The following is a 41440-nucleotide window of genomic DNA, read 5'->3' on the forward strand; positions in this document are numbered from 1 at the left end:
GAACATATCAACGCCCCAGGCTGAAAAGCCTGGGGCGTTGTGCTTTGTAGGCCGCTCGCGCGGCATCGCGCCCGCCGGCCGCTGACCCCATCCTTGGCTGCAAAGCCCATGACCCGCGCCTAAATAGCGCGCGGCATTCCGTACGTTCCACGCCAATGCGAAATCGGGCGGGAAACCACGCGATTCAAACCCGGGGCGGGGCATCGAGACATCGAAGGATGCCGGGCGCCCGAAACTTTTTCTTTTCCCCGGATCGCAGGCGCGCAGCAGGCCGCCCCGCCCACCCGCCCTTCGGTCTTTTGGCGCACCCACCCCGCGCGCGGCGGCATGCTAGAGTCGTGCTCCCCGCCGCAACCGTCACGCCCGCAGCCCATGAACATCCGTCGCCCCGCCCTGGCGCTTTGCGCCGCCCTCCTGCCGCTTACCGCCGCCCACGCCGAGGAAGTCGGCAGCGTCAACACCAATTTCCGCCTGACCGGCTCCGATCGCGTCGTGGTCGAGGCCTACGACGATCCGCTCGTCAACGGCGTGACCTGCTACGTGTCGCGCGCCCGCACGGGCGGCATCAAGGGCAGCCTCGGGATCGCCGAGGATCCGAGCGAGGCGTCGATCGCCTGCCGTCAGGTCGGCCCGATCCGCTTCACCGAGCCGCTCAAGCAGCAGACCGACGTGTTCAGCGAGCGCATGTCGTTCATCTTCAAGACCCTGCACGTGGTGCGGGTGGTCGACCGCAAGCGCAACACGCTCATCTACCTGACCTACAGCGACCGCATCGCGAGCGGCAGCCCGAAGAACAGCGTGACCGCGGTGCCCGTGCCCGAAGGCACGCCGATTCCGCTCAAGTAGGCGCGCCACCGCACCGGCCATGGTCCCGCCCCGCTCCCGCGACTCCGCGCGCTACTGGCGCACGCCGCTGTTGCCCGACGCGGATCTCGTCACGGCGCGCTACCGCGACCAGGCGTTCGCGCTGCACTGGCACGACGCCTACACGATCCCGGTCATCGAGGCGGGCGCCGAGCGCTACACCTGCCGCGGCGCCACGCACGTCGCCGTGCCCGGCACCGTGCCCGTGATCAATCCGGGTGAAGTCCACACCGGCTCGCGCGCGCACGACGACGGCTGGCGCTACCGCGTCGGCTACGTGCCGGTCGACTTCATCCACGATCTCGCGCGAACCCTCGCGGGCACGCCGCAGGATGCGCCGTGGTTCCGCCCCGACGTGATCCGCGACCTCGATCTCGCGCAACGCCTCCTGCATGCCTACCAGGCGCTCGAAGCCGGCGACGATCCGCTCGCGGCCGAGACGGCGATGCTCGACGCGTTCTCGACCTTGATCGTCCGCCATTCCGGCACCCATGCCCGCCCCCAGGCGCTCGCGCACGCCGAGCCGCGCGTCGACGCGATGCGCGAACGGCTCGCCGCCGACCTCGCCGATCCGGTCACGCTCGCGGAAGTCGCCCGCGCGGCCGGCCTGTCGCCGTTTCACGCGGCCCGGCTGTTCGTGCGCGAGACCGGCATGCCGCCCCACGCCTGGCGCAACCAGTTGCGCCTGCAGCGCGCGCTCGCGCCGCTGCGCGCGGGCGTGGCGGTCGCCGACGTCGCCGCCGCGAACGGCTTCACCGACCAGAGCCACTTCACGCGTCATTTCAGGCGCATGTTCGGCGTGCCGCCCGGCCGCTGGCGCCAGACCTGAGCCGCGGCAAGAACGTACAAGCCCGCGCGCCGCCGCGCCGCTAAGCTGACGGGATCCTGGAGGCACCAGCCGTTGAACCCGTCCCTTTCCGTTTCCCCGCCGCGCCGCCCGCGCGCCGAATTCGCCGCCGGCGTGCGCGCCACCGTGCCGATGCTCGTCGGCGCCGCTCCGTTCGGGGTGATCTTCGGCACGCTCGTGTCGACCGGGCCGCTCACGTGGTGGCACGGCGAACTGATGTCGCTCGTCGTGTACGCCGGCTCCGCGCAGTTCATCGCGCTCGGCCTCGTCGCCGGCGGCGCGGGCTTCGCGGTGGTGCTCGCAACCACCTTCATCGTCAACCTGCGCCACCTGCTCTACAGCGCGACGCTCGCGCCCCATGTCGCCCACCTGCCGCTGCGCTGGCGCGCGACGCTCGGCGCGCTCCTGACCGACGAGGCGTTCGCGGTCGCCCAGGCGCACTACCGCCAGGCCGCCCCCGGCACGCTCGGTCCGCATTACTTCTTCGGCTCCAGCCTCGCGATGTATCTGAACTGGCAGGTCTGGACCGCCGCCGGCCTGCTGTTCGGCGCGACCTTTCCCGGCCTGCGCACGCTCGGACTCGATTTCGCGATGGCGGCAACCTTCATCGCGATCGTCGTGCCGCAGCTCGCCGCCCCGCGCCAGCTCGCCGCCGCGCTCACGGCGGGCGTCCTCGCCTGCTGCTGGCTGGGCTGGCCGTACAAGCTCGGCCTGCTCGCCGCCGTGGCGGCCGGCGTCGCGGTCGGCGTCGCGCTGTCGCGCCGGGGCTCGGGCGCGCCCGAGCCGACCGAGGCCGCGTCATGAGCCTGCTGCTGCTGATCGTCGGCATGGCGCTCGTCACTTATGCGATCCGCGCGACGCTGTTCCTGTGCGGTGAGCGGCTGCGCTTTCCGCCGCCCCTGCGCACCGCGCTTGGCTTCGTGCCGGTCACCGTGCTCACCGCGATCGTCGCGCCGATGATGATCGCGCCGCACGGCGGCGCGCCCGAATTCACCTGGCGCAACCCGCAGCTCGTCGGCGGGCTCGTCGCCATCGCCGTGTCGGCCGCGACCCGCCGCCCGCTGCTGACGATCACGGTCAGCCTCGCGGCGTTCTTCCTCTGGCAAGGCATCGTGCTGCCGAACGCCTGGCCGCCGGCCTGATTCCGGTGCTCGGACCTCAAGGGCCCGGCCGGGGCCTCAAGTTTCCGGCTGCGCCGCCGTTAAGCGGGTGAGGCCCCGCCATCGGTCGCGCGGGGTCGACCTGTCGACGTCGGCGGGCGGGCGGCGAGACCTTCCGGCAAGCGCCGGCTGTCCGGCCCGAACAGCCAGCGCGGCTTCGCCCCACTGACGTCAGCGCGCCACCCAGCCGGCCGGCATCGAGCATCGAGAACCATGGGCCAGATCACCCTATCCATCAAGGACGACACCGTCGACTCCCTGCGCAAGGACTTCGAAGCGTTCCTGCGCGTGTCGCTCAAGCTCGACCCGCAATTCGCCACCCCGTCGTTCGAGGACTTCCTGCGCGCGAAGCTGCTCGACAACATGGTGCCGCTGACCGAGCACGCGGTGCAGCGCATGCTGCAAGGCGGCCAGTACGCGTGGGCGAAACGCACGCTCGACAAGGAATTCCCCGATGTCGTCGCGATCCTGATGCGGCAGGCCGGCGAATTCGGCTTCGGGTTCGCGTCGCGCTCCGAGTGGACCCCCGACGAGCTGGCGAAGGCGTGCCGCGACTGGGCCGCCGCGATCGTCTCCGAGGCGCAGGGCGAAGACACGCTCGTCGATCCGCTCGCCGCGCAGATCAAGGCGGCCGCGATCGACATCCAGACCCTCGAGGAGCGCATGCAGACGCCCGCGTGGCGGCTGGCGGAATCGCTGCGGCAGCGCGTCTACGAGGCGAAGCTCGCCTGCGAGATGAACGTCGGCAGCGCCGCGCGCGAAAAGCTCGGCGAACTGCGCGGCCTGCTGCGGCTCGGGCTCGCGCACGGCTCGTTCCAGAAGCAGGAAGCGCAGCAGATCATGGAATACCTGCGGCTCCTGAAACCCGAGATCTTCATCGACGAGCCTTACGACATCTTCTCGCGCGCCGCCGCATGGCTGCGCAGCGTCTTCATGGTCGCGACCCCGGTGCGGCCGAACGCGGGCCAGGCGCAGCAACAACAGCAGCAACAGCGGCGCCCGTAAACGCGCGGCCCCGGGATCCGGCCCTCCGCCGCGCGCGCGCTTTATCCCCGGCGCGGCGCGCGCTGGCTTATCATGCGGAGCCATTCTCCCGGCGCGCCGCGCCCGTTCCGCCATGCCCAACCTGGATTTCACCCTGACCGGCGACTTCGTCGAACTGCACAACCTGCTCAAGATCACCGGGCTCGCCGACAGCGGCGGCTCGGCGAAAGTGCTCGTCGCGTCGGGCGCGGTGAAGGTCGACGGCGCGGTCGAGCTGCGCAAGACCTGCAAGATCCGCGACGGCCAGGTGGTGCTGCTCGGCGACACGCGGATCGCGGTGCACGCGGGCTAGCGAGCCCCTGTCGGCGACATGGCCTTCGGCGCACCTGATCGACAGCGTCGGGCGAAACCCGTAAGCTGACTGTCTCTCAAAAATAAACAAGCGTGCGGGCAAGTATCCGCGCGCGCGCTCATTCCATGTCGCCTCCTGCTTTCTCGCGGACGGCCGCCGCGCCGCCGTCGCTCACTCGTCACGCCTCCGACACCGCGCGCCTCGCCGCGCCGCTCGCCATCGCCCAACTGTCGCAGATGGCGATGAGCGTCACCGACACCGTGCTGCTCGGCTCGCTCGGCCCCGATTCGCTTGCCGCGGGCGGCCTCGGCGCCAATCTGTTCTTCGTGGTGGTCACGCTGATGCAGGGCGTGCTGACCTCGATCAGCGTGAGCGTCGCGCACGCGCGCGGCGCGAAGGCCGACCACGAGGTGCCGCACATCTACTGGACCGGCTTCGCGCTCGCCATGCTGCTCACGGTGCCGGCCTTCCTGCTGCTGTCGTTCGCGGAACCGATCCTGCTGATGTTCCACGAGCCGCCGCTGCTCGCGCGCAACGTCGGCGAATACGCGGGCGTGCTGCGCTTCGCCGCGCCCGGCAGCCTGATCGGCGTCGGGCTGATGCGCTCGTTCCTGCCCGCGATCGGTGCCGCGCGGCGCCTGCTGTGGGTGTCCGTCGTGTGCGTCGGCATCAATGCAGTGCTCAACTACGGGCTGATCCACGGCGCGTTCGGCCTGCCCCGTCTCGGCTTCCTCGGCTCCGCGACCGCCACCGCGATCACCATCTGGATCAGCGCCACCACGCTGCTCGTGCTGCTGCACGGCCGCCCCGCATTCCGCCACTTCGTCGCCCGCTCGCGGCCGAAGCTGCCGCTGATGGGCGAGCTGGTCGGCATCGGCTGGCCGGTCGCCATCACCTACGGCGTGGAATCCACGCTGTTTCTCGCGACGGGCCTCACGGTCGGCGTGCTCGGCGAATCGTCGCTGGCCGCCCATCAGATCGCGCTCAACGTCGCGTCGGTCGCGTTCATGGTGCCGCTCTCCATCGGCCAGGCCGCCAACGTGCGGGTCGGCTACTGGGTCGGCGCGGGGCAACCCCTCGCGGCCCGCCACGCGGGCTTCGTCGCGCTCGCGCTCGGGGTGGCGTTCATGTCGCTGTCGGGCCTCGTGCTGATCTTCGCGCCCCACGCGATCGTCGGCCTCTACCTGAGGCTCGACGATCCCGCCAACGCGCACACGGTCACGCTCGCGATGTCGCTGCTCGGCATCGCCGCGGTGTTCCAGATCGTCGACGGCATGCAGACGGTCGGCTCCGGCTGCCTGCGCGGGCTCAAGGACACCCGCGTGCCGATGCTCGCCGCGACCCTCGGCTACTGGGGCATCGGCTTTCCGACCGCCTACTGGTTCGCGTTCCATGCCGGCCTCGGCGTGCGCGGCCTGTGGTGGGGCCTGGCCGCCGGGCTCGCCAGCGTCGCGGTGCTGATGACCTGGCGCTTCCACCGCAAGAGCGCATCGCTGATGCCGCGCTGATGCCGCGCTGATGCCGCGCTGATGCCGCACTGATGCCGCACTGATGCCGCGCCGCGACGCGACGCGACGCGAAATCGCGCGCGGCGCTATGCTAGCTGTCTCAGGACGCCACCGCAGAAGCGGCGCCCGTTCCCCTTACATTTCCCGCCGCGCGCCGCGCGGCCTTCCTTCTTTCATTCTGATGGAGTGAATCATGAGCGAAGCAGTACGGATGGAACGCGACACCTTCGGCGAGATCGCCGTGCCCGACGCCCGGCTATGGGGCGCGCAGACGCAGCGGTCCTTGCAGAACTTCAAGATCTCGACCGAGAAGCAATCGCCCGAGCTGATCCACGCGCTCGCGCTGATCAAGCGCGCGGCGGCCACGGTCAATCTCGAACTGGGCGTTCTCGCCGAGGACAAGGCACACGCGATCGTGGCCGCGGCCGACGAGATCATCGCCGGCCGCCATCCCGACGAATTCCCGCTCGCGGTCTGGCAAACGGGCTCCGGCACGCAGACCAACATGAACCTGAACGAAGTGATCGCGAACCGCGCGAGCGAACTGCTCGGCGGCGTGCGCGGCGAGGCGCGCAAGGTGCATCCGAACGATGACGTGAATCGCGGGCAGTCGTCGAACGACGTGTTCCCGACCGCGATGCACATCGCGGCGGCGCGCGCGATCACGCAGCACCTGCTGCCCGCGCTGGCCGCGCTGCGCACGACGCTCGACGCGAAAGCGCGCGCCTTCGCCGGCATCGTGAAGATCGGGCGCACGCATCTGCAGGACGCGACGCCGCTCACGCTCGGCCAGGAGTTCTCGGGCTATGTCGCGCAGCTCGAACAGGGCATCCGTCACGTCGAAGCGACGCTGCCGCATCTGTACCAGCTCGCGCAAGGCGGCACGGCGGTCGGCACCGGCCTCAATGCGCATCCGAAGTTCGCGGCGGCCTTCGCGGCCGAGATCGCGACGCTCACCCACCTGCCCTTCGTGACCGCGCCGAACAAGTTCGAGGTGATGGCCGCGGCCGATGCGCTGGTGTTCGCGCACGGCGCGCTGAAGACGATCGCCGCGAGCCTGATGAAGATCGCCAACGACGTGCGCTGGCTCGCGAGCGGGCCGCGCTGCGGGCTCGGCGAGCTGTCGATTCCGGAGAACGAGCCGGGCAGCTCGATCATGCCGGGCAAGGTCAATCCGACCCAGTCCGAGGCCGTGACGATGCTGTGCTGCCAGGTGTTCGGCAACGACGTCGCGGTGAACTTCGGCGGCGCGAGCGGCAATTTCGAGCTGAACGTGTTCCGGCCGATGATCGCGCACAACGTATTGCAGTCGGTGCGCCTGCTCGCGGACGGCGCGCACAGCTTCAACGACCACTGCGCGCTCGGCATCGAGCCGAACCGCGCGCGGATCGACACGCTGCTCAATGAGTCGCTGATGCTCGTGACCGCGCTCAATCCGCACATCGGCTACGACAAGGCCGCGCAGATCGCGAAGAAGGCGCACAAGGAAGGCTCGACGCTGAAGGCCGCGGCGCTCGCGCTCGGCTATGTGACCGAGGCGCAGTTCGACGAGTGGGTGCGGCCCGGCGACATGGTCGGCGACGCCTGAGGCAGACGCGTCGCCCTGACGAACCGGGCGACGCATTCGATTTCGCCCGGGCGCAGCAACCGCCGCGCCCGGGCGTATTGATCAGACCATCAAACGTCGCCCTTCGCGACCTCTTCCGGCTTCAGCTCGATGATCTTGTCGAGCGCCGCGCGCACATCCATCGCGTACTTCGCCAGGCGCTTCTGCTCGTCGTTGGCGGGCACGAACGGCGGCACCGGCAGCGGGTTGCCGTTCTCGTCGACCGCGACGAACACGACGAGGCAGTCCGTGGTCTGGCGCAGCACGCCGCCCTTCGGATCGCCGGCATGCACCGAGACGTGAATGTGCATGCTGGTGCGGCCGGTCGCGACGACCCGCGCCTTCAGCTCGACCAGGTTGCCGACCAGGATCGGCCGCTGGAAACGGATATTGCCGACGCTCACGGTCACGCAATAACGGCTCGACCAGATGGCCGCGCAGGCATAGGCGGTCTCGTCGATCCACTTCATCAACGCGCCGCCGTGCACCTTGCCGCCGAAATTCACGGAAGTCGGCTCGGCCAGGAAACGAAAGACGGTCTCGGTACGATCGAGGGCGGCGGTGGGCATGCTGGGCATCTTGGCTCCGTTCTGCGGTTCAGCGGTGTTGCGGGGATGGCGCGATTATACGGCGCACTGCGACACGTTGCCGCGCGGCAAGCGCGGCCTGATTCGTCGAACCGAAGGGCGCAGCCGCCCCTCAGCCCGGCCCGGCATGCCGCCGCCCCGGCCATAACGGCACGCACAGCAGGTAAAACAACGCCCCCGCCAGCCAGCTCCATCCGTCCCATCCCCCGCTCGCCGCGTACAACGCGCTGAACGCGAGCGGCCCGCCCATCGCGGTGACGCCGTTCAGGCTCGCGAGCCGCCCGTGCAGCGCGCCCTGGCGCGCGGGCCCGGCGAGACGGCTCAGCAGCCCCTGCAGCGCAGGCGTGCCGACGCCGCCCAGCGCGAGGCACAGCATGCCGGGAATCAGTTGCGCGCCGCTCGACGCGAACGCCACCAGCAGATAGCCGAGCGCATCGACCACGATGCCGATCGCAAGCGTGCGCCGCTCGCCCCAGCGCGCCGCCAGCGGCCCGGCGACGCACGCCTGGACCAAGGCATGCAGCGCGCCGAATCCCGCGAGCGACAGCCCGACCATGCCCGGCGACCAGCCGAAGCGCTGCGCACAAAAGATCGCCCACAGCGTCGTCGGTATCTGCCCGACCCACTGCATCACGACATACACGCCGAGCCAGCGCCCGAACCCGTTGCCACGCAACGCGCCCTCGCCTTCCGCCGACGCGTCCTCGGCCGGCACGGCCTCGGCCGCCGCGGATCGCGCGGCGCGTGCGTGCTCGGGCAGCCAGCGCCACGCGGCCGCGCAGGCGAGGCCGTTCAGCAAGGCGGCCGCCGCGAACGGCGCCCGCAAGCCCTGGCTGCCCAGCAATCCACCCAACGCCGGCCCCGCGATCAACCCCGCGCCGTAGCACCCGCCCAATAGCCCGAAGTAACGCGCCCGCTCGCCGGGCGGCGCGGCGTCCGCGACGCACGCCCCCGCGACCGCGCCGGTCGCCCCCGTGACGCCCGCCACCGCGCGCGCGGCGTAAACCATCGCGAGTCCGCTCGCGCGCGCCGCGACCGCATAGTCGAGCGCGGCGCACGCCAGCGAGGCCAGCAGCACCGGCCGCCGGCCATGACGATCCGCGAGCCGCCCGAGCACAGGCGCGCAGACGGCCTGCAACGCAGCGTACAGCGCGATCAGCACGCCGTAGTGCCACGCGAGCGACGCCCCGCCCGCGCCCAGTTCGCGCAGCAGCCCGGGCAGCACCGGCATCACGCAGCCGATCCCGAGCGCATCGAGCCCCACCACCATTCCCGCCACCGCCACCGCGCGCTTCATGCCATGTCCTCTCCGCTGATCGTCGGGTAATTTATCGATGATAAATTTTCCGGGCACTATAATTTATCACCGATAAATTCACAACGACGAGGACCCCGATCGTGGCGAAATTGCAGCGGGAACAGGTGATCGACGCCGCGCTGGCGCTTTTGGACGAAGTCGGCATGGACGGCTTGACGACCCGCCTGCTGGCCGAACGGCTGGGCGTGCAGCAACCGGCGCTCTACTGGCATTTCAACAGCAAGCGCGCGCTGCTCGACGCACTCGCGGACGCGCTCCTGAGCCGCCATCACACCTGCGCGATGCCGCGCGACGGCGACGACTGGCGCAGCTTCGTGGCCGACAACGCGCGCAGCTTCCGCGGCGCGCTGCTTGCCTGCCGCGACGGCGCGCGGGTCCATGCGGGCAGCACGCCGGACGCGCCGCACTTCGCGGCGGTGGAGGCGCAATTGCGCCTGCTCGGCGACGCCGGCTTCACGCCGGTCGCCGCCGCGCATGCGTTGTTGATGGTGAGCCAGTACGTCGTCGGGGCGGTGCTGGAACAGCAGAGCGCGGCGAGCGGCAAGGCCGGGCGCGCGCCGAACCGGGCCGAGCCGTCCGCGTTCCTGCGGCAGGCATTCGAAGCGGTCGTGCAGGCGGGACCGGACGCGCACTTCGAGCAGGGACTCGCGATCATCCTCGACGGACTCGCGCACCGGCTCGAACGCGCCTGACACGCGACGTCGCGCGTCAGTTGCGGATCGTGATGCCCTGGTCGAGGGTGCCGTACATCTCGATGCTGCCCGTGCCGGCGGAACCCGGCGCGCCGCCCTGCGCGCACCCGGCGCAGATCGCGGCGGCCAGCACGGCGGCAACGGCCCAAAGCGTCTTCATGGCGTGAGAAAAGGAAGGAAACCGGCGTCATTCTACGCGCCCCGCCTCATCCTCGACATTTCACGCCGGCCTGAAACATCGCATGCGCGATGCGCCTACACTGCACGCATCCCGTGCCAGGAACACCCCGATGCCGACCGATCCACCCCCCCCCTTCCCCGGCCTGAGCCGCCTCGGCGCGCTGCTCGCCGACCCCGGCCGCGCCGCGATGCTGTGGTCGCTGATGGACGGCAGCGCGCGCCCCGCGGGCGAGCTGACGCTGATCGCCGGACTGTCGCCGTCGGCGGCGAGCGCGCATCTCGCGCGGCTCGCCGACGGCGGCCTGCTCGCGCTCGACGTGCGGGGCCGGCATCGCTACTACCGGATCGCGTCGCCCGACATCGCGGCCGCGCTCGAAGCGCTCGCCACCGTCGCGCATGCGGCCGCCATCGCGCCTGCCGCGCCGCGCGCCGCACGCACCGTTCCGCTCGAGATGCGCTATGCGCGCACCTGCTACGACCACATGGCAGGCGAACTCGCGGTCCAGGTGTACGAGCGCATGCTCGCGCGCGGCTGGCTCGCGCACGGCGCCGACGGGCTCGACGCCACCGCCGACGGCATCGCGGCACTGGCGCGCTGGGGCGTCGACGTCGCGGACCAGCGCAAGCGCCGGCGGCGTTTCGCCTGCCAGTGCCTCGATTGGAGCGAACGGCGCCCGCACCTGGGCGGCGCGCTCGGCGCCGCGCTGCTCGACAGCTTCCATGCGCAGGGCTGGATCGAGCGCGCGGGCAAGCCGCGCGTGCTGCGTGTCACGCCCCCGGGACAGCGCCATTTCGCACAGCTGCTTACGGACGTTTGACGATCATTTTTCGGGCGGATGACGAAATCGTCGGATAGACAAGTTTTGTTACAGCAGCGACGGATCGCTTAACAAAACAGGGGGCTCGGAAATACCGCCAGCGGATAGAGTGCAGGCATGCGGCGCGCGACCAGCGCCGTTGAACAAGAGACCACAATGAAAACGTCCGCCAGCCATCCTCCCGTTCTGCTCAAACGCATTGCCCGCTTCACGCTCGTCGCCGCGGCGCTCGCCGCACTGCCTCCCGCCTTCGCCCAGGTGCCCGACGCCGGCGCGCCGTATCCCGAGGCCCAGCAGCCGGGCGGCGATCCGCCCACCCGCGTCGCGCGGCTCGACTACCTCACCGGCGCGGTCACGACCGAGCCGGCCGGCGCGACCGACTGGTCGTACGCCGCCGTCAATCGACCGCTCACGACCGGCGACCAGGTGTGGAACGACACGGGCGCGCGCTCGGAGCTGCATATCGGCTCGACCGCCGTCCGGCTCGGCGATTCGACGAGCCTCGCGCTCCTCAATCTCGACGACGCCAACGCGCAGTTGAAGGTCGCGCTCGGCACGTTGTCGACGCACGTGCGCGAACTGCCGCCCGGCGCCTCGTACGAGATCGACACGCCGAATCTCGCGCTCGCCGTCGGCGGCCCCGGCGACTACCGGGTCGACGTCGCGCCGAACGGCGCGAGCACGACGGTCACGGTGCGGCGCGGCAGCGCGACCGTGTACGGCGACGGCGGGCAGATGCCGGTGTCGGCGGGCCAGCAGATCGTCTTCAGCGGCACCAACCTGCAGGTCGCGGGCGAATACGCCGCCCCTGCGCCGGATCCGCTCGACCAGTGGGCCGCGAGCCGCGACGCGGCCGAGGACCGCTCGCTGTCCGCGCGCTACGTGTCGCGCGACATCCCCGGCTACCAGGATCTCGATGCGAACGGGAGCTGGCGCGACGACTCGCAGTACGGCGCGGTCTGGATCCCGAACGCGGTGCCCGCGGGCTGGGCGCCGTACCACACCGGCCACTGGATCTGGCAGGCGCCGTGGGGCTGGACCTGGGTCGACGACCAGCCGTGGGGCTTCGCGCCGTATCACTACGGCCGCTGGGCCTATCTCGGCAACGCCTGGGCGTGGGTGCCCGGCCCGATCGTCGCGGCCGCGCCGCCCTGCTACGCGCCGGCGCTCGTGGCCTTCGTCGGCGGCGGGGGCGGCGGCTTCAGCTGGAGCGTGGGTCTCGCGCTCGGCGGCGCGGTCGCCGCGGGCGTCGCGTGGTTCCCGCTCGGCCCGCACGAAGCCTGGCACCCGGGCTGGGGCGGCTGGAGTCCGCATTACTACCAGCGCGTCAACCAGACGGTCGTCAACAACATCACGATCAACAAGACCGTGAACGTCACCAACGTGACGAACATCACCAACATCAACAAGACCTTCATCAACTATCGCGCGCCGAACGCGGTGACGGCCGTGCCCGCGACCGCGTTCGTCCACGGGCAGCCGGTCGCGCGCTTCGCGCAGAAGGTCGACCCGCAGCAGTGGCGCAACGCGCAGGTGGGCGCGGGCGCGCCCGCGATCGCGCCGGTGCGCCAGAGCTTCAGCGGCAACCTGCGCAACGCCGCGTATCAGCCGCCCGCCGCCGCGCTGCAGCGCTCGATCGTCGCGACCCGCAACCCGGTCGTGCCGGCCGCCTACCACGACCAGCTCGCGCAGCATTTCGCGCAGAGCGGCGGCCAGGTGCCGGGCGCGGGCGCGCCCGTGATCCGCAGCGCGGCGCCGCCGAACTACGCCGCGCGCACGCGGCCCGAGGCAGGCGCGAGCGCACAGCCGACGCCGCGCAATGTCCAGCTCGTCAACACCCGCACGCCGGTGTTGCAGCCGGGCCGCGGGCCGCAAGCCGCGCACGGCGAGTCCGAGCGCATGCCGCCGGCCGAGCCGCGCGCGAGCCAAGCGCCGCCGCGCGCCGGCCAGCCCGAAGCCGGCGTGCCGCGCCCGCCCGCCGCCGCGAACGAGGCGCGCAACGGCGAGCGCTTCCCCACGCCGCAACCCGCATGGACGCAGGCGCATCCGCCGATCGAGCAGCAGCGCGCGAACGGCGGGCCGAACGCACAATTGCCGCCGCGCTCGCCTGCTCAGAACGCCCTGCCGCCAATCCGCTCGCCGCGCGAAACCGAGCCGCACGCGCAGCCGGCCGAACCGCCGCGCAACGACTACCGCCCGCCGGAAGCGCCGCGCGCCGAGCCGCGCCCGGAATTCGCGCCGCCGCGCGAGGATTACCGGCCGCCCGTCAACGAAGCGCGCCCGCCTGCGCCCCGCGCCGAGCCGCGCCCGGCCGCGCCGCCCGCCCAGGCGCCGCACAACCCGCCGCCGCACGAAGCGCCGCCGCGCCAGGAACATCCGGAGCATCAAGAACACCCGGAACAGCACGGCAGCACGCATCACGACGAGCAGCGGCACGCCTGAACGGCGCGCGCCGATGCAAAAAGCCCGCTCGAAGCGGTAATGCCGTTCAGTTAAGGCCTGAACGGCATTTTCTTTTGGGGTTGGAGTTGTAAACGGCGGGCCAAGCTGTCAACGTTTGACGCGATGCTGACCGACCACCCGATCTTCATGCTGGATCGCAGCCGGACCGTCGACGGCATTTACCAGGAAATCTGGGGAGCGTTGATCGCCTACAACCTGATTCGCCGCGAAATGGCTTGCGCTGCCTTCGAGGCCAAGTGCGAACCGAGCGAACTCAGCTTCGTTCGCTCGCGCCATCTCATCCAGCACGAAAGGATGTGGGCCGCACGCACGCCTGCCTTCGCCAGGTTGCCCGCCGTCCTCAAGCGGCTCCGCGCACACCTCAAGCTGCTCATCAACGTAAAACGGCCCGATCGCAAATGCGATCGGGCCGTCAAGTCCCGTCCCGCTCGTTATCCCGCCCTCTTCCCAAGAAAGATCCCTAACTGAACGGCATCACGCTCGAAGCGGGCTTTTGGCTTGGGCGACGCGGCTTCAGACGGCCATCGGCGCGGTCAACGGCGCGTGGTGCCGGTAGTCGACGAGTGAAAAATCGGACGGCTCGATCTTTTCGAGCCATTCGGGCGCGTAAACGCCCGTCCGGGCGTAATCCGGCACGCGCGCGTCGATCGCGAGGCGCGGGCTCGGGAACGGTTCCCGCTGCAACTGCTGTTGCAGCATGTCGAGCTGATTCTCGTAGATGTGCGCGTCGCCGATGAAATACGTGAACCAGCGCGGCGTGTAGCCCGTGAGCCGGCCGACCAGCGACAGCAGCGCCGCGCCCTCGGTCAGGTTGAACGGCGTGCCGAGGCCGACGTCGTTGCTGCGGATGTACAGGCACAGCGAGATTTCGCGCTTCGCGACGTTCGGCAGGAACTGGTATAGCAGATGGCAAGCCGGCAGCGCGATCTCGTCGAGCGCAGCGGGATTCCAGCCATGAAACAGGATGCGCCGGCTCGACGGCTCGCGCATGATCGTGTCGAGGCATTCGCGCAGCTGGTCGATCGCCTTGTACAGCAGAACCTTGGGCGCGCCCTCATCGTCGAGGCGGGCGACGATCCGGTAGCCGCGCGCGAGCGCGTCGTCGATCTGCGCGCCGGCGCCCGCATCCAGCAGCTTGTAGCCGGGCCAGCGCCGCCATTGCACGCCGTACACGTCGCCGAGATCGTCGACGCCCGCGCGGTACGGATTCGCAAGCCACGCCGCATTCTCGTTCGCGTTCGCATCCCAGACCTTGCAGCCGAGCGCGCGGAACTCGGCCGCGCTGCGCGTCGCGCGCAGGAAGCCGACCAGCTCGCCGATCGCCGACTTGAACGCGAGCTTCTTGGTCGTCACCGCCGGGAAACCGTCCTGCAGATCGAAGCGCAGCATCGCGCCCGGCATGCTGATGGTGCGGATGCCGGTGCGGTTGTCCTGCCAGGTGCCGGTGTCGAGGATGGTGCGGACGAGATCGAGATACTGTTTCATGCGGGTTCCTTCGGCCGGGAAACGGCCGTACCCGCCGATTTTAACAAGCCTCGCGCCCGCTCACCCCGACAGCGGCGCCGACAGCCCATCCGGCTCCTCGCGCGCGCGCATGCCGTAGGCGCACAGCAGCCGATACAGCGTCACGCGCGACACGCCCAGCTCGCGCGCCGCATCGGCGAACCGGCCGCGATGCCGCAGCAGCGCGAGCTCGATCGCGCGACGCTCGGCGACCTCGCGGGCCTCGACGAGCGACACCGGCGCCAGCGCGACGTGCCCGTCCAGCTCGAGATCGGTGGCGGTGATCATGCGTCCCTCGGACATCACGATCGCGCGCCGCACCCGGTTGATCAGCTCGCGCACGTTGCCGGGCCAGCCGTAGTTGTGGAGCGCGGCGATCGCGCACGGCGAGAAGCCGCGCAGACGCCGGTGCGCATCGCCCTTGAAACGTTCGAGCATGTGCCGCGCGAGCACCTCGATGTCCTTGCCGCGCTCGCGCAGCGGCGGCTCGTGGATCTTCAGCACGCACAGCCGGTGGTACAGGTCCTCGCGGAAGCGGCCCTCGCGCAGCGCGGCCTGCATGTCGACGTGGGTCGCGCAGATCACCCGCACGTCGACCGGCAGCGACACGTGCCCGCCGAGGCGTTCGATCTTGCTCTCCTGCAGGAAGCGCAGCAGGCTCGCCTGGCTTTCGAGCGGCAGGTCGCCGATCTCGTCGAGAAACAAGGTGCCGCCGTGGGCCGCCTCGACCCGGCCGATTTTGCGCTGGTTCGCGCCGGTGAACGCGCCGCGCTCGTAGCCGAACAGTTCGGACTGCAGCAGCGTCGGCGGAATCGCGCCGCAGTTGAGCGCAATGAACGGTGCCTCGGCGCGGGACGAACGTTCGTGAATCGCGACCGCGGTCAGTTCCTTGCCGGTGCCGGATTCGCCGGAGATGAACACCGGCGCGTCGGTCGCGGCCACCTTGCGGATCGTCTTGAACAACGCGAGCATCGCGTCGCAGGTGCCGACCATCTCGCCTTCGCGCTGGCCGCCCGCCGGCTGCGCGAGCCCGTCCGTGAGCGTGACCATCCCGTACGCGTGGCCGATCGACTCGACGATCCGCTCGCCTTCGTACGGCACCGTCACGTAGTCGAAGCAATAGTCGCGCACGAGACGCCGCAGTCCGGCGTCCTGCAATTGTCCGCGCTGGGTCGCGGCGATCCAGCCGACATGGGGCACGGTCAGGCAGGATTCGAGGTCGGCGAGATCGCTCGGCTTCAGGCCCGCGCTCAGATCGAGCAGGCCGCCCGCGGCGGTCGCATGAGCAGCCGCGCGGCGCATCTCGCGCATCGACCCGACGCATTCGACGCGCCACCCGCGCGCATCGAAGCAATGCCGCAGATCCGTGCTCGGATCCCGCGAAAAATAGATCAGATGTCTGTCCGTCACGCCTTTCTCCCACCCGATTCGTCTAGTCACGACGCGCCCCCCGGCATGCCCGGGCGCCCGGTCAAATCGGCCTGGTACAGGCTCGATCCGCCATTTCACAGCTTAGGAACGACGTTCCCCGTAAAACGGCGCTTTTTATATGCAAAGGGCCGTTCAAAATCTTGGCCCTTTTCAATCTCGTTGATTTATTCAGCGAAGCTTACTTTTACGCGTTGCGCATGGCAAATACATTAAAACCATCATTGCCGATCAGCAACGCCTCTCCAGGCCTTCGTCCCAGCCCCATTCATCTGCTGATATTCCGAAAGACTGTCATTTTCAATTCGATTTTCATTCGTCTGGCTTCAGTGTTGTCGGTAGTCGGTCTTTTGTGAATCAGCAGTACTCCCAAGCCCCTCGTTTCAACGCTGAAACATTTTTCCGCGATTGCGGCCGCGACGCCGCGCACCTCATCACGCGAATCACGCTGCGACAACGGATTGCGCGCGATGGCACGCATTTCGCTCAATGACCCGCACACCGGAGACATGCCATGCGACACGCATTCCGTTCCTGCCGACTCCCGCTCATCGCCGCGCTCGCCGCCGCGCTGCTGCCGCTCGCCGCACTGGCGCAGGAGGCGGATGAAACCGCCCCGCCCGACACGACGTTCCTGACCTTCGTCACCGACGCTGCGTGGATGAAGCATTCCACTCAGCTCGACGAGGACACGCTCGACCTGCAACGCGGCCGCGCGACCGGCATGTTGATGGTGGCGGCCGCCCCGCAACTGCTCGTCACGAGCAGCAGCGGCGGCAGCGGCGGCAGCGGCGGCAACGGCGTGACGCTGTGGGACGAGATCGCCCCGCCGACCCCGTTGCCGATCCCGGTCGACGCGCAGCGCGCGATGCAAAGCAACAACGCGAGCTACACCCGCAAGTAAGTGAAATGTGAATGTATGCCGCGCGGCGGCCTCAAGCTCCGCCCCGCACGACGCAACCAAGGAACCGACATGACCGCCCTGCTCCATCTGTTGCCGTTGCCGCTGTCGCGCCGCGCGTTGTGCGCCGCGCTCGTCGGCTTCGCGGCGGCCGGCGCCCTCGCGCAGCAAGTCGAGAATCCCGGCGACATCATCGTCGAGCGCGACGTGACGCCGCGCATCGCCTACCGGCCCGTGCCGGTCGACCAGGATCCCGTGCTGGTGCGCGCCACGACCTTCCCGGCCAACACCTTCGATCCGATGATGGCGACCCTCGTGTCCGACACCGACCTGACCAACGCGCACGGCTCGAGCGGACTCGCGCCCAACGGGCTGATCGGCGGCACCGCCGGCATCGCGGCCGTCACGCAGATTCTCAACGGCGACCTGGTCGGCACCAGCGTCGCGCGCAACCCGAACGGCATGACCGTGCCGACGGGCGGCATCGGCGGAATGATCTCGAACTCGGTCACGAGCGCCGTGGCGCCGATCACGAGCGCGCTGGGAGGCATTCGATGAACGCCCGGCCCATCGCCCGCCGCGCGCGCGCGCAAACCGCGCCCTGGCTGTTCCTGAGCAGCGCCGCGCTGGCGCTCGCACTGAGCGGCTTCGCGCACGCCGTGCATGCGCAGGCGTTGCCCTACGTGACCGGCGCAGCATCGATCAGCCCTGGCGCAGCGACCAACGTGACCGGCGTACTGACGGTGAATGAAACGGCGGGCCTCGACAACGTCCAGGCCAATCAGCTGGTGATCAGTGGAGCGGGAGGCGCGGCAAGCGCGACTTCCGAACAGCTCGCGTACGCCGTCGCCCATACGGGCAACGCGACGGCTGGCATCGCGGGCAATGCGTTCTCGAATGTGTCTGGCGTGCTGATGGTGAATCAGAGCGCGGGCACAGCCAATCTTCAGCGCAACAGCGCGGCAGTCGGCGTGCTGGGCGCGGGAGTGGAGACCGTGTCGGATACCGAATTATCCGAGGCGGCCCCCAGAAGCGGAAACCTGGGACGACCGACGGGGGGCCAGGACATGCGCGAAGTGTCGATTAGCGGCGACGCTTTCAAGCATATCAGCGGCATCGTACAAGTCAACCAGACGGCCGGAGCCGGTAATGCCACGGCCAACAGTTTTGTGCTCCGTCCCCCGGCGGGCACTCTTTTTTAACTAAGCCACATCCGTATCGGAGCGTATTATGAAGCGCACAGTCATTGCAGCGGCGGTTCTCGCGTCGGCGGCCAGCTCCGCGTTCGCGTTCCCGCCCAATCCCTACCTGTTCAACGTAACGGGGGTAGTGGAAACGGTTGGCATCTTCGGCTGGGTTGAGCTGTTTGGTTGCGTCAGCGTATCCAGTACCGCAGGTGCCGTCATCAACAACACGCAGTCGGTCACGCTGTCGCACGTCTCGCTCGACCCGCTCTATCAGAGCTACACGAAGGGCAAGGTCACGACGTCCGTCAACAACACCTATTCGTCGGTGACGGATACGGGCGGCGCGTTCTTCACGGCCGGTCAGTCGCAATCGCTCAGCGAATCCGAAAGCATGCACGCGCATTCGGCATCGTCGACCAGCTCGAACGCCTGGATCGTGGGCGGCTCGTACTACAACGCGAACGCGCATCAAAGCTCGTCGCTCAATGCATCGGCGAGCGCGCACCAGTCGGCCAACAGCGGCGGCTCCGCGTTCATCGCGGGCGGCGCCGGCTATGCGGCAGGCACCTACAACGCCGCCAACATCACCGGCTACGCGATCCCGCTGCCCTTCGGCTTCACCGCCGGCGGCAGCGTCTCGACTGCGTCCGCCGGCTACATCGTCGGTGCGGCCGGGGCGATCTGGGGCGAAAACACCTATGCGAACCAGTCGGCGAGCCTGCACGAGCACGAGTCGCAAAGTGCGAGCCTGACCGAGTCGCAATTCGGTGCGGCGTGGGAAGCCAGCCACAGCCAGACCTCGTCGAGCACGTCGGCCAGCGAATCGCTGCATGAACACGAAAGCGCGTCGCTCACCGCCTACGCCCTCTGGGCCTTCAGCAACACGCTCGACTCGGTCAACGTATCGACCACGGGCAGCGTGACGCAGTACGTCAACACGGAAGTCGCCAGCACGCTGACCGCGACGACCGGCACGGCCGCTGCCACGGGCGTAACCGGCAATCTCGGCGTGAACATCGCCGAAGGCGTCGACAACGCGCAAAGCAACGACGTGGCGCTCGCCTCGGTGGACGTCGGCAACGTGTTCGGCAACGCGCAGATCTTCAGCAACCAAACGTCGTCGGGTTCCGCCCGGATCAACGACTTCCACCTGAACGCCTCGATCGGTGACGGCTCGCTCGCCGCCGTGTCGGGCAACGTCGGGGTGAACGTCGCGTCGGGCGTCGGCAACGTCCAGAACAACAGCCTCGCCGGCTCGGTGACGACGGTCGATCCGACCATGGCGAAGACGGTTGCGATGGTCGCGACGGACGACAACTCGCAAATGGCGTCGGCGCAGGTCAGCGGTCGGTTTGACGGCACCGCCTCACTGGGCGCGAACACGCTCACGGGCGCAACCGGCAACATCGGCGTGAACATCGCCGGTGGTGCGGGCAACCTCCAACACAACGGTCTTGCCATCGCTGCGTTGAACAACGGTCATTGACCGAAGCAGGGGAACGCGGGCCGGGAGGCATTCATCCCGGCCCGCGTGCAGGAGATCAGTATGTCCGGGGAAAACTGGCTGTCGCCTAGGCACCTCGCCGTGGCGTTCGCCGGCTGCGCGCTCTGCGCGGCCGCGTTCGCGCAGGCGAGCATTGATGCGTTTACGCTCACCGGCGTGCCGCTCACGAAGACGGTGCGCTCGATGCGCGATCTGCGCTATCGCGACATCGTCAACCAGAAGTTCGATTTCAGCTGCGGCTCCGCCGCGCTCGCGACGCTGCTCAAGTACGGCTACGACATCGACATCCCGGAACCGGAGATGATCCGCCGGATGATGGCCTTCTCGACGCCCGACACCGTGGTCAAGCACGGCTTCTCGATGCTCGACATGAAGAAATTCGTCGAGACGCTGGGGCTGCGCGGACGCGGCTTCCGGGTCGGCATCGACGCGCTCTACCACTTGCAGATTCCCGTCCTCGTGCTGATGAACATCGACGGCTACGAACATTTCGTGATCGTCAAGCACGCGGAGAACGGCCGGATTTTCCTCGCCGACCCCGCGCTCGGCAATCGCATCGTGCTCGAACAGGATTTCGCCAAAAGCTGGAACGGCCTCGTTTTCGCCGTGCTCGGCAAACCCTTCAAGGAGGACTCTCCGCTCTTGCAGAACAACGAATCGTTGGCGCTCAAGCTACGCGAGCAGGCACTCAGCACCGGCTCTGCCACGATTCCCTTCGTTGAATTCGGCTTGATCAAGGCAGATCTTTTCTGACCATCATGAAACGCTACCTCCCGCCGCTTTGCCTCGCGTGGTGCGCGACCGCGTGCGGCTTCGCGAGCAGCGCCATCGCAGCCGAAAGCGCGCCCCCCGCGCTGTCCCTTCCATTCGCCCAGGACACCGAGCCCGACGCCCTGCCCCTGCAGGACGTCGGTGACGACGTGCTCGCACAACAGACCGGCAAGTATGCCGACTCCTCGATGATTTCCGGGTTCGTTCTGAACCTGCTTTCTCAATGGCAGTTGCCGAACGGCGCGCTGGCCGTCGCGCAAGGCTCGCTGTCGGTCGCGGCCAACGCCGCGAACCACTTGTCCGCCCAGGTCTCGACGCTCGCCAAGGTGATCGGCGGCGCGGGCCCGAGCGGCGCGACGCCGAACGCGGTCGCCGCAGGCGGCCAGTCGATCTCGGTCAACGGCATCTCGCAGGTCACGCAAGTGGCCGGCAGCTACAACGGCGGCACCAACACCGCGCTGATCGACTTCAATTCGGGCGATCCGCAGGTGACGATGCTGCCCGGCGCGAGCGCGTCGTCCAGCGCCTTCGCCAGCAACGCGACCGGCACGATCAAAGCCGGCATCACCTTCGGCAACGGTGGCATCGCGCTCGCCCTGCAGACGCCTGCGGGACTCGCGCAACAGACCATCACGCCGAGCAACACCCAACAAGCGGGCGCCATCGCCCAGCTGTTGCAAATCGCGGGCAACTCACAAAACGCGAGCAACCAACTGCAGTTGCAACTGCAGACCCAGCAGATGTCGGCGTCCACGCTGAGACAGATGGGGATTCTTCAAGCGCTGCAAAACAGCGTCATGACAAGGAGATAACGCGGCTCGCAAACCGCTCGGCCTCACCATGCAGATGCGCCGTTCCAGGCGGCCGCGCACCGGTTCGATGAGCCGACGCGCGGCGGCCACACCGGGGGAAGGACCATGCACCACACAAGGTTGAACAAGTACTTGCCACGCCACGCGCTCGCGGCCATTCCGGCCGCCGCCCTGTTGTTCGCGCTGGCGCAGGGGGCAAGCGCGCAGGCGCTTGCGGATCAGTCAATGGAAGACCGCCTGAATACGCTGATGAAAGTCGTCGACGAACAACAACGCAAGATCGACGCGCTCGAGCAGCAGGTCATCGACCTGCAGATGGCGCAGCGCGGTCGCGGCGTGCCCGGCGGCAGCGCCGACGGCGTGGGCGCGCCGACCACGGTGGCGCAGTACACGCCGATCTCGCCCGCGGGCGGCGAAGGCACCGGCACCGCGACCGGCGTGCCCGTCACGCCGCCCGTGCCGCCATCGTCGGAGGGCAGCGCGGCGAGCGGGTCGGCCGGCACCATCGGCACCGACAACAAGGCCGCCCAGCCGAGCCGCACCGAGGCCGAGAACGCGGTCGTGCAGCGCGAGCATGCGCCGCTCTTCGATCACAAGCTGACGATCGACTGGGGCATCAGCGACACTTACTACGACCGCCGCCAGCTGCAGTTGTCCGGGTTCCTGGCGCTCGACGCGATCTTCCTCGGCAACCTGAATCTCGGCGAGACCAAGTCGCACCAGCTGATGACCGACGTCGACGTCCGCTACGGCCTCACCAGCCGGATCAACATCGACGTCGACGTGCCCTACCTGTACCGCACCAGCAGCTTCATCGTCGGCGGCGCGGGCGGCGCGGCGAGCACGCTGTCCGACTCGACCGTGAATTCGCACGCGCTCGGCGACGTCAACTTCGGGCTCTACTACCAGATCCTGAAGGAAACGCAGAACATGCCCGACATCGTGGCCAGCCTGCGCGTCAAGACGCCGACCGGCACCTCGCCGTTCGGCATCAAGCTCGAACAGATCGATCCGAACAACACCAACCTGGTCGCGCCGGACAAGCTGCCGACCGGCACCGGCATGTGGGCGATCACGGCCGGCGTGTCGGCGCTGAAGACCTACGACCCGATCGTGCTGTTCGGCAGCCTCTCGTATACGTACAACGTCGCGCGCTCGTTCTCCGACATCTCGTCGGTGGTCGGGCAGACCGAACCCGCCAAGGTGAAACTCGGCGACATCATCCAGTTCGGCGGCGGCGTCGCGCTTGCGTTCTCCGAGCGCGACTCGGCGAGCATCTCGTACACGATGGCGATCGAACCACAAACCGAAACCCAAGCCCCCGGCCAGGGATGGCAGAAAGTACCGGGTAGTCAGACCACGGCGTCGACGGTCAATTTTGGCCTCAACCACGTGTTCAACAAGCACCTGACGATGAATGCGTCGGTCTCCATCGGGCTCACGCCCGACGCGCCGAACTTTGTCGTGGGCGTGCGATTCCCGTACACGTTCTAGCCGTCGAAATCGAACGAGGTCATCGTGCACGATTCCCGCCCCCTCTCTCCCGCCGCCGCACCGGGCTATGCGCCGCACCTCGCGGTCGCGCCGTCCGGCTCGCGGGCGGCGGATGATCCAGCCGCGCGCGCGCTGCTGTACCTGTCGCGCGCGCCCGATGCCGTGCTGGTCGAGCACCTGGGCGCGCGCGGCTGGCAGGTGCTGACCGCCCGCACGGCCAGCGAGGCGGGGCGGCTCCTGAAACCGGACGTGCCGCACGCGGGCCTCATCGATCTCGACAGTTTCGGCGCGCGCGACCTGGCGGCGCTCGAAGGCATCCTGCGCCAGCAACAGGTCGGCTGGATCGCGCTCGCGACCGACGCGCGCCTGCACGACGCCGAGATCCGCAAGCTGATCCGCCAGTATTGCTTCGACTACGTGAAAGGCGCGCCGACGCAGGCGACGCTCGATTACCTGGTGGGCCATGCGTACGGCATGGTGACGCTGTGCGACCTCGATCTCGCGGCGGGCCTCGCGGCCAGCGGCGACGACGAGATGGTCGGCACCTGCGACGCGATGCAGCAGCTGTTCCGCACCATCCGCAAGATCGCCAACACCGATGCGACCGTGTTCATCTCGGGCGAATCGGGCACCGGCAAGGAACTGACCGCGCTCGCGATCCACGAGCGCTCGCCGCGCCGCAAGGCGCCGTTCGTGCCGATCAACTGCGGCGCGATTCCCCATCATCTGCTGCAGTCCGAACTGTTCGGCTATGAGCGCGGCGCGTTCACCGGCGCGAACCAGCGCAAGATCGGCCGGGTCGAATCGGCCAACGGCGGCACGCTGTTTCTCGATGAGATCGGCGACATGCCGATCGAAAGCCAGTCGAGCCTGCTGCGCTTCCTGCAGGAAGGCCGCATCGAGCGGCTCGGCGGCCACGAATCGATCCCGGTGGACGTGCGCATCATCTCCGCGACCCATGTCGACCTCGATGCCGCGATGCGCGACGGCCGCTTCCGCGCCGACCTGTTCCATCGCCTGTGCGTGCTGCGCGTCGACGAGCCGCCGCTGCGCGCGCGCGGCAAGGACATCGAGATCCTCGCGCACCACATCCTGCAAAAATTCAAGGACGACAGCGCGCGCCGGATCCGCGGCTTCACGCCCTGCGCCATCGAGGCGATGCACAGCTACGGCTGGCCCGGCAACGTGCGCGAGATGATCAACCGGATCCGGCGCGCGATCGTGATGGCGGACAGCCGGCTGTTGTCCGCCGCCGACCTCGATCTCGCGCAGTACACCTTGCAGCAGACGACCACGCTCGCCGAGGCGCGCGAGCATGCCGAGCGCCGCGCGATCGAGGCGGCGCTGCTGCGGCACCGCCACCGCCTGACCGAGGCGGCGGTCGAGCTGGGCGTGTCGCGCGTCACGCTGTACCGGCTGATGGGCGCGCACGGCCTGCGCGACCTCGCGTGCGCCGAACAGCGCGCGCTCGCGTGCGACGACGACAACGAGACGCCGGCCTGAGCGCGGACGGCGCGCCGCGCGCGGCGCTCCGGTAGAATCGGGCTCTTCCGGTTCGACTTCCGCCCTCCCGCATGACTACGCTGACCCTGATCGTCGCACGCGCCCGCAATGGCGTGATCGGCCGCGACAACCAACTCCCCTGGAAACTTCCCGAGGATCTCGCCTTCTTCAAGCGCACCACGATGGGCGCGCCGATCGTGATGGGCCGCAAGACCCACGAATCGATCGGCCGGCCGCTGCCCGGGCGCCGCAACATCGTCGTCACGCGCGACGCGACGCGCCGCTTCGACGGCTGCGATGCGGTCACCTCGCTGCCCGACGCGCTCGCGCTCGCCGCGCGCGACCAGGCCGCCGAGGCGTTCCTGATCGGCGGCGCGCAACTGTACGCGGAAGGGCTCGCGCACGCGGACAAGCTGATCGTCACCGAGATCGACGCCGATTTCAGCGGCGACGCGTCGTTTCCCGCGCCGGACCCGGTGCACTGGGAAGAAGCCTCGCGCGAGACGCACCGCGCGAACGCGCCGAACGATTTCGCCTACGCGTTCGTCGTCTACCGGCGCAAGCGCGCCGCCTGAGCGGCGCATCGCGCGCACCATGAAAAAAGCGCCGCGGCAAGCGGCGCTTTTGCTTTCGGGCGCGGGGTGAAGCCCGCTCCACTTACTGCCCGGCGATCGTCATCTGCTCGATCAGCACCGAGCCGGTTTCCTTGGTGCCGCGCACGATCGAATCCGCGCCGATCGCGACGATGTGGCGGAACATGTCCTGCAGCGTGCTCGCGACCGTGATCTCCTCGACCGGATACTGGATCACGCCGTTCTCGACCCAGAATCCCGCCGCGCCGCGCGAATAGTCGCCCGTCACGTAGTTGACGCCCTGCCCCATCAGTTCGGTCAGCAACAGGCCGGTGCCGAGCTTCTTGAGCATCGCATCGAAATCGTCGCCCGCCCCGGTGCGCGCGCTGCGCAGCGCGAGGTTGTGCGAGCCGCCCGCGTTGCCGGTGGTCTGCATGCCGAGCTTGCGCGCCGAATAGGTCGACAGGAAGTAGCCTTCGACCACGCCGTCCTTCACGACGCTGCGCGAGCGGGTGCGCACGCCTTCCTCGTCGAACGGCGCGCTGCCCATGCCGCGCGGCACGTGCGGGTCCTCGACGATCTGCACGTGCGGCGCGAACACCGGCTTGCCCATGCTGTCGACGAGGAACGAGGTCTTGCGATACAGCGCGCCGCCGCTCACCGCCTGCACGAACGCGCCCAGAAGGCCCGCGGCGAGCGGCGCCTCGAACAGCACCGGCACCTTGCGGGTATCGAGGCGGCGCGCGCCCATCCGCGCGAGCGCGCGCTCGGCCGCATAGCGCCCGACCGACTCGGGCGCGGCGAGATCCGCCGCGTTGCGCTTCGAGGTGTACCAGTCGTCGCGCTGCATGTGCCGGCCGCTGCCGGCGATCGGCGCGCACGCGACGTAGTGGCGCGAGTACGGATAGCCGCCGACGAAGCCGCGCGAGGTCGCGAGCACGAACTGCGAGTGCTGCGCCGAGACGCTCGCGCCCTCCGAATTGCGGATCTGCGGGCTGACCGCGAAGGCCGCGTCTTCCGCGCGGCGCGCGAGTTCGACCGCCTCGTCGGCATCGAGCTGCCACGGGTGGTACAGGTCGAGGTCGCGCGGCGCGGTTTCGAGCAGCTCGGCCTCGGCCAGGCCGGCGGCATCGTCCTCGGCCGTGAAGCGCGCGATGTTGTAGGCGGCCGCGACCGTGTCCTTCAGCGCCTCCGGCGAGAAGTCCGAGGTGCTCGCGTTGCCGCGCTTCTTGCCGATGAACACCGTGACGCCCACCATCTTGTCGCGGTTGTGCTCGATCGTCTCGACCGCGCCGCGCCGCACCGACACCGACAGGCCGTCGCCCTCGGAGATCTCGGTGGCGGCGTCGCTGGCGCCGAGCGTCTTCGCGTGACGGAGGATGTCCGACGCGATTTCTTTCAATTGGTCCTGCGTGTGCGGGAAGTAGCCCGCCTGTGCGTCGAGGTTTGCAGCCATCGTCGTGGGTGTCCGGTGGCGGGCGCATCGCCCGCGGGGTGAAAAGAAGCGTATCCCGCGATCATAGCAAGGTCCGGGATCCCGCACCCGGGTCAGCGTGCGCCGGGCGCGCCGCGATACAATGCGGCCCATGACACGCAAAACCCGTATCCAACCGATCGAGCATGCCGACGAAGACGCCGGCCACGGCTACGATCGCCCCAGCAAATCCCAGTTGAAACGCGACATGCACGCGCTGCAGGTGCTCGGCGAGGCGCTCGTCGAGCTGCCGAAGGACGCGCTCAAGCGCATGCCGATGCCGGAAAGCCTCGGCGAAGCCGTGCGCGAAGCGCGGCGCATCACCGATCACGAAGGCCGGCGCCGGCAGATCCAGTACGTCGGGCGCGTGATGCGCACGCTGACCGACGCCGAGACGGCCGCGCTGCGCACCGCGCTCGACACCCAGCGCGGCGTCAACAAGGCCGAGACCGCCAAGCTGCACTGGATCGAGCGCACCCGCGAACAGCTGCTCGCGAACGACGACGCGCTGACCGAGTTCATCCGCCGGCATCCGGCCGCCGACGTGCAGGAAGGCCGCACGCTGATCCGCAACGCGCGCAAGGAAACCGAGCAGGGCCGGCCGCCGCGCTATTTCCGCGAGCTGTTCCAGTGGATCAAGGCCGCCAGCGGCGCGCCGGGCGATGCCGCCGACGACGCCGAGGAGCCCGACGATGACGACGACACAGCGTAACCACCCCGACGAACTCGTGGTCGGCCTCGTGTCGATCAGCGATCGCGCGAGCAGCGGCGTCTACGAGGACCAGGGCATCCCGGCCCTCGAGGGCTGGCTCGGCCAGGCGCTGCGCTCGCCGTGGCGGGCCGAAACGCGGCTGATCCAGGACGACGCGCCGACCATCTCGGCCACGCTCGTCGAGCTGGTCGACGTGGCCGGCTGCGACCTGGTGCTGACCACGGGCGGCACGGGCCCGGCCCGCCGCGACGTGACGCCCGAGGCGACGCTCGCGGTGGCGACCAGGGAGATGCCGGGGTTCGGCGAGCAGATGCGGCAGATCAGCCTGAATTTCGTGCCGACCGCGATCCTGTCGCGGCAGGTCGCGGTGATCCGCGAGACCGCCGGGCACGCGGCGCTGATCATCAACCTGCCGGGCCAGCCGAAGTCGATCAGGGAAACCCTCGAAGGGCTGCGCGGCGGCGACGGCGCCGTGAAGGTGCCGGGCATCTTCGCCGCGGTGCCTTACTGCATCGACCTGATCGGCGGTCCGTACGCGGAGACTGCGCCGGAGGTGGTCGACGCGTTCCGCCCGAAGAGCGCGCGGCGCGCGCCCGGCTGAGGGCCGCGCCGCCCGCCCTTCCGCCCTCAGGCCGCCGGCGCGGCGGCCGGGATCAGGAAGTGTTCGCGGTAGTACTTGAGCTCGTCGATCGACTCGTGGATGTCGGCGAGCGCCGTGTGCATCGCGCGCTTCTGGAAACCCTTGTAGATGGCCGGCTGCCAGCGGCGGCACAGCTCCTTGAGCGTGCTGACGTCGAGATTGCGGTAGTGGAAGAAGCGTTCGAGCTCCGGCATCCAGCGCGCCATGAAGCGGCGGTCCTGGCAGATCGAATTGCCGCACATCGGCGACTTGCCGGGCGGCACGTACTGGGCCAGGAACGCCTCGATCTGCGCGGCCGCGTCGGCCTCCGTGACGGTCGACGCGCGCACCCGGTCGATCAGGCCCGAGCGGCCGTGGGTGTTCTTGTTCCAGTCGTCCATCTTGGCGAGGGTTTCATCGCTCTGGCGGATCGCGAGCACCGGCCCCTCGATGGCGACGTCGAGCGTCGAATTAGTGACGACCACCGCGATCTCGATGATGCGGTCCTCGTCCGGATTGAGCCCCGTCATTTCCATGTCGAGCCACACCAGATTCATATCGGTGCGGACAAGCGCGGGCGCGCCGGCGGGAGCGGAAGTGTCGGTCATGAGTCATCCTGGAAAATGGCGGGCGGCGAGCGGCCGCCCACGCGGCCGGAGATCGTCGAGCGAGCCCGGTCCGCAAGAACATATAATTCTCGCATAGATACCACTGGCTCCCTCGATGTCCTCCTATACGTTCACCCTGCTGTTTGCCGCCGCGGTCCTCGCGATGGTCGGCACCAAGCTATGGCTCGCGTCGCGGCAGACCCGCTTCGTCGCCGCCCATCGCGGCCGCGTGCCCGAACAGTTCCGCGCGACCATCCCGCTCGCCGCGCACCAGCGCGCCGCCGACTACACGATCGAGCGCACCCGCCTCACCCTGCTGGAGATCGTCGTCAGCGCGGCGGTGCTGGTCGGGCTCACGCTGCTGGGCGGCGTCGGCGCGCTCGACACGCTGCTGGCCGGCTGGCTCGGCCACGGCTATGCGCAGCAGGTCGCGCTGGTCGCGGCCGTGCTGGCCGTCACGAGCGTGATCGACCTGCCGTTCGAGTACTACCGGCAGTTCGGCATCGAGGCGCGCTTCGGCTTCAATCGGATGACAAAACGGCTGTTCTTCACCGATCTCGTGAAAAACACGCTGCTCGGCGCCGCACTGGGCCTGCCGCTGCTGTTCGTCGTGCTGTGGCTGATGAACCAGACGGGCGCGCTGTGGTGGCTGTGGACCTGGATCGTCTGGGGCGTGTTCCAGATGCTCGTCCTGGTGCTGTACCCGACCTTCATCGCGCCGCTGTTCAACAAGTTCGAGCCGCTCGGCGACGACGCGCTGCGCGCGCGCATCGAGGGCCTGATGACGCGCTGCGGCTTCGCCGCCAAGGGGCTGTTCGTGATGGACGGCAGCCGCCGCTCCGCGCACGGCAACGCCTATTTCACCGGCTTCGGCGCGGCCAAGCGCATCGTGTTCTTCGACACCCTGCTCGCGCGCCTGTCCGGCAGCGAGATCGAGGCCGTGCTCGCGCACGAGCTCGGCCATTTCAAACGCCGCCACGTGATCAAGCGGATGCTCGTGTCGTTCGTGCTGAGCCTCGCGATGCTCGCCCTGCTCGGCTGGCTCGCGCAGCGCAGCTGGTTCTACACGGGCCTCGGCGTGATGCCGTCGCTGACCAGCAGCAACGCGGGCCTCGCGCTCGTGCTGTTCGTGCTCGCGATGCCGGTCTTCCTGTTCTTCGTCACGCCGCTCGGCAGCCTCAGCTCGCGCAAGCACGAGTTCGAGGCCGACGCGTTCGCGGCCAGCCAGACCGACGCCCGGGATCTCGTCAACGCGCTCGTCAAGCTCTATGAGGACAACGCATCGACGCTGACGCCCGACCCGGTCTATACCGCGTTCTACTATTCGCACCCGCCCGCCTCGCAGCGCATCGACCGTCTGCTGCAACACTCATGAGCCGCCCGCCCCGTAACCAGCCGGCCCGGCCCGCCCGCGGCGGCGAGCGCGCCGAAGGGCGCGTGATCGCCGCGCACGGCCGCCACTACCTCGTGGCACCCGCGAGCGGCGAAGCCATGCTGCAGTGCTTTCCGCGCGGCAAGCGCAGCGAGGTCGCGGTCGGCGACCAGGTGTTCTACGAGCGCAGCTCGGCCGACCAGGGCGTGATCGTCGAGATCGGCAAGCGACGCAACCTGCTGTACCGCTCGGACCAGTTCAAGTCGAAGCTGTTCGCCGCTAACCTCGACCAGTTGCTGATCGTGCTCGCGACCGAGCCCTATTTCAGCGAGGATCTGCTCGGCCGCGCGCTGATCGCGGCCGAGGCCAACGCGCTCAAGCCGCTGATCGTGCTGAACAAGATCGACGTCGAAGCCGCGCTGGATGTGGCGCGCGCACGCCTCGCGCCATATCGCGCGCTCGGCTACGCGGTGCTGGAGATGTCGGTCAAGGGCCGCCCGGAGGACGCGCGCGCGCAGCTTGCGCCGCATCTCGCCGGCCACGCGACGATCCTGCTCGGCCAGTCGGGCATGGGCAAGTCGACCCTCGTCAACCTGCTCGTCCCGGACGCTGAGGCCGCCACCCGCGAGATCTCCGCGGCGCTCAACAGCGGCCGTCACACGACCACCTTCACGCGCCTCTACCCGCTGCCGGACGGCGGCGCGCTGATCGATTCGCCGGGCTTCCAGGAATTCGGGCTCTATCACCTGACGGAAGGCATGCTGGAGCGCGCGTTCCCTGAATTCCGGCCGTTGCTCGCCGACTGCCGTTTCTACAACTGCCACCATCTGCACGAGCCCGGCTGCGCGATCCTCGAAGCGGTCGCCAACGGCCGCATCGCCCCGACGCGTCACGCGCTGTACGCGCAGCTCGTGCACGAGGCGAGCCAGGTGGTGCGCTAGGCCCGCCGGGACCACGATGCGACTGAAAGCCCCCGATCTCGCGACCGCCCAGCACTGGGCCAACGTGCTGAGCGCGGCCGGCATCGGCTGCGAATTGCACAACCGCTATGCCACGGGCGCGCTCGGCGGAATCCCGGCCGACCAGTGCGGCCCCGAGATCTGGCTCGACGACGAACGCGACGAAGCGCTCGCGCGGCGCCTGATCGACGCCGCCGCACGGGGCCCGCGCGCGGACGCCGCGCCGTGGCGCTGCGGACGGTGCGGCGAGACGCTCGAAGCGCAGTTCACCGAATGCTGGCGCTGCGGCGCGGCGCGCGACCCGCGCGACGGTTGAGCGCGCCGCGCGGGAACGCCCCACGGGCAGGGGCAGATACGAAAAAGCCGGCTTCGAGCCGGCTTTTTCAATGGGCGGAACGCGAAAGGCGCGTCGACGTCACGACACCCACACCGCGATGGTCAGCATCAGCAGCAGGATCATCCACAGGATCACGGCACGCCAGACCAGCCCGACAGCCGACTGCAGCGTGCGCGGCGTGCAGTCGTCGCCGACCGTCAGCGGGCCGCTGTCGCCGACCGCGAGCGCGTCGATGCCCGACGGCTCGGCGAGCGGCCCCGCGAGGCGCGCACCCAGCGCGCCGCTGCCGGCGGCCAGCAGCACGCCGTCGTTCGGGTCGGGCCATTGGCGCGTATGGTTGCGCCACGCATAGATCGCGTCCTCGAAATTGCCGACGATCGCGAAACCAAGCGCCGTGAGGCGCGCCGGCACCCAGTCGATCACGAAGAACGCGCGCTGCGCGAAATTGGAGAAGGCCGCGGTGCGGTCATCGGCCGGCACCGACCAGCTGCGCGCCAGGTATTCCGCGATCCGGTACAGCACCGCGCCGGCCGGGCCGACCGGCAGCACGAACCAGAAGAACACGCCGAATACGTGGCGATGCGACGCGATCACCGCATGGATCAGCGTGTGGCGGACGATCTCGCCCACCGGCATGTCGACCGTGTCCATGCCGGTCCATTCGTGGAGAATCTCGCGCGCGCGCGGCACGTCGTCGTTGTTGAGCGCGAGATGAATGTCGGTGAAATAGTGGCTGAACTGGCGGAAACCCAGCGTGAAGTACACGACCACGACGTTCCACAGGAACGCGAGCACGAAACTCAGCTTGAACAACAGGAAATACACGAGCGCGACGCCCAGCACCCAGGGCAGCACGACGACCAGCCAGGCCAGCACGCCATGTTTTTTCTTGCCGGCGTCGAAGCCGTGCGCGGCGGTTTCCGCATGGAACTGAAACAGCGCGAAGACCGGATTGCTCGGCGACAGCGCGCGGACCTGTTCGATGATGAGTGCGAGGAGAACCGAGAAGAAAGTCATGCGAAAGTCGGGCGATCCGCGTTATGAGATTTTTCGCATAACGATAGCACAGCCCACGCCCGGCATGGCCTGCCGCGCCCGCAGGACAAGCTCGCCCGGGCGACCGGCATGCTCAGGCAGCCGTTAAAAAGCGGTAAAGATTGCGCAACATACCCGCTGTTGCGCCCCAGATGAAGTAATGTCCGTCGACGCGCCCATCCGGATACGGCATCGCGAAAAAACGACGCTCGCCGCCCTCCCAACGAAACACGCGCACCTCGTGGTGGGCAGGATTCATCAGGAACGCGAGCGGCACCTCGAAAATCTCGGCGACTTCGAAGGTGTCCGCCTGGACCGTGAACGGCGGATGCACGAGCGCGACGACGGGCGCCACGCAAAATCCGGTCCCCGTCAGGTAATCGGGCAGCGCGCCCAGCACCTCGACCCGCTCCTGGTCCAGCGCGATCTCCTCCCACGCCTCGCGCAGCGCGGTGGCGCGCGCATCCGCGTCGTCGGGCTCGCGGCGCCCGCCGGGGAAGCTGATCTGCCCCGCGTGATCATTGAGATGAGCGGTGCGCCGGGTCAGCAGCACGGTCAGGCCGTGCTCGCGCACGACGAACGGCACCAGCACGGCCGCGCTGCGCGGATCGCCGTCCAGGTGCACTTCGTCGGGCTCCCGGTTCCATTCGAGCGATTGCGAGAAGCGTTCGCGCAGGCCGGCGGGCGTCAGGAGGCGGGGGGCCACGGCGGGCAGATCGCTGCCGGTGGCTTCGACGGGCAGAACTTCGGGATCGATGATCGGGCGGCGGGTCAAAGGGCGCTCTTCGTATGGGCAGGGATCTGCGTATTGTCGCGCCGGAATGAAAAAAGCACCCGGAAGGGTGCTTTTTCCTTACAACATTTACGCTTGCGGAGCGGCAGCGGTGCGATCCTTCGACACCAGCTTTTCCTTGATCCGGGCCGACTTGCCCGAACGCTCGCGCAGGTAGTACAGCTTCGCGCGACGCACGTCACCGCGACGCTTCACGACGATGCTCGCCAGCAGCGGCGAGTAGGTCTGGAACGTACGCTCGACGCCTTCGCCCGACGAAATCTTGCGGACGATGAAGGCCGAGTTGAGGCCACGGTTGCGCTTCGCGATCACGACGCCTTCGTAGGCCTGGACGCGCTTGCGGGTACCTTCAACCACATTCACGTTCACGATCACCGTATCGCCGGGGGCGAATTCGGGGATGGTCTTGCCTGCGAGCGCGCGCTCGATTTCTTCCTGCTCAAGTTTTGCGATCAGATTCATCACTGACTCCTAAAACCATCATGTCGGCGTTCGCGCCTGCGGTTAACCCGGCTCGGCCCCGATAGAGGATGGATTCACATCTGGCGCCGGGCACGCATGCCGCGACACCGCCTGGTCCCGAATCCGCGAGACGACCTCAGGAGGTCTGCTTCGCTTCCTTCGGGAAACTTGCGAGCCACGCCTCATCGGCCCGGCTCAACAACTTGTTGCGACGCGCCTGGACGATCAGGTCCGGACGCTTCTTCAGCGTATTGCTCAACGCCTGCTGGCGACGCCAGCGCTCGATTTCCGCGTGATGGCCGCCGAGCAGCACGTCCGGCACCCGCTCGCCCTTGTACTCCTCGGGGCGCGTGTAGTGCGGACAATCGAGCAGGCCGTCCACGAAACTGTCCTGCACCGCCGACTGTGCATCATTGAGCACGCCGGGCAGCAGCCGGACCACCGCGTCCATCAGCGCCATCGCCGGCAATTCGCCGCCCGACAGCACGAAATCGCCGAGGCTGATTTCCTCGTCGACACAGCGATCGAGCAGACGCTGGTCGATCGCCTCGTAGCGGCCGCACAGCAGCACGACGCCGGGCTCATTCGCCATCCGCGTCACGCGCTCGTGGGTGAGCGGTGCGCCTTGCGGCGACATCATGACCACCCGCGACACCGCCACGCCCTGCTCCGCCTGCGCGGCCTTCGCCGCACCGATCGCCGCCTCGAGCGGCTTGGCCAGCATCACCATGCCGGGACCGCCGCCATACGGACGATCATCGACGGTGCGATAGTTGTCCGTCGTGAAATCGCGCGGATTCCACGTGCGCAAACCGAAACGCCCCTGCTTCACCGCGCGGCTCGTGATGCCCCACTCGGTCAGCGCACGAAACATCTCGGGAAAGAGCGTGACGACATCGAACTGCATCGCGCGCTCCTGAGCCTGATTCATTTCAGTAATCGGCTTCCCAGTCGACCACGATCCGCCGCGCCGCCTGATCCACCGTCTTGACATACACGCCGACGAACGGGATCAGCCGCTCGCCGGTCACCGGCCGACCATCCTTGCCGGTCGACGGGTAGGTGATCCGCATGATCGAATGCACGCTGTTGTCGATCATGTCGGCGACCTCGCCAAGCGAAACACCCGCTTCGTTGACGACGTCGAGACCGATCAGATCCACCCAGTAGAATTCATCGGCGGCCAGCGCCGGAAAATCGCCGCGGCCCACGAACACGCGCGTACCGCGCATCGCCAGCGCCGCATCGCGGTCATCCAGGCCGGCGAGATGCGCGACGACCGAGTCGCCATGCGTCTTCGCCTGGGACACGCGCATGCCGGCACGCGCACCGCCCTTCTGCTCCAGCCACCAGTGACGGGCCTTGAGGAGCGCATCGCCGCCTCGCCCCGCCCCGGCATGGGCCGCAATCCTGACCCAGCCCTTGAGGCCGTACGCATCGACGACCGCGCCGACCTCGACCGCATCGTCGGGCCAGGCCTGCGCCGTCTCGACGCTCGTGTGTTCCCCGCCCGCGACGCCCTGTTCGGACGCGCGCTCGACGGGCTTGCGGACGAACACGCCAAACGGCGTTCGCCCGCGCGCGCCCTTGGCGCTACCGGAATCGTGATCCGACATCAGCAAACCTCTCGGACGGCACGTCCGGCAAACCGCGCCATGTTAGGCAGCCGGCTGCGCCTTTTGCGCTTGCTTGACGAGACGCTCGACGGTCGGCGACAGCTGCGCGCCCACGCCTTGCCAGTACGCCAGACGATCTTGCACGATACGCAGTGCTTCGCCCTTCTCGGCAACCGGGTTGTAGAAGCCGACGCGCTCGATGAAGCGGCCGTCACGACGGTTACGCGAATCGGTTGCGACGATGTTGTAGAACGGGCGCTTCTTCGAGCCGCCGCGAGCCAGACGGATGATGACCATATGAAATCCTTCGGGTAAACCGGGTTCGAAACTACTGAAACACGGGATTATAGCGGGAAACAAGAGGCACAACAAACACTTACCGCACAAAATGCGCCGACGGCCGCCCGGCGGCCGAACAACAGACTTACAATTTTCCCATGATGCGATCCTGGTTGCTCCTTCCCCGTTATTCGTCATGCGCCTGAAATCCACGCGCCGTCAGGCAGCCCGCCCCCTGTTGCGCGCCTCGCGGCTGCGCCCCGCTCTGCTTTGCCTGATGTTCGCCGCGTCGCTCGCGCGCGCCGCCTTGCCCATCGAGCGCCTGACCCTGCCGCCCGGCTTCCACGTCGAGGTGCTGGCCGACGACGTGCCGACCGCACGTGAGATGGCCTGGTCGCCGCGCGGCATCCTGTACGTGGGCAGCACCGACGGTCGCGTGCACGCGCTGACGCTGCGGGACGGCCGGGTCGCCGCGCACCAGGTGATCGCCTCGGGGCTCTCGATGCCGGTCGGCGTCGCCTATCGGAACGGCGATCTCTATGTATCGGCGATCTCGCGCATCCTGCGCTTCGACGGGATCGACAACCGGCTCGCCGCGCCGCCCGAACCGGCCGTCGTGACCGACGCGCTGCCGACCGAACGCCATCACGGCTGGAAGTTCATCGCGTTCGGCCCCGACGGCAAGCTGTACGTGCCGACCGGCGCGCCCTGCAATATCTGTCTCGCGGACCGCGACCGCTACGCGATGATCGGGCGCATGAACCCCGACGGCAGTGGGTACGAGCCTTACGTGCGCGGCGTGCGCAATTCGGTCGGCTTCGCGTGGCACCCGGTCACGCACGCGCTCTGGTTCACCGACAACGGCCGCGACCTGCTCGGCGACGATCGCCCCGACGACACGCTGAACCGCGCGCCGCGCGCGGGACTCGATTTCGGCTATCCGTTCTGCCATGCGGGCGATGTGCCGGACCCGGAATTCGGCCAGGGCCACGACTGCGCGCGCTACGCGCCGCCCGCGCTGAAGCTCGGCGCCCACGTGGCGGCCCTCGGCATGCGCTTCTATACCGGCGCGATGTTCCCGGCCAGCTATCGCAACAGCATCTTCATCGCCGAGCATGGCTCATGGAACCGCAGCCGCAAGGTCGGCTATCGCGTGGTGCGGGTGACCGCGGGCGCGGATGGCCAGCGCGCGCGCCAGGAAGTGTTCATCGCCGGATGGCTCGGCGCCGACGACAGCGCCTGGGGCCGGCCGGCCGACGTGCTGCCGCTGCCCGACGGCTCCCTGCTCGTCAGCGACGACCACGCCGGCGCGATCTACCGGGTCACCTATGCGGCACCTTGACGCAGCACGGGCGTGACCGCGCGCAGCCTCGCATCGTAGAATGCCAGCCCGTTCGCCGCGCCGCGCGGCCCTCCCCCAGTCGACACATCGCCCGCCCATGTCCAGCCGCCCGCCCCGTTTCCGCTCCAAGACCCTCACGGCCGCGCTCGCCTTCCTGCTCGGCTCGCTCGGCGCGCATCGCTTCTATCTGTACGGCTGGCGCGATCTCGCCGGCTGGGCGCACCTGCTCGGCACGCTGATCGGCATCCCGGGCATCCTGCTGCTGATCGATTCGCAGCGCAGCGCGACGCTCGGCTGGTGGCTGGCGGCACCGGGCGCGATCTCGCTGTTCGCGGCGTTCCTCGCGGCGCTCGTCTACGGCCTGCGCCCCGACGAGAAATGGGATGCGCAATTCAATGCGGAAACCGGCCGCCACAGCCGCTCCGGCTGGACCGTGATCTTCATCGTGATCTTTTCGCTGCTGATCGGCGCGTTTCTGCTGATGACGGCCCTCGCCCTGTCGTTCCAAACCTACTTCGAGGCCCAGGTCGAAGCGGCAAAGCAGCTTTCGCAGTAAGCGGCGCGCCCGCCGGCATCCGCCCTTCACGGGCAAGCGCGCTACTCGGAAAACAGGCTCAATTGCGCAGCGTCGCGCGCCGCCTTGAACGGCGCCGCCGCACGCGGCTTGTCCGGCATCCTGAACAACGACATGTCGAGCGCGCCGCCCCGGCGCACGTTCAAGCCGAGCCGCTTGACCGCCTGCTGGAAGCGCTGCCTCAACAGGTCGGCCCAGATCCCTTCCCCCTTCATCCGCTGGCCGAACGCCGACTCGTAATCCTTGCCGCCGCGCATGTCGCGCACGCGGCTCATCACCCGGTCCGCGCGATCCGGGAAATGCGCGGCCAGCCACTCCTTGAACAGGGGCGCGACCTCCCAGGGCAGGCGCAGCACGATATAGCTCGCATGCGTCGCGCCCGCTTCCGCGCACGCCTCCAGCACGCGCTCGAGATCGGGCTCGGTGACGAACGGGATCACGGGCGCGATGCTGACGCCGACCGGCACGCCCGCGTCGCGCAAGGCGCGGATCGTGCGCAGCCGCCGCACGGGCGTCGCGGCCCGCGGCTCGAGCGCGCGCGCGAGTTCGGCATCGAGCGTCGTGATGGTGACCGCGGCCATCACCTGCCCGCGCGCGGCCATCGGCGCGAGCAGATCGAGATCGCGCTCGATCAGCGAGGATTTCGTGATCGCCGCGAACGGCTGCCCGTGGTCGTGCATCACCTGGATGACCTGCCGCGTGATGCGCAGGTCGCGCTCGACCGGCTGGTAGGCGTCGGTGCTGACGCCGAGCGCGATGGGCTCGGGGATGTAGTGCTTCTTCGCGAATTCGCGCTTGAGCAATTCGGCTGCGTTCACCTTCGCATAGAGGCGGCTTTCGAAATCGAGCCCCGGCGACAGACCCAGATAGCTATGCGTCGGCCGCGCGAAGCAATAGATGCAGCCATGCTCGCACCCCCGGTACGGGTTGAGCGACACGCTGAATGGAATGTCCGGCGACGCATTGCGCGTGAGGATGCTCTTCGCGCGCTCCTCGAACACCTGCGTGCGCAGCGCGGGAGGCAGTTCGTCGTCGGATGGCGTCCAGCCGTCGTCGACCTGCTCGCGCTGCAGCACCTCGTAACGCCCCTGCAGATTGCCGACCGCCCCGCGCCCCTTGCGGGGCGCGGGCGGCGCAATCGGGTACTCGACATCGGATCGATCGCTCATCACGCACCTGGATGCGGCCGGAGCCGCCAACACGCCTTCGTTAATACTGGATATTTATACAGTATTAACGCAACGATGCCAAGTCCGCCCGCCTACTCGTCGACCGAGATCGTCAGCGTCTCCTTGATCTCCTCCATCACGACATAACTCTTCGACTGCACGGCCCCGGGCAGCTGCAGCAGGATATCGCCGAGCAGCTTCCGATAGTCGGCCATCTCGCCGATGCGCGCCTTGATCAGGTAGTCGAAATCCCCCGACACCAGATGGCACTCGAGCACCTCGTCGATCTTCATGACCTCCCGCCGGAATTGCTCGAACATGCTGCCGTTCTTGTGGTCCAGCGTGATCTCGACGAACACCAGCAGCGCGGCGCCCAGCTGCCCCGGATCGACCCGCGCGTGGTAGCCGGTGATCACGCCGTCGCGCTCCATCCGGCGCACCCGTTCGATGCATGGCGTGACCGTCAGGCCGACCTGCTCGGCGAGGTCCTTCATCGCCATGCGACCGTCGTCCTGCAACAGCTTCAGGATGCGGCGGTCGAGCTTGTCGAGCGCGCGCACCGGTTGGCGTTGAGTTCTCATTGGGTTTCGACTGAAAATCAAAAAAATACGATAACAAAAACTGGCGATTCGACAATACCATAGCGCAAAAAACTAGGGCAGCGAAGGTTCAGCGCATCGCGCCGGCGCCGCCCGACCTTCCATCTTGGAGCAACTATGCGTGTGGTGATCTTGGGCAGCGGTGTGGTCGGCGTGGCAAGCGCCTATTATCTGGCGCGCGCCGGCCATGAAGTCACTGTGATCGATCGCGAGGTCGGCCCGGCGCTCGAAACCAGCTTCGCGAACGCCGGCCAGATCTCGCCGGGCTACGCCGCGCCGTGGGCCGCGCCGGGCGTGCCGCTGAAGGCCGTCAAGTGGATGTTCCAGAAGCACGCGCCGCTCGCGATCCGCCTCGACGGCACCCGCTTCCAGCTGCAATGGATGTGGCAGATGCTGCGCAACTGCACCGAGGCGCGCTACGCCGAGAACAAGGGCCGCATGGTGCGGCTCGCGGAATACAGCCGCGAATGCCTGCAGGCGCTGCGCACCGACACCGGTATCGAATATGAAGGCCGCACGGGCGGCACGCTGCAGGTGTTCCGCACCCAGCAGCAGCTCGACGGCGCCGCGAAGGACATCGCGGTGCTCCAAGACGCGAATGTCCCGTACGAACTGCTGTCGCCCGCCGAACTGGGCCGCGCCGAACCCGCGCTCGCCGCGGTGTCGCGCAAGCTCACGGGCGGCCTGCGGCTGCCGGGCGACGAAACCGGCGACTGCCAGCTGTTCACGACGCGCCTCGCCGCGCTCGCGGAGTCGCTCGGCGTGAAGTTCCGCTACAACACGCCGATCGACGCGCTCGCCGTGGCGGGCGGCAAGATCGCCGGCGTGCAGTGCGGCGCCGAGATGGTGCGCGGCGACGCCTACGTGGTGGCGCTCGGCTCCTACTCGACCGCGCTGCTCGCGAATCTCGTGAAGATCCCGGTCTATCCGCTGAAGGGCTATTCGATCACCGCGCCGATCGTCGATACGGCCGCCGCGCCGATCTCGACCGTACTCGACGAGACCTACAAGATCGCGATCACCCGCTTCGACCAGCGCATCCGTGTGGGCGGCATGGCGGAGATCGTCGGCTTCGACAGGCGGCTGCTCGAAGCGCGTCGCGAGACGCTCGAAATGTGCGTCAACGACCTCTTCCCGGGCGGCGGCGACACCTCGAAGGCGACCTTCTGGACCGGCCTGCGTCCGATGACGCCGGACGGCACGCCGGTGGTCGGCCGCACGCCGGTGTCGAACCTGTTCCTGAACACGGGCCACGGCACGCTCGGCTGGACCATGTCCTGCGGTTCGGGCCAGCTGCTCGCCGACCTGATGTCGGGCAAGAAGCCCGCGATCCAGGCGGACGACCTGTCGGTGCATCGCTACCTGCGCGAGACCGTCGGCCAGCACCGCCCCGCATACGCGTAAGCGCCGGCCGCGCTCCAGTGCAAACGGCGCCCGAGGGCGCCGTTTTTCATGCCGCTTCGCGTCCGCGTACGACTCAGAACTGGTCCTCGCTCAGCGCGAGCACGCCGCCCGCGCTGTCGGCGGACAGCACCGCCGCCTCCAGGCCGCCCGCCTGCGTGAGCAGGTGCTCCGCGTAGAACTGCGCGATCGCGATCTTCGCGTCGTGGAATGCCGGGTCCGATTCACGCTCGCGATGCGCCGCCAGCAGCGCACGCCCCATCTGCCAGCCGCCCAGCACGATCCCCGCCAGCTTCAGGTACGGCACGCTGCCCGCGAACACCGCATTCGGATCACGCTTCGCCGTCACCACCACGTACTCCACCACCGCCGCCAGCGACTGCGCGCCGCGCGCCAGCTGCGTGCGCATCGACGCGAACGCCGCGCCTTCCTGCGCGCCCAACGCCTCTACCGTCTTGCGCACCTCCGCCAGCAGCGCCTGCGCCACCGCCCCGCCGTCGCGCTGCGTCTTCCGGCCCACCAGATCGTTCGCCTGGATCGCCGTCGTCCCTTCGTAGATCGCCAGGATCCGCGCGTCGCGGTAGTACTGCGCCGCACCCGTCTCCTCGATGAAGCCCATCCCGCCGTGCACCTGCACGCCCAGGCTCGCCACCTCGTTCACCATCTCCGTGCTCCAGCCCTTCACGACCGGCACCAGATATTCGTAGATCCCCTGGTGGCGCGCCCGCTCCGTCTCGTCCGGATGACGATGCGCGTGGTCGCTTACGCCAACGCCCGCGCGCCTTCCGTCAGCGCCCGCATCGTCGCCAGCATGCGCCGCACGTCCGGGTGATGGATGATCGTGACCGACTGTCTCGCCGAACCGTCCACCGGCCGGCTCTGCACCCGCTCCTTCGCAAAGGCCGCCGCCTTCTGGTACGCCCGCTCCGCCACCCCGACGCCCTGCATCCCCACCCCGAACCGCGCCGCGTTCATCATGATGAACATGTACTCCAGCCCGCGATTCTCGTCGCCCACCAGATACCCCACCGCGCC

General features: G+C 68.6%; 43 protein-coding genes and 3 pseudogenes. 29 read left to right on the top strand and 17 right to left on the bottom strand.

Annotated elements, in window-relative coordinates; all coding sequences use genetic code 11:
* Nucleotides 1–372 precede the first annotated feature (372 nt).
* The 8 genes from AC1RQF_RS21240 to fumC all read left to right on the top strand — a co-directional run bounded on the left by AC1RQF_RS21240 (nt 373) and on the right by fumC (nt 7303).
* The gene (locus AC1RQF_RS21240; protein WP_274001963.1) at nt 373–846 is read left to right on the top strand and encodes a CreA family protein; all 474 of its coding nucleotides are present in this window, start codon (nt 373–375) and stop codon (nt 844–846) included.
* Nucleotides 847–865: 19 nt separating this feature from the next.
* Nucleotides 866–1693 carry an AraC family transcriptional regulator gene (locus AC1RQF_RS21245; protein WP_274001960.1) on the top strand — a complete coding sequence of 276 codons (828 nt, stop codon included), beginning with the start codon at nt 866–868 and terminating at the stop codon, nt 1691–1693.
* 72 nt (nt 1694–1765) lie between these two features.
* On the top strand, nt 1766–2515 hold the full coding sequence (locus tag AC1RQF_RS21250) for an AzlC family ABC transporter permease (RefSeq protein ID WP_492872893.1): 750 nt from the start codon (nt 1766–1768) through the stop codon (nt 2513–2515).
* On the top strand, nt 2512–2853 hold the full coding sequence (locus AC1RQF_RS21255) for an AzlD domain-containing protein (protein ID WP_274001957.1): 342 nt from the start codon (nt 2512–2514) through the stop codon (nt 2851–2853). The genes AC1RQF_RS21250 and AC1RQF_RS21255 overlap by 4 nt, the downstream gene beginning before the upstream one ends.
* 231 nt (nt 2854–3084) lie before the next feature.
* Nucleotides 3085–3876, top strand: a complete 792-nt coding sequence (locus AC1RQF_RS21260) for a DUF4088 family protein (RefSeq protein WP_274001955.1) — start codon at nt 3085–3087, stop codon at nt 3874–3876.
* 112 nt (nt 3877–3988) lie between these two features.
* The gene (locus AC1RQF_RS21265) at nt 3989–4207 is read left to right on the top strand and encodes an RNA-binding S4 domain-containing protein (protein ID WP_252983175.1); all 219 of its coding nucleotides are present in this window, start codon (nt 3989–3991) and stop codon (nt 4205–4207) included.
* 125 nt (nt 4208–4332) lie between these two features.
* On the top strand, nt 4333–5715 hold the full coding sequence (locus AC1RQF_RS21270; RefSeq protein WP_492872895.1) for an MATE family efflux transporter: 1383 nt from the start codon (nt 4333–4335) through the stop codon (nt 5713–5715).
* A gap of 193 nt (nt 5716–5908) precedes the next feature.
* Nucleotides 5909–7303 (top strand): class II fumarate hydratase, encoded by a 1395-nt coding sequence (fumC, locus tag AC1RQF_RS21275; RefSeq protein ID WP_274001952.1) that lies wholly within the window; start codon nt 5909–5911, stop codon nt 7301–7303.
* A gap of 89 nt (nt 7304–7392) precedes the next feature.
* Here fumC and AC1RQF_RS21280 read toward each other — a convergent pair whose 3' ends face one another.
* Nucleotides 7393–7899, bottom strand: a complete 507-nt coding sequence (locus AC1RQF_RS21280) for an acyl-CoA thioesterase (protein WP_274001951.1) — start codon at nt 7897–7899, stop codon at nt 7393–7395.
* A 121-nt stretch (nt 7900–8020) separates the two neighbouring features.
* On the bottom strand, nt 8021–9205 hold the full coding sequence (locus AC1RQF_RS21285) for a TCR/Tet family MFS transporter (RefSeq protein ID WP_492872896.1): 1185 nt from the start codon (nt 9203–9205) through the stop codon (nt 8021–8023).
* A gap of 101 nt (nt 9206–9306) precedes the next feature.
* On the opposite strand from AC1RQF_RS21285, the gene tetR reads away from it, so the two are divergent.
* Nucleotides 9307–9918: a tetracycline resistance transcriptional repressor TetR gene (tetR, locus tag AC1RQF_RS21290; RefSeq protein WP_274001949.1), complete on the top strand. Its 612-nt coding sequence runs from the start codon at nt 9307–9309 to the stop codon at nt 9916–9918.
* Between the two features lie 16 nt (nt 9919–9934).
* On the opposite strand, the gene AC1RQF_RS21295 is transcribed toward tetR, so the two are convergent.
* Nucleotides 9935–10078, bottom strand: a complete 144-nt coding sequence (locus tag AC1RQF_RS21295) for a hypothetical protein (protein ID WP_274001948.1) — start codon at nt 10076–10078, stop codon at nt 9935–9937.
* A 130-nt stretch (nt 10079–10208) separates the two neighbouring features.
* Between AC1RQF_RS21295 and AC1RQF_RS21300 the strand changes: the two genes are divergently transcribed.
* The 3 genes and pseudogenes from AC1RQF_RS21300 to AC1RQF_RS21310 form a co-directional block, all read left to right on the top strand.
* Complete coding sequence (locus AC1RQF_RS21300; RefSeq protein WP_492872897.1) at nt 10209–10916, top strand: ArsR/SmtB family transcription factor; 708 nt, start codon at nt 10209–10211, stop codon at nt 10914–10916.
* A gap of 156 nt (nt 10917–11072) precedes the next feature.
* Nucleotides 11073–13358, top strand: a complete 2286-nt coding sequence (locus AC1RQF_RS21305) for a DUF6600 domain-containing protein (protein WP_492872898.1) — start codon at nt 11073–11075, stop codon at nt 13356–13358.
* 156 nt (nt 13359–13514) lie between these two features.
* Nucleotides 13515–13847 (top strand): annotated as a pseudogene (locus AC1RQF_RS21310) (IS4 family transposase); the annotation flags it as partial.
* Between the two features lie 45 nt (nt 13848–13892).
* Here the strand turns inward: AC1RQF_RS21310 and AC1RQF_RS21315 are convergent.
* From AC1RQF_RS21315 to AC1RQF_RS21325, 3 genes are all read right to left on the bottom strand, one after another.
* Nucleotides 13893–14864 carry a thymidylate synthase gene (locus AC1RQF_RS21315; protein ID WP_274001942.1) on the bottom strand — a complete coding sequence of 324 codons (972 nt, stop codon included), beginning with the start codon at nt 14862–14864 and terminating at the stop codon, nt 13893–13895.
* A gap of 60 nt (nt 14865–14924) precedes the next feature.
* On the bottom strand, nt 14925–16292 hold the full coding sequence (locus tag AC1RQF_RS21320; RefSeq protein WP_274001941.1) for a sigma-54 dependent transcriptional regulator: 1368 nt from the start codon (nt 16290–16292) through the stop codon (nt 14925–14927).
* Between the two features lie 286 nt (nt 16293–16578).
* Nucleotides 16579–16791, bottom strand: coding sequence for a hypothetical protein (locus AC1RQF_RS21325; protein WP_492872899.1), 213 nt, complete (start codon nt 16789–16791; stop codon nt 16579–16581).
* A gap of 33 nt (nt 16792–16824) precedes the next feature.
* Here AC1RQF_RS21325 and AC1RQF_RS21330 point away from each other — a divergent pair, with 33 nt between their 5' ends.
* The 9 genes and pseudogenes from AC1RQF_RS21330 (at nt 16825) to AC1RQF_RS21370 (ending at nt 25057) form a co-directional block, all read left to right on the top strand.
* The gene (locus AC1RQF_RS21330) at nt 16825–17214 is read left to right on the top strand and encodes a hypothetical protein (RefSeq protein WP_492872900.1); all 390 of its coding nucleotides are present in this window, start codon (nt 16825–16827) and stop codon (nt 17212–17214) included.
* Nucleotides 17215–17283: 69 nt separating this feature from the next.
* Nucleotides 17284–17769: a FapA family amyloid fibril periplasmic chaperone gene (locus AC1RQF_RS21335; RefSeq protein WP_274001937.1), complete on the top strand. Its 486-nt coding sequence runs from the start codon at nt 17284–17286 to the stop codon at nt 17767–17769.
* Nucleotides 17766–18413: a FapB/FapC family functional amyloid domain-containing protein gene (locus tag AC1RQF_RS21340; protein WP_274001935.1), complete on the top strand. Its 648-nt coding sequence runs from the start codon at nt 17766–17768 to the stop codon at nt 18411–18413. Before AC1RQF_RS21335 ends, AC1RQF_RS21340 begins: the two co-directional genes overlap by 4 nt.
* A gap of 28 nt (nt 18414–18441) precedes the next feature.
* Nucleotides 18442–19884, top strand: coding sequence for a FapB/FapC family functional amyloid domain-containing protein (locus AC1RQF_RS21345; RefSeq protein WP_274001934.1), 1443 nt, complete (start codon nt 18442–18444; stop codon nt 19882–19884).
* 60 nt (nt 19885–19944) lie between these two features.
* On the top strand, nt 19945–20655 hold the full coding sequence (locus tag AC1RQF_RS21350; RefSeq protein ID WP_274001933.1) for a C39 family peptidase: 711 nt from the start codon (nt 19945–19947) through the stop codon (nt 20653–20655).
* A 5-nt stretch (nt 20656–20660) separates the two neighbouring features.
* Nucleotides 20661–21485, top strand: coding sequence for a peptidase C39 (locus AC1RQF_RS21355; RefSeq protein WP_274001931.1), 825 nt, complete (start codon nt 20661–20663; stop codon nt 21483–21485).
* 105 nt (nt 21486–21590) lie between these two features.
* Nucleotides 21591–22979 carry a hypothetical protein gene (locus tag AC1RQF_RS21360; RefSeq protein ID WP_274001928.1) on the top strand — a complete coding sequence of 463 codons (1389 nt, stop codon included), beginning with the start codon at nt 21591–21593 and terminating at the stop codon, nt 22977–22979.
* Between the two features lie 21 nt (nt 22980–23000).
* Nucleotides 23001–24482 (top strand): annotated as a pseudogene (locus AC1RQF_RS21365) (sigma-54 dependent transcriptional regulator); the annotation flags it as partial.
* Between the two features lie 71 nt (nt 24483–24553).
* On the top strand, nt 24554–25057 hold the full coding sequence (locus tag AC1RQF_RS21370) for a dihydrofolate reductase (protein ID WP_492872903.1): 504 nt from the start codon (nt 24554–24556) through the stop codon (nt 25055–25057).
* A gap of 82 nt (nt 25058–25139) precedes the next feature.
* On the opposite strand, the gene pmbA is transcribed toward AC1RQF_RS21370, so the two are convergent.
* Nucleotides 25140–26510, bottom strand: coding sequence for a metalloprotease PmbA (gene pmbA, locus AC1RQF_RS21375; RefSeq protein WP_274001923.1), 1371 nt, complete (start codon nt 26508–26510; stop codon nt 25140–25142).
* 130 nt (nt 26511–26640) lie between these two features.
* Between pmbA and yjgA the strand changes: the two genes are divergently transcribed.
* Both yjgA and mog read left to right on the top strand, forming a co-directional pair.
* Nucleotides 26641–27240 carry a ribosome biogenesis factor YjgA gene (gene yjgA, locus AC1RQF_RS21380; protein ID WP_492872904.1) on the top strand — a complete coding sequence of 200 codons (600 nt, stop codon included), beginning with the start codon at nt 26641–26643 and terminating at the stop codon, nt 27238–27240.
* Nucleotides 27221–27841, top strand: a complete 621-nt coding sequence (mog, locus tag AC1RQF_RS21385; RefSeq protein ID WP_274001918.1) for a molybdopterin adenylyltransferase — start codon at nt 27221–27223, stop codon at nt 27839–27841. Before yjgA ends, mog begins: the two co-directional genes overlap by 20 nt.
* 26 nt (nt 27842–27867) lie before the next feature.
* On the opposite strand, the gene orn is transcribed toward mog, so the two are convergent.
* Complete coding sequence (gene orn / locus AC1RQF_RS21390; RefSeq protein WP_274001917.1) at nt 27868–28467, bottom strand: oligoribonuclease; 600 nt, start codon at nt 28465–28467, stop codon at nt 27868–27870.
* A gap of 115 nt (nt 28468–28582) precedes the next feature.
* On the opposite strand from orn, the gene AC1RQF_RS21395 reads away from it, so the two are divergent.
* From AC1RQF_RS21395 to AC1RQF_RS21405, 3 genes are read left to right on the top strand one after another with little or no spacing between them, the layout of a single operon-like run.
* The gene (locus tag AC1RQF_RS21395) at nt 28583–29842 is read left to right on the top strand and encodes a M48 family metallopeptidase (RefSeq protein ID WP_274001916.1); all 1260 of its coding nucleotides are present in this window, start codon (nt 28583–28585) and stop codon (nt 29840–29842) included.
* Complete coding sequence (gene rsgA, locus AC1RQF_RS21400) at nt 29839–30780, top strand: ribosome small subunit-dependent GTPase A (protein ID WP_492872906.1); 942 nt, start codon at nt 29839–29841, stop codon at nt 30778–30780. The genes AC1RQF_RS21395 and rsgA overlap by 4 nt, the downstream gene beginning before the upstream one ends.
* Nucleotides 30781–30796: 16 nt before the next feature.
* Nucleotides 30797–31114: a putative signal transducing protein gene (locus tag AC1RQF_RS21405; protein ID WP_274001914.1), complete on the top strand. Its 318-nt coding sequence runs from the start codon at nt 30797–30799 to the stop codon at nt 31112–31114.
* Between the two features lie 99 nt (nt 31115–31213).
* Here the strand turns inward: AC1RQF_RS21405 and AC1RQF_RS21410 are convergent, their stop codons facing one another.
* The 6 genes from AC1RQF_RS21410 to rpsP form a co-directional block, all read right to left on the bottom strand.
* Nucleotides 31214–32152, bottom strand: coding sequence for a CobD/CbiB family protein (locus tag AC1RQF_RS21410; RefSeq protein WP_274001913.1), 939 nt, complete (start codon nt 32150–32152; stop codon nt 31214–31216).
* 112 nt (nt 32153–32264) lie between these two features.
* Nucleotides 32265–32945, bottom strand: coding sequence for a CoA pyrophosphatase (locus tag AC1RQF_RS21415; RefSeq protein ID WP_492872907.1), 681 nt, complete (start codon nt 32943–32945; stop codon nt 32265–32267).
* Nucleotides 32946–33032: 87 nt separating this feature from the next.
* On the bottom strand, nt 33033–33425 hold the full coding sequence (rplS, locus tag AC1RQF_RS21420) for a 50S ribosomal protein L19 (RefSeq protein WP_252987649.1): 393 nt from the start codon (nt 33423–33425) through the stop codon (nt 33033–33035).
* A 136-nt stretch (nt 33426–33561) separates the two neighbouring features.
* Nucleotides 33562–34356, bottom strand: a complete 795-nt coding sequence (gene trmD / locus AC1RQF_RS21425) for a tRNA (guanosine(37)-N1)-methyltransferase TrmD (protein WP_492872908.1) — start codon at nt 34354–34356, stop codon at nt 33562–33564.
* Nucleotide 34357: 1 nt separating this feature from the next.
* Complete coding sequence (gene rimM, locus AC1RQF_RS21430) at nt 34358–35041, bottom strand: ribosome maturation factor RimM (protein ID WP_492872909.1); 684 nt, start codon at nt 35039–35041, stop codon at nt 34358–34360.
* A gap of 42 nt (nt 35042–35083) precedes the next feature.
* Entirely contained in the window at nt 35084–35338 is a 255-nt protein-coding gene (gene rpsP, locus AC1RQF_RS21435; protein ID WP_252987646.1) for a 30S ribosomal protein S16, read from the bottom strand.
* Nucleotides 35339–35597: 259 nt separating this feature from the next.
* Here rpsP and AC1RQF_RS21440 point away from each other — a divergent pair, with 259 nt between their 5' ends.
* Both AC1RQF_RS21440 and AC1RQF_RS21445 read left to right on the top strand, forming a co-directional pair.
* Nucleotides 35598–36662 carry a PQQ-dependent sugar dehydrogenase gene (locus tag AC1RQF_RS21440; protein WP_274004244.1) on the top strand — a complete coding sequence of 355 codons (1065 nt, stop codon included), beginning with the start codon at nt 35598–35600 and terminating at the stop codon, nt 36660–36662.
* Between the two features lie 97 nt (nt 36663–36759).
* Nucleotides 36760–37218 carry a TM2 domain-containing protein gene (locus AC1RQF_RS21445; protein ID WP_274001905.1) on the top strand — a complete coding sequence of 153 codons (459 nt, stop codon included), beginning with the start codon at nt 36760–36762 and terminating at the stop codon, nt 37216–37218.
* Nucleotides 37219–37259: 41 nt separating this feature from the next.
* Here the strand turns inward: AC1RQF_RS21445 and AC1RQF_RS21450 are convergent, their stop codons facing one another.
* Together AC1RQF_RS21450 and AC1RQF_RS21455 are read right to left on the bottom strand one after the other, a co-directional pair.
* Nucleotides 37260–38405, bottom strand: coding sequence for a PA0069 family radical SAM protein (locus tag AC1RQF_RS21450; RefSeq protein WP_492872910.1), 1146 nt, complete (start codon nt 38403–38405; stop codon nt 37260–37262).
* A 92-nt stretch (nt 38406–38497) separates the two neighbouring features.
* Nucleotides 38498–38986: an Lrp/AsnC ligand binding domain-containing protein gene (locus AC1RQF_RS21455; protein ID WP_274001899.1), complete on the bottom strand. Its 489-nt coding sequence runs from the start codon at nt 38984–38986 to the stop codon at nt 38498–38500.
* A 135-nt stretch (nt 38987–39121) separates the two neighbouring features.
* Here AC1RQF_RS21455 and AC1RQF_RS21460 point away from each other — a divergent pair, with 135 nt between their 5' ends.
* Entirely contained in the window at nt 39122–40408 is a 1287-nt protein-coding gene (locus AC1RQF_RS21460) for a D-amino acid dehydrogenase (RefSeq protein ID WP_274001896.1), read from the top strand.
* 73 nt (nt 40409–40481) lie between these two features.
* On the opposite strand, the pseudogene AC1RQF_RS21465 reads toward AC1RQF_RS21460, so the two are convergent.
* Nucleotides 40482–41440: pseudogene (locus AC1RQF_RS21465) on the bottom strand (acyl-CoA dehydrogenase family protein); the annotation flags it as partial.

It is taken from the genome of Burkholderia sp. GW821-FHT14F03 (assembly GCF_058803765.1).

Coding starts and splice junctions, on each gene's coding strand:
- AC1RQF_RS21240 (WP_274001963.1), top strand. CDS start 373: ATGAACATCCGTCGCCCCGCCCTGGCGCTTTGCGCCGCCCTCCTGCCG.
- AC1RQF_RS21245 (WP_274001960.1), top strand. CDS start 866: ATGGTCCCGCCCCGCTCCCGCGACTCCGCGCGCTACTGGCGCACGCCG.
- AC1RQF_RS21255 (WP_274001957.1), top strand. CDS start 2,512: ATGAGCCTGCTGCTGCTGATCGTCGGCATGGCGCTCGTCACTTATGCG.
- AC1RQF_RS21260 (WP_274001955.1), top strand. CDS start 3,085: ATGGGCCAGATCACCCTATCCATCAAGGACGACACCGTCGACTCCCTG.
- AC1RQF_RS21265 (WP_252983175.1), top strand. CDS start 3,989: ATGCCCAACCTGGATTTCACCCTGACCGGCGACTTCGTCGAACTGCAC.
- AC1RQF_RS21270 (WP_492872895.1), top strand. CDS start 4,333: ATGTCGCCTCCTGCTTTCTCGCGGACGGCCGCCGCGCCGCCGTCGCTC.
- fumC (WP_274001952.1), top strand. CDS start 5,909: ATGAGCGAAGCAGTACGGATGGAACGCGACACCTTCGGCGAGATCGCC.
- AC1RQF_RS21280 (WP_274001951.1), bottom strand. CDS start 7,899: ATGCCCAGCATGCCCACCGCCGCCCTCGATCGTACCGAGACCGTCTTT.
- AC1RQF_RS21285 (WP_492872896.1), bottom strand. CDS start 9,205: ATGAAGCGCGCGGTGGCGGTGGCGGGAATGGTGGTGGGGCTCGATGCG.
- AC1RQF_RS21295 (WP_274001948.1), bottom strand. CDS start 10,078: ATGAAGACGCTTTGGGCCGTTGCCGCCGTGCTGGCCGCCGCGATCTGC.
- AC1RQF_RS21300 (WP_492872897.1), top strand. CDS start 10,209: ATGCCGACCGATCCACCCCCCCCCTTCCCCGGCCTGAGCCGCCTCGGC.
- AC1RQF_RS21305 (WP_492872898.1), top strand. CDS start 11,073: ATGAAAACGTCCGCCAGCCATCCTCCCGTTCTGCTCAAACGCATTGCC.
- AC1RQF_RS21315 (WP_274001942.1), bottom strand. CDS start 14,864: ATGAAACAGTATCTCGATCTCGTCCGCACCATCCTCGACACCGGCACC.
- AC1RQF_RS21325 (WP_492872899.1), bottom strand. CDS start 16,791: ATGCGTGCCATCGCGCGCAATCCGTTGTCGCAGCGTGATTCGCGTGAT.
- AC1RQF_RS21330 (WP_492872900.1), top strand. CDS start 16,825: ATGCGACACGCATTCCGTTCCTGCCGACTCCCGCTCATCGCCGCGCTC.
- AC1RQF_RS21335 (WP_274001937.1), top strand. CDS start 17,284: ATGACCGCCCTGCTCCATCTGTTGCCGTTGCCGCTGTCGCGCCGCGCG.
- AC1RQF_RS21340 (WP_274001935.1), top strand. CDS start 17,766: ATGAACGCCCGGCCCATCGCCCGCCGCGCGCGCGCGCAAACCGCGCCC.
- AC1RQF_RS21345 (WP_274001934.1), top strand. CDS start 18,442: ATGAAGCGCACAGTCATTGCAGCGGCGGTTCTCGCGTCGGCGGCCAGC.
- AC1RQF_RS21350 (WP_274001933.1), top strand. CDS start 19,945: ATGTCCGGGGAAAACTGGCTGTCGCCTAGGCACCTCGCCGTGGCGTTC.
- AC1RQF_RS21355 (WP_274001931.1), top strand. CDS start 20,661: ATGAAACGCTACCTCCCGCCGCTTTGCCTCGCGTGGTGCGCGACCGCG.
- AC1RQF_RS21360 (WP_274001928.1), top strand. CDS start 21,591: ATGCACCACACAAGGTTGAACAAGTACTTGCCACGCCACGCGCTCGCG.
- AC1RQF_RS21370 (WP_492872903.1), top strand. CDS start 24,554: ATGACTACGCTGACCCTGATCGTCGCACGCGCCCGCAATGGCGTGATC.
- pmbA (WP_274001923.1), bottom strand. CDS start 26,510: ATGGCTGCAAACCTCGACGCACAGGCGGGCTACTTCCCGCACACGCAG.
- yjgA (WP_492872904.1), top strand. CDS start 26,641: ATGACACGCAAAACCCGTATCCAACCGATCGAGCATGCCGACGAAGAC.
- mog (WP_274001918.1), top strand. CDS start 27,221: ATGACGACGACACAGCGTAACCACCCCGACGAACTCGTGGTCGGCCTC.
- orn (WP_274001917.1), bottom strand. CDS start 28,467: ATGACCGACACTTCCGCTCCCGCCGGCGCGCCCGCGCTTGTCCGCACC.
- AC1RQF_RS21395 (WP_274001916.1), top strand. CDS start 28,583: ATGTCCTCCTATACGTTCACCCTGCTGTTTGCCGCCGCGGTCCTCGCG.
- rsgA (WP_492872906.1), top strand. CDS start 29,839: ATGAGCCGCCCGCCCCGTAACCAGCCGGCCCGGCCCGCCCGCGGCGGC.
- AC1RQF_RS21405 (WP_274001914.1), top strand. CDS start 30,797: ATGCGACTGAAAGCCCCCGATCTCGCGACCGCCCAGCACTGGGCCAAC.
- AC1RQF_RS21410 (WP_274001913.1), bottom strand. CDS start 32,152: ATGACTTTCTTCTCGGTTCTCCTCGCACTCATCATCGAACAGGTCCGC.
- rplS (WP_252987649.1), bottom strand. CDS start 33,425: ATGAATCTGATCGCAAAACTTGAGCAGGAAGAAATCGAGCGCGCGCTC.
- trmD (WP_492872908.1), bottom strand. CDS start 34,356: ATGAATCAGGCTCAGGAGCGCGCGATGCAGTTCGATGTCGTCACGCTC.
- rimM (WP_492872909.1), bottom strand. CDS start 35,041: ATGTCGGATCACGATTCCGGTAGCGCCAAGGGCGCGCGCGGGCGAACG.
- rpsP (WP_252987646.1), bottom strand. CDS start 35,338: ATGGTCATCATCCGTCTGGCTCGCGGCGGCTCGAAGAAGCGCCCGTTC.
- AC1RQF_RS21440 (WP_274004244.1), top strand. CDS start 35,598: ATGTTCGCCGCGTCGCTCGCGCGCGCCGCCTTGCCCATCGAGCGCCTG.
- AC1RQF_RS21445 (WP_274001905.1), top strand. CDS start 36,760: ATGTCCAGCCGCCCGCCCCGTTTCCGCTCCAAGACCCTCACGGCCGCG.
- AC1RQF_RS21450 (WP_492872910.1), bottom strand. CDS start 38,405: ATGAGCGATCGATCCGATGTCGAGTACCCGATTGCGCCGCCCGCGCCC.
- AC1RQF_RS21455 (WP_274001899.1), bottom strand. CDS start 38,986: ATGAGAACTCAACGCCAACCGGTGCGCGCGCTCGACAAGCTCGACCGC.
- AC1RQF_RS21460 (WP_274001896.1), top strand. CDS start 39,122: ATGCGTGTGGTGATCTTGGGCAGCGGTGTGGTCGGCGTGGCAAGCGCC.